We start from the raw sequence: 52,357 nt of genomic DNA on the forward strand, positions 1-52,357 counted from the left end.
GAGGCTGCCAGGGCTGAGGGCGTAGCCGTCGTCCAGGTCGGGGTCGGCCTGGATGTCGCGGCTGCCGACGATACTGAGAGTTACTGGGAAAAATCCACCCGATGGGGTGAAGGTCACTCTCAGGCCCATGGCCAGCACGAACTGCCCTAACGCACCCATCTGGGCCAGCAAGGAACCCGTCGGTACTCCCGCCGAGGTGGGCCGAGACCGGTTGTGGGGTGTCAGGGAGGTCCGAGGTGCGGTGTATGGGCTCAACGTGCGTGTCGCGCGGTGGAGGTTCGCCTCCGGCGCGCCCGCAGCATGAATCCGCCACCAACCGCAAGCAGTGCGCTTCCGCCGGCCACGAGGGGCAGCGTGGTTGAGGGATCGGTCCCGGTCGCTGCGAGGTCGTTACCCTTCGTGTCCGCGCCAGCACTGGCCTCGACGGCCAAGGAATCTCCTGACTGCGCCTTCTTGCCGGAGGCAGCTGCGGGTGCCGGTACGCCGTTGAGACTTACCGCCACGGTGGCCTGCCCGTCGGCCGATTCCACGACCTTCACCTCGACCTTGTGGGCCTTGTCGGTAAGAGTCGTGCCCGCGGCGAGCGCGTCGGTGTTCGCCTTATCGGTGTACTTGGGTGTTATGTCGACCAGGCGCGCGTTCCAGTAGTCGCCCTTCGGGGCGCGATAGGCGTGAACTCCCTGGATGTTCTTGTCGAGGGTGCCGACCTCATTGCGCAGCTCCACCACGAGCCGGTCGTCACCGATTGGGATATCGAGGGCGCGCACGCCGGTACCGGGGCCGTAAAGCGAGCGCAGGGTGTACGTGCCGGACTTGCCGACCTTGACCACCTCGTCGCCCGACAACCACTTGCTGCTCAGCAGTTCGGGGGCGGTCAGGCCTGCTGCCGCGGTGCCGCCGCCCATGGGCGTCTTGTGGCTGATGTCCTCGCTGTCCTTGCAGCTGGCAACATCGGAGTCGGAGCAGTTGGTCTTCGCGTGGTGGGGGTAGCCGAAGTTGTGGCCGAACTCGTGGACCAGGACGCTCTGATCGACGCGGCCATCGGAGGGGATCCAGGTAATACCGCCACTGACGGAACCGAGTCCGCCGAAACCACAGCCCGCCTTCTCGTGGGGGAAAACGATCGACAGGTGGGCAAAGTCGTCCCAGCCCAACCCGTCCTTCTCGAGTGCCTTCAGCGTCTCCCGGTAGATCTGCTGGGTGTCGCATCCGGCGGCCATCGGCAGCTCGATCGGGCCGAGCACGCCATCCTGACCGGCAGGGCCGGGTGCGATGACGTCGGTGCGTCGGGTGACCTCGTTGTAGTACGAGCTCAAGGAGCCGGACTTGCCAAAGTAGGACTGCTTGAGCTCGCTTTGAGTCTTCTGCGCATCTGCGAATGCGCTGTCCGTGAAGGTAACCATCACGACCTGGACCTGCCGCGGCGGAGCATCGTCGGCGCTGGCGATTGACGGGGAGGCCACCGCCAGGGCAGTAGACGCGCAGGCGGCGGCTATGAGCATGACGCGCGGAGAGTAGCGCATGAGTGGAGGAATTCCTTCCGTGCGGGTGGACACGCGGCTATGAGGACCTCACGCGTGATGGCACTTGCGCCCCTTGTGACGCGAGGGTCGCATGTTGCTGCCATCTCCTAAGAGCTCTGCAGCTGTCGAGGATCCCGCCTCGTTACCGTGCCGTGATGTTTAAAGAGCGTTTTGTCCCGGCGAGGTTGTTTGGTTCGGGGTTCAGGTGTCGCGCCAGTTCGGGGTGGATTCGTTGGTGAGTCTGCGGCTTATGAGGTCGATCATCGCAACGTGGATTATGGCTTCGGATCGGTGTGGGTGGGTTTCGTAGTCGCGGGTCAGTCGGCGGTGATGCATCAGCCAGCCGAAGGTGTGCTCAAGGAGCAAGCCGTACTGCACACATAGACGAGTTGACGGCAGGGAATGTCCCGGTGATCGGGGTTGATGGCTTGCTGGACGCTGCTGCCGTCGTGTGTCGGCTGCTGGAGCGGCAGGCTGGGGTCGTTGAGGACGGTGAGTCGCGGTGTGCGAAGACGTCCGCGCTGAGCTCCCCAGAGCGGTCTGTGGGGGACGGTGCCGGAACTGCGCCGGGATCTGGTGGTGGGGCTGCTGTCCGAGCTGGTGGCACGGATGGTGACCGCGGCCCGCCAGGGCGGGGGAAGGGGTGATGACGACACCGGCGGCTCCGTGGAACCGGGTTGAGGGCAAGATCCAGCCGTGGCACCTGGACCGTCTCGCGGTCGTCTATGTGCGCCAGTCGACCCCGCAGCAGGTCATCGATCACGCCGAGTCGACCCGGCTGCAGTACGGACTGCGCCAGCGGGCGGTCGAGCTGGGCTGGGACGCGTCGCGGGTGCTGGTGATCTACGAGGACCTCGGCCACTCGGCGTCCGGCCTGGTGGCCCGGCCCGGCTTCCAGCGGCTGGTCTCCGAGGTCGGTCTCGACCATGTAGGGCTGGTGCTCGGGGTGGAGATGTCCCGCCTGGCCTGCAGCGGACGCGAGTGGCACCAGCTGCTTGAGCTGTGCGCCCTGGCCGGGGCCCTGCTGGCCGACCCGGTTGCCGATTCGGTCCTGGCCCTCGGCAGAGCACAACTCCCGGCACGGGGTGGGGCAGACACCGTTTCGGTCCCCAAGGGGGCTATTCCTCCCCACGCCGGGCTCTGAACCCACAGCTCCCAGATGAAGGGAAGACGACGTGCACCAGCTCGTTGGCGACACCGTTCGGAGGGCGGCGCCTCATCCTGCCACCGGGCAGCACAAAGGCCGTCCAGCTCCCACACGCGAGGTTCGATGAACTGCGGGCGCTGGCATCGGTATCCAGCACGGTGCCCGAGTGGCTCGTCGACGCCGTGCGCGCCCAGTGGCACATGGACATGGCCGACCGAAGCGTCGGCGAGGTCATCCTGGTCCGCGATGCGGGGCCGTACGAGTTCAGCAGGGCGACGTGGGAGCTCAACCTCGGCTGTGACTACGACTGCATCATGTGCTACCTCGGCGAGAAGCGGTTCGAGGGCCTTGACATGGCCGGGAAGCGGAAGCTGCTGGCCGTCATGCGGGACGCGGGCGTGATCTGGTTGCAGATGACCGGCGGGGAGCCGCTCATCGACCCGGATTTCCCGGAGGCGTACCAGCACGCGTACGAACTCGGCATGATCGTCGAAATCCTGTCTAACGGGTCACGGCTGCACAAGGACCACGTCCTGAGGCTGCTGGTCGCGAACCCCGTACAGCCGCAGCCCACACACACTGACGAGGACAGGTACGTTCGCGAGAACGGAGACCAAGCAGGACGTCACGAGCACGCCACCGCCCCGAGCGCGAGCAACGGTCCCGCTTCAGGGTGATGTTGGCGCCGGCGGGGATGGGGGTTGCTGCGGCGGAACCCACGCTCACGCGCACCGTCAGTCGGCCCTGAGCTCCAGGGCGATGGCCTGGGCCGGGTCGAGAAGTGGGGCGGCCAGGCCGACCTCGGCCAGCACCGATCCGGCGAGGCGGACCGTGCCGCGGGTGAGCCGGGGGACGAGGTGTTCGCGACGGCCAGAGCGGAGGTGTAGTACATAATCGGCAGCCCGATCAGGTAAACGAACAGGACGAACAGCGCCGCATAGGTGGGTCTGTCGCTACCGAGCCAGTCCTGGGCCAAGGCGCCGAGGCCGACAGATCGGAGCGTGGTACTCACCGCGCCGTCGTCCGTCTCCAGCATCCGGCCGGAGACCGTCGCGAACAACGACAGAAGGATCAGCGACGGGGACAGGAACACCATGTAGAAGAATCGGCGCAGCTTGACGCCGGACGCGAGGCTGACGGCCAGGAAGAACCCCAGGGTCAGCGCGGCGCCGATCGAGACCGCTACGAAGATCAGGTTGTAACCACAGTGGCGGCTGCGGCGCCAGCCCCCTTCTCGCGCTGGCTGCGCGAAGACCTTGACCGTGGTGGCAGGCCGACCGCCGTGTCGTCCATCAACAACCGCTCATCCACTGCGGCCAGCGGGCGTCGACAAGACCGGGGCCGCCCAGCCGGGTGGCGGCTCCGACCCCAGCGCCCCCACGACGTACCGCCTGCCCTTGATCCGACGCGGAAGTCCGCGCACACCTGAAATGTAAAGCATCGGCAAAATCGCGAGACGCATCGGTCCACTCTCGCTCCTGCCTCAGTGAAGAACCACGAGCCACCGCCGAAAGGAGCGCCGCCAGCACAGACCGCTGTTACGAACATCAGGAAGTCAGTGGATGGCGGTGCGCCCCAACCACAACGGTCGACTGCCCCCCCATACGTCGACGAGCACCGCCATCCGGCCTGCCCATGCTGTCCTCGCACCGCCGCACGTCACTCAATAAGGAGCCACCCAATGCCCCGACTGGGGGCCGCCCTGCGCGACCGGATCACCGAGTCGACCCGACTTGCACTCGAGCGCTACCGACCCCGGCCGGCGCAGGGCGGCGACGCGGAACTCGCCAGACTCGTCCACGCAGGCCGTGCACACGCCTTCGAGACCATCATCGGACGTCACTGGAGCGCTGTCGCCGCGTATCTGAGCACCTGCATGGACGACTCGGCTCGTGCGGATGATCTCGCCAACCACACCTTCGCGCATGCCTTCGACGCGGCAACCAACGGCGTGTTCCCCGTCGGCTCCTGGCGGCTCCATCTGCTCACCGCCGCACGCGGTCTGGCCGTGCGGGCGTGGGCGCAAGAGCCGAGCGGCCCGTTCAGTCGCGGTTTTCACCACTGGGCCGCGACAGGCTGCACCTGGCCAGTCGGTGGGCGCTCGCGTCTCGCTGCGGCCTATCGCATGCTGCCCGAGCACAGCAAGACCGCGCTGTGGCACAGCATCGTAGAAGGCGAGGGCCGCGCGGCGACCATTGCCTGTCTGGGCATCAGACGCGACGAGTTCGGCCCCATCACGAACCGGGCACGGACCAGTCTGCGCAACGCCCACCGGGCACTCCACCAACGGTTCACCGCGGCAGCAGTCGAGTGCACAATGTACGCACCCTTCCTCCTGGCCTCGGTCGAGGACGGATCCGTGGACCGGGCCTCAGCGCGACAGCGCGCCCGCGAACACATTGCAGACCACCTTGCGGACTGCACACTCTGCCGCGAGGCATACGAGGATCTTTCCGACCTCGACAACCAACTCCGTGACCAACTCCCACCGTTGCTGCTCGGCTGGTGGCCCGGGCCGTCGTACTACACGTTGCGCTCCATGCTGCCCGCCCCGCAGCAGCAGCCGGAGTACCTCCGCAAGGCGGTGCACCCCGGGACGTCCGCTGCACGTCCGCGCGCCGCCCACCGCAGCCCGCAGCTCGCCAGGCCGCTCGTCCTGTGCCTGGCCACGGCGGCCGTGGGAACGTCCGTGGCGCTCGGAGCGCATGATGCCCTGATCCGTCCCGCTGCCGAACAGCGCACGGACGACGAGTCGCTGACCACTGATCCGCCCGGGAGTCACAGCACCACTGGTATCCCCCTCGGTCGGAGCGGAGCAGATACACCAAGTGCCCTCGCGCGCGAAGCTCAGTCTTCCCCCTCCATGCAGCCTCCGAATCAGCCGGCCAAGGACCCGGTTCCCCTCCCAATGACGTCCCCGTCCCCCATCCAGACCGACGCAAGGCACCGGCCCCATGACGCCACCGTGCCGATCCAGGCGCATGAGTACACCCTGCAACAGGGCACGAGCCCACAAACCGGTGGCGCCCTGGCCTTGCACAGCGGCAGCCAACTGCGCTTCGACAACATCGACTTCGGTGCCGCACCGAAGACCTTCGCCACAATCCGACTGGCCGCCGGCTCCACCAGCACACCGGACGCCCGGCTCGCCCTGCACATAGACGACTCAGGCGCCCCCGACGCAATCCTGCCCGTACCGGCCTCCCTCAAGCCGCAGACCCTCTATGTCCCCCTTGACGAAGGCCGCACTGGGGTCCACACGCTTCACATCGAGGCCACCTGCCTGACACCAGGGCCATGCGTCTCCCTGTCCAGCCTCAGCTTCAGCTGACAAAGTAATCATATCCATAGCCATTTACAGATAAATGCTTCCCAATGTTCCCAGCAGGCACCACACTGTCTCCCGCACCACGACCAACTCACTCCTCGGGGGGCACCCCCATGTCGGCATCCGACGCAGAACTGGCCCGCGTCATCCGGGCCTCAGGACGGCACAGCGGCGGTGTGGACGATGCCCTCGAAAAGCTTTACCGCCGGCACGGGCCAGCCGTCCTCGCCTATGTGCGGACCTGCTGCCGGGACGGACACACCGTGGAGGACCTGACTCCGCGGCGTTCGCCCGCACCCTACAGGCGGTACGAGCCCGACGCGGCCCCGAGTCCGCGTGGCGTGGGTACCTCCTGTCAGTGGTCCGCCGTACCGCCGCCGACTGGGCGGCCACGGCCCGCCGCACCGATCTTTCACCGGACTTCGAACGCTGGCTGTAGTCCACCCCCGCCGAGGAGTGAGATCGAATCCCTGCCGGGTGGTTCCTCGCCCTGCCGCGTGATGCTGTTGTGCCTGATCAGCGCCATGCGGCTTGATGCTCAGTCCCCTGCGCGTCCACGTCCGCTCACGCATCGCTTACGCATCCCAACTCGGCGATCCACACTTTGCGTTGGTGGTCGGGTGGGCCGTCATGCCTCGACGACGGCCCGGCCATCCCCGGGCAAGCCTGCACGCTGGTGTCCGCCGCGGGCTGCGAGCTCGGCTCGCTCGACGGCGCCGCTCGCCTGGCCCGCGCCGCCGCCCTGTGTGCGAGACGGCCCGGTTACGCCGCTGTGGGCCTTCGCCGGTCGATACCCTCGCCGAAATCGCTTACTCCTTCGGTCGGTCCGGCGAGACAGCGAAGCTCGCCCAGTGCTCCCAGATGTTCACCGGACTCGGGGACCACGCACGCCACAGCTCTGTGGCCATCGAAAGGCGCCCATGGCCGTCGAGGCGATGCCGCCTCGACCCGGCAGGCGTTCAACGTCTCCCAGGGAGGCCGACCATGGGGAGAGCGGTGAGCTGCACGATGTGGTGGCCGACGAGTTCGGTTTCCCCGACGAATGGTTGGCCATGTCCATCAGCTCGATCTGCCTGCTGCTCGGCAACGGTGAGCAGGCCGATCCTTGTGGCCCGCACCGCACTTGAGATCGTTACCGGCAAGCCGACTTCGTCCCCATGCCACCCACGGCACCATGGCATCTACGGCGTCGCCCTCCCAGCACCTCAGTGGTTGCTTCCAGTTTCTGATATCGGCTGCCCCCCATGAGCCTCCTCACCATCCCCACCAGGCGCGCGACTTACCGACCCCGAGGAACTAAACACGTGACACGACAACTCAGTCGGCGAATCATGTCGCGCTCAGGTGCAGGCCAGCGCCCTCGTTGCGATGCCCGGGGCAACATTCAGGCCGAGAACACGTGTTGCTTTCTTGATCGGGAGATGGTTCGGGTGTGAAGGCCTGAGGGAGTGCCCTGATCCTGCCCACCGCAGGCAGAGCGAAGTCACAGTTACTGCACGGGGGAATAATGCGTGAATTGGATACGAGTGGTGATCGTTGACGACGAGATCCTCATACGGGAAGGCGTCAGACGGGTCCTCGACACTTTCCGGGGCGTGCGCGTCGTGGCCGTCTGCGCGGGGGCGCAAGCCGCTGGTGAGGCAGAGCGCTGGCAACCGGACTTGGTCCTGCTCGATGTCAGGATGCCCCACCGCAACGGCCCCTAGCCTCGATCTTTCGCGAGGGTCCGCCGACGGAGTCGATGGACCTTTCCGCTTTCCGGAGCTAAGGGTGGGCAGGCCGGCACGCAGAACACGTACGCCTTCCAGTCCACCGTGCCCGGCTCCAGGTGCGGCGCCGACAGCACCAGGCGCCGCCACGACCCGGACAGCAGCGACGTGTCGATCTCGTCGGGCCCGACCTTCTTGCGCCCCATCAGGTCGGGCAGCGACTTCAGCGCCTTCAGCACCGGCAGTCCCTCCGGGGTGGCACCGAATTCGACGACCTGGACGAGGAGGGCCAGGAACGGCCGTACGGTGGGGAACCGGGTGACCAGCATCGCCCTCCATGCCTCGTCCGCGTCGGAATCCAGCGGCGGGGTCAGCTCGAACAGCGCGACGATCGCGGCAGCCAGCTCCTCCCGGGGCACCACCTGCTCGATCTCCGCCCACATCGCCTCCAGCGTCTCGACCTTCGGCGCCGCGATCTCCCCGGTGTCGGTGTCGACCTGCTCGGAGGTGGTGTCGAACACGACCCGGAACGCGGCCGCCAGCCGCATCCCGGCCCGCTCCACCCTCGGCAGCGTCTTCAGCTTCTGCTTCGCCGTCTCCCGCTCCGCCCTCGCCAGCAGCTTCGTCGCGATCAGCACCTCCAGCAGATCAAGCGCGTCGTCGACCGCCCTGCTCGTCAGGTAAGCCGCCGTGGCCAACAGGGTGGCCAGGCGCCGGGAGTCGCCGTGACGGCGCAGCAGCGACGCCTTCCCGTCCACGCCGTACCGCGACAGCTCCGCCAGCCGGCGCGGCGGTATCCCCGACACGTCCAGCTCACCCATCCCGAAGTCGGCGATCTCCTCCGCCCGCTCCAGCGCCCACTTCATCTGGGGACCGGAGATCCGTACGGGTCCGCGCCGCAGCCGGTCCAGTTCCGACACACGCGCGCCGGGCGGCACGGTCAGCAGCGAGTCGAGCACCGCCCGCTGACCGGTGCTCAGCAGCCCGTAGAGGCTGTCCCACAGCCGCTGGTTCGCCGCCTCCCGCACCGACGCCACCAGACGGGCAAGCGTCGTCACGCCGGGCAGCAGCACCCGGCGCTCGCGCAGCCAGCCCACCGCCGCGTCGAACAGCGCCTTCGGCCCCTCCCCGGTCGTCCACGCCCGCGCGTCTGCCCACACCCGCAACTCGGCTTCCGCCTCGGCGAACTCCGTGTACTCCAGGAGTTCGCGCAGCTCCCACACGTGCTCGAACCGGGTCTTCTCCCGCTCGCAGTACGCCTTCAGTACCGAGGAGTCCTCGATGCCGAGCTGCTCGGCGAGGTAGTCGATGACCTCCTGCGGAACGTCGGTCAGGTCGTCCAGGAACACCCCGAGGTACCGCACGGTCGTCAGCTGTATGCGAAGCCCAGCCGGTTGTGAGCCCGCCACTTCGCCTAGACCAGTTCCCGGTCCGCGTCGTCCAGGAAGAAGAACCGCTCCAACTCCGTACGGGACGGCGCCCCGTCAAACGCCGCGTACGCGGCGGCTTGCACATCAGTCAGGAACTCAACCGGCACCCCGGACCTCCACACAGTCAATGATCAACACGACTGTCGAAGGTTCCGCCCCCACAGAAGGCCAGGTCAAAGCACTCTCAGCCACACGACAGGCTTAGCGCCAGTTTTCGTTCCGATGTTCCTCAACCCCCGGATCCACCGGGTCCCCATTGGGCTGAACAAGGCAGCCGTCCCGCCATGCGGCGCATCTGCCGAACGGGTGGCTTCGCGGCAGCGAAGGGCTAATTGGTGTACACCAATTAATACCCGAAGGTAACTGGTCTAAACCTCTTGACCGGGTTGAAGGCTCAGAGCATCGTCATAGGACCGGCGCATTGTGGAGTTCTCGCCGTAGCTCGCCTCCCTCACAGTTGGCAGCGCGAGCAGTCCTGAACGCGTGATCGCAGGGCCCCGTCATGCCCTTTTCAGGAGTCGACATGAAACCAAGGCGCACTTCCAGACGTTTCGTCTCAGGGTTGATCGCTCTGGCCCTTCTCTTCGCACCTCTCCTCGTTCTGCGCGACGCACCCCCCGCTTCGGCCGCTGTCAACAGCGCCCCGCCGGGAGTCGTCCCCGCCATTCAGCAGTGGACCGGCGGGACCGGACAGATCCACCTCACCTCGTCGAGTCGCATCGTCGCGGCCCCAGGCGCCCCGGCAGGCATGAAGAGGCTTGCCCATCAACTCGCTGCGGAAGCAGCCGAGTTGACACCAATTCGATTGAGCGTCGCCGCAGGCGGCCCGGCCGCCGGTGACATCGCACTGCGGCTCGACCCCAATGCCGACTTCGGCGCCGCCGAACCGGCGCTGCGTCCCGAGGCGTACCGCCTGACGGCGGCCGAGGGATTCGTCGACATAGTCGGCGGCGGTGACAAGGGGCTCTACTACGGAACCCGTACACTCCTGCAGGCCGTCCTCGGCTCGGCCGACCACGCCAGCCTGCCGACCGGAACAGCCGTCGACTACCCGAACTACGCGGTGCGCGGCTTCATGCTGGACGTGGGCCGACGCTACTTCACCCCCCGCTTCATCGAGTCCTACCTGCGTTGGATGGGATGGCTCAAGCTCAACACTCTGCAACTGCACTTGAACGACAACGAAATCGGAGCACCGGGCGGGGACTGGTCCAAGGCCATCTCCGCGTTCCGGCTCAAGAGCTCCAACCCGGCCTTCGCCGCTCTGGGGGCGGAGCAGGGGTACACGCGCCAGGACTGGGACTCCTTCGAGAACACCGCCGCCGCGAACGGCGTCACGATCATTCCGGAGATCGACTCACCGGCACATTCCCGGGCCTTCATCGAGTTCAAGCCTGAGCTGGGTCTCAACAACGGCAACTCCGACCACCTGGACCTGAGCAAGCCGGAGACCACCGCTTTCATGAAGAGCGTGTTCGCCGAATTCGTTCCCTGGTTCCGTGGGCCGGCCGTTCACATCGGCATCGACGAGTACCCGTCGCACCTCGCCGACCAGTACAAGGCCTACGTCAACACCCTGGCCCCGTACGTGCGTTCACTCGGCAAGACGGTTCACGCCTGGGGCAGCTTCTCCGCGATGTCCGGAGGCGGCTCGGGCTACGACAAGGGTATGGTCATCAACAGCTGGAACAACGGCTGGTATTCGCCCAAGAGCGCCATCGCCGACGGCTACAAGGTCATCAACACCAACGACAGCTGGCTGTACGTCGTCCCCTTCGCGAACTACTACCACGGCCAAGGGCTCGATGGTCAGCACATCTTCAAGAACTGGGAGCCGCATCTCTTCGGCGGTGGGCAGGATCTTGCACCACAGGACCCGGATCTCCTCGGCGCGATGCCTGCCGTATGGAACGACCTGGTCCGCACCGACTACACCGAACTCCAAGTGCACGCCCTCGTTGACAAGAGCTTCGAGGCGCTTGCTCAGAAGATGTGGTCAGGCGGTGCGGCCGGCACCGACTACGCGGCCTTTCAGAACCGGGTGACTGCCGTCGGCAAGGGCCCCGGAACCGCCTACCTGCCCCCGCACCGCACACCGGGTGACCATGCATACGGACGCCCGACCGGGGCCTCCTCTACGGAGACCCCGGCCTTCCCAGCCACCTACGCCGTCGACGGCGACGCGGCCACCCGCTGGTCCAGTCAGTACAGCGACGACCAGTGGCTGAGCGTGGACCTCGGCAGCGTTCGGTCCATCAGCTCCGTCCGCCTCAGCTGGGAAGCGGCCTATGGAAGGGACTACGACATCCAGGTCTCCAGCGACGGCACCAACTGGAGGACCGTCACCGAGCGCCGAGGTCGTGCCACGGCCGGAAACGACACACTGGCGTTCTCCTCGACCGACGCCCGTCACGTCCGCATGCAGGGCGTCACCCGCGGAACCCGCTACGGCTACTCCCTCTACTCCCTGGAAGTCTTCAGCTGACCGCCGTTCGACTCTGATCCTGCGTGGCTGCACCACGCAGGATCACCCGGGCCGCCAGGACGGTCATGGTCAGTGCCAAGGCCGAGACTGTCCGTTTCACCCGCCGCCCGCGCAGTCGTAGCGGCGCCCGCGAGCACGCCGGAGGCCGCGGCACCGGATACCGCGGCCGCCAGGAATCTCCGGAGTGCCACATCCACCGTGCTTCCCGTGTCGACCCTCCGCAGGCGCGTTGTGAGTGAGTCAGTGTGATCTTCCGAATGCGGCGTCGAAGGAGGCCGACGGCGGGCTGAAGTCGTACTCCTTGAGTCTGGCCAGCGCCTCGGGGGCGCCCTGGAGCCGGTCCATGCCGGCGTCTTCCCACTCGACGGAGATGGGGCCCTGGAAGTGGATGAAGCGGAGCATGCGGAAGATGTCCTCCCAACGCACGTCGCCGTGGCCGACCGAGACGAAGTCCCAGCCGCGGCGCGGGTCGCCCCAGGGCAGATGGGAGCCGAGGCGGCCGTTGCGTCCGTCGAGGCGCTTGCGGGCGTCCTTGCAGTCGACGTGGTAGATGCGGTCGCGGAAGTCGTAGAGGAATCCGGCCGGGTCGATGTCCTGCCAGACGAAGTGGGAGGGGTCGAAGTTCAGGCCGAACGCCGGGCGGTGGTCGACTGCCTCCAGGGCGCGCTGGGTGGTCCAGTAGTCGTAGGCGATCTCGCTGGGGTGGACCTCGTGGGCGAAGCGGACGCCCTCGGCGTCGAAGACGTCGAGGATGGGGTTCCAGCGATCGGCGAAGTCCTGGTAGCCGCGCTCGATGGTGGCTTCGGTGGCCGGCGGGAACATCGCGACCAGATGCCAGATGGCCGAGCCGGTGAAGCCCACGACCGTGTCCACGCCGAAGACCGCAGCCGCCCGAGCGGTATCCATCATCCTCACGGCGGCACGCTGCCGTACGCCCTCGGGGTCGCCGTCGCCCCAGACGTCGGGCGGGAGAATGGCCTCGTGACGCTCGTCGATGATCGTGTCGCAGACGGCTTGGCCGACTAGGTGGTTGGAGACGGCCCAGCACTTGAGGCCGTACTTCTCCAGGAGTTGACGACGGGAGTCCAAGTAGGTGGGGTCGGTGAGCGCCTGGTCGACCTGGAAGTGGTCTCCCCAGCAGGCGAGTTCCAGGCCGTCGAATCCGGCGTCGCGGGCAATGCGGCACACGTCCTCCAGGGGCAGGTCTGCCCACTGGCCGGTAAAGAGGGTGAAACGGTGGCTCATGACGCACGTCCTTCTTCGTGGTCGGAAGGGGAGACGGGGGTGTAGACACTGTCCTTGGACGCGCTCTCCTCGACAGCGGCGAGTACCCGCTGGACCTGGAGGCCGTCGGCAAAGGAGGGAGAGGGTCGGGAGCGGTCGGCGATGGCCTGCACGAGGTCGCGGGCCTGGTGGACGAGGGTGTGCTCGTAGCCGAGTCCGTGGCCGGGCGGCCACCAGCCGTTGAGGTAGGGGTGCTCGGGTTCGGTCACCAGGATGCGGCGGAAGCCCGCCTCAGTGGCGGGGACGGTGCCATCGAAGAAGTGCAGTTCGTTGAGCCGCTCGAAGTCGAAGGACAGGGAGCCGCGCTCGCCATTGACCTCGAACCGCAGGGCGTTTTTGCGCCCGTGGGCGAATCGGGTGGCCTCGAACGACGCGAGTGTGCCGGATGAGAAGCGGCCGGTGAACAGGGCAGCGTCGTCGACGGTGACCCGGCCGCGGCCGCCTTCTGGCGAAGCGGCGAGACCGGCCGAGACGCTGGACAGAAGGGGGCGCTCCGGGACGAAGGTGTTGGTGACCGCGCTGACACCGATCAGTGACTCATCCGCGAGGAACTGGGCGAGGTCGACGATGTGCGAGCCGAGGTCGCCCAGGGCGCCTGACCCGGCGGTCTCCCGCCGTAGACGCCAGGTGAGCGGGAACTCGGGGTCGACGAGCCAGTCCTGAAGGTACGTCAGACGGATGTGCCGGAGGGCGCCGAGCCGACCGGCCCTGATCAGGGATCGTGCCAGCGAAATGGCGGGCGTTCGCCGGTAGTTGAAGCCGACCATCGCGACCAATCCGGGGTTGCGCTCGGCGGCGGCGACCATCGCTTTGGCTTCTTCGACTGTGTTGGCCAGTGGCTTCTCGCACAGCACGTGTTTGCCGGCGTCGAGTGCGGCGACCGCGATGTCGGCGTGGCTGTCTCCGGGAGTGCAAATGTCGATGAGGTCGACGTCGTCTCGTGCGATCAGGGCCCGCCAGTCGGTCTCGGCGGACGCCCAGCCGAGGCGGTCTGCCGCAGCGTGGGTTGCCTGCGCGTCACGGCCGCACACCGCCGTGAGGTGTGGCTCCAGTGGCAGGTCGAAGGCGCGGCTCGCGGTACGCCAGCCCTGGGAGTGGACGGCGCCCATGAATGCGTAGCCGACCAGGCCGATGCCGATGCGCGGCTTGTGGGGGACGGTGGATCGGCCGGCGTACCCCGCGTGAACGGGTTCCTGTTCCACCGATTCGGTGCGTGCGGGCTTCATGTGCGCGAGTTCTCCTTGACGCGGCCGGGGCGGGCGCGGTGCGGCGCGCCCGCCCCGGTACTCAACGGCGGTGGGACGAGCCCCCGGTGCGGTTTACTTGAACCCGGTGGCCATGTACTGGGCGACGTTGGCCTTGTCGACGACGGCCGAGTAGAGGGTGATGGAGGACGGGATCTCGAACTCGGCCATGCCGCCGAGGCCCTTGCCCTGGCCCAGCGCCCGCGCCAGATCGATCGCCGAGGCGGCCATGGTCGGCGGGTAGAGGACGGTCGCCTTGAGGACACTGTTGTCAGCCTTGATGGCCTGGAAGGCGGAGAGTGCGCCCGCGCCGCCGACCATCAGGAAGTCGTCGCGCCCGGCCTGCTCGATGGCGCGCAGCGCACCCACGCCCTGGTCGTCGTCGTGATTCCACAGTGCGTCGAAGTTCTTGTTTGCCTGGAGCAGCGCGGCCATCTTGGCCTGGCCGGACTCGACCGTGAACTCGGCGGCCTGGCGGGCCACCTTCTTGATGTTGGGGTAGTTCTTCAGCGCGTCGTCGAAGCCCTGGGTGCGCTGCTTGGTCAGCTCAAGGGTGTCCATTCCCGCAAGTTCGATGACACGTGCGTTCGGCTTGTCCTTGAGCTTCTCGCCGATGTAGTGCCCGGCGTTCAGGCCCATGCCGTAGTTGTCGCCGCCGATCCAGCAGCGGTACGCCTGCGGGGAGTTGAAGACGCGGTCGAGGTTGATGACCGGGATGCCCGCGCGCATCGCCTTCAGGCCGACCTGGGTGAGCGCCTTGCCGTCGGCCGGCAGGATCACCAGGACGTCGACCTTCTTGTTGATCAGCGTCTCGATCTGGCCGATCTGGGCGGCGGTGTCGTTGGAGCCCTCGGTGATCTCCAGCGTGACGTCCTTGTACGTCTTGGCGCGCTCACGGGCGTTGACGTTGATGGCGTTGAGCCAGCCGTGGTCGGCCTGGGGTCCGGCGAAGCCGATCGTGACCGGCTTGCCGGGCTTTCCGTCGGCGACGGGGGCTTGTTCGGCCGAGTTGTCGCTGGAGCCGGAATCGTTGGAGGTGCATGCGGTGAGCAGCGCGCCGGCCGACACGGCGGCGGTGCCGAAGAGCAGTCTTCTGCGGATGGGGTCGACTTGCTGAGCCATGTTCGTGTCTCCTTGGCTGGCGCTTTACTCGTGAGCGGTGCGGCGTTGGATGAGGACGGCGGCGACGATGATGGCGCCCTTGGCGATCTGCTGGGTCGCGCTCTGGAGGTTGTTGAGCGCGAAGATGTTGGTGATCGTGGTGAAGATCAGGACGCCGAGCACGGAGCCGGTGATGGTGCCGCGGCCGCCGCTGAGGAGGGTGCCGCCGATGATCGCGGCGGCGATGGCGTCGAGTTCGTAGAGGTTGCCGTTGGTGTTCTGGCCGGAGCCGGACAGGATGATGAGCATGAAGGCGGCGATGCCGCAGCAGAGCCCGGACAGCAGGTAGAGGTAGAGGCGCTGGCGGCGGACGTCGATGCCGGCGAGCCGGGCGGCCTCGGCGTTGCCGCCGATGGCGACGGTGCGCCGTCCGAACGTCGTGCGGTTGAGCATCAGCCAGCCGATGACGACGACGACCGCGAAGACGATCACTAGCGGCGGCACCCCGAGGATGTAGGCGTCCTTCTCCCCCAGATCGAGGATCTCGGGGATGGTGACGACCTGGGTGCTGCCCTCAGTGATTTGCAGGGCGAGGCCGCGGGCCGAGGCGAGCATGGCCAGGGTGGCGATGAACGGGACCATCCGGCCGTAGGCGATCAGCACGCCGTTGACCAGGCCACAGCCCACACCGACAAGGACCGCGGTGAACAGCACTCCAGTGAATCCGAAGTCCTGGGTGGCGACCGTGGTCGCCCACACCGAGGCGAGGGCCACGATCGCGCCGACGGAGAGGTCGATGCCACCGCTGATGATCACCAAGGTCATGCCGACCGTGACCACGCCGATCACCGACGCCTGGGTGAGCACGAGCTGGAGGTTGCTCACGGCGAGGAACTCGTCCGGCTTGGTGACACCGCCGACGAGCACGAGGATCGCCAGGACTCCGAGCAGCGACAGAGTGCGGACATCGAGGCGGAGGCCGAGAGCGGGTGTGCGCGGTGGCGGCGCGGCGGGAGCGGGCTTCTCGGCCGCGGGGGCGGCCGCGGACTGCGTCATGATGCGTGGTTCCCTTCAAGTACGAGATCGAGTACGCGGTGCTCGTCCAGTTCGCCGGCGGGCGCGCGGTGGACGACGTGGCCCTCACGGAGAACGAGGACGCGGTCGGCGAGGCCGAGAACCTCGGGGATCTCACTGGAGACCACGAGAACCCCCAGCCCCTCGTCCGCCAGACGCCGGATCACCGCGTACAACTCGACGCGGGCCCCGATGTCGACACCACGGGTGGGTTCGTCCAGGAGCAGGACGCGGCATCCCCTCAGCAGCCAGCGCGCCAGAACGGCCTTCTGCTGGTTGCCGCCGGAGAAGTTCTTGACCTGGGCATCCGGATTGTCCGGGTGAAGCACCAGGTCACGAGTGACCTGCTGCGCCGAGGCACGCTCAGCGGCCCTGTCGATCCAGCCGAGTCGGGAGAACCGGCCGAGAGTGGAGATGGAGACATTGCGGGTGACCGATTCCAGCATCAGCAGGGCCTGTGCCTTGCGCTCTTCGGGAGCGAGGCCGATGCCGGCGCGCACCGCGGCACGGACGTTGCCGGGACGGACCTCTTCGCCGTCCACGAACACCCGGCCGGTCGTGGGCCGCCGGGCCCCGAAGATGGTCTCCAGGATTTCGGACCGCCCCGAGCCCACAAGTCCGGCCAGCCCGACGATCTCCCCGGGCCGGACCTCAAGGTCCAGCGGCTCGAACTCCCCCTGGCGGCTTAGGGCTTCCACCTTCAGCACGGGCTGCACCCTGGCAGTGACCGGATCGGCAGCACGTGGGGAGAAGGGGAAGACATGCTCCACGTCGCGGCCCGTCATGAGCGCGACGATGTCGCGCGTGGGCGTGGACCGGGTTGCCAGCCCGTCGGCGACGGACCGGCCGTCCTTGAGGACGGTCACGCGGTCACCGATGGCGCGGATCTCTTCCAGGCGGTGGGAGATGTAGATGATGGCGACGCCCTCGCTGGTCAGGGTGTCAACGGTGCGGAAGAGATTGCGCACCTCGTCCGGGTCGAGCGCCGCCGACGGCTCGTCCATGACGATCAGGCGGGCGTCGTGGGACAGGGCGCGGGCCATGGAGACGATCTGCTGCTGCGCGGCCGAGAGTCCGGCCACTGGCGCGGCCGGATCGATCTCCGTGTGGCCGAGCCGGTTCAACAGGGCGGCGGCACGTTGACGGGCCACCCGGGTGCGTACGACGAATCCGGCGCGGGTCGGTTCGTGACCGAGGCTGATGTTCTCGGCCACGGAGAGGTGCTCGACGAGGTCGAGTTCCTGATAGATCGTGGCGATGCCCAGGCGCATGGCGTCGATCGGGGACTTGAGCCGGGTGGGCTTCCCCTGCCAGACGATTTCGCCGCCGTCGGGCTGATGGGCGCCGGCCAGGACCTTGATGAGGGTGGACTTGCCCGCGCCGTTCTGGCCGAGGAGGCAGTGGACCTCGCCCTCGACGACCGTCAGGTCGACGCCGGACAGAGCACGGACGCCGGGGAAGGACTTGGTGATCCCGGTCATCCTGAGCAGCGGTCCAGGGGAGCCTGGTGTGCGAGTGTCTGGAGGTGATGGCGGCATGGGATGGTTCCTCGGTTCCGTGGCGGTACAAGGTCATGGCGCGGTGGGTGATGGGCGTGAGGATCGGGTGATCCGGTGCGGAGACCGCTCGGGCGGGAGCAGTAGGTGAGCTGTGTGCTCCCGCCCTCCGTGCTGCGGGCGCCGGGCGAGCGCTTGAAGCGCACCGGTTCGTGCTGGTCAGGCGCCCCACCGCCAGCGGGGGTTGGGGCGGTGGGGCGGGTCATGGGGGTCAGGCCGGGGAGAAGACCCGGTCGGTGATGAGCCGGGCCGCTCCGACCACGCCGGCCTGAGGGCCGAGTTCACTGAGGACGATGGGGAGGTCGCCGGTGGCCAGGGGTAGCGACCTGCGGTAGACCTGGGTGCGGATGGAGGCCAGCAGGCCGTGGCCGAGGCCGGTCACCCCACCGCCGACGACCACCAGGGCGGGGTTGAAGAACGACACCAGCGCGGCGATGACCTGTCCGACTCGGCTGCCGCCCTCCCGGATGAGCTCACCGGCGACGGCGTCACCAGCGGCCGCCGCCGCGGCGACATCAGCCGCGGTGAGCGTGCCGGAGGCGGCCAGCCGGTCGGCCAGTTGGCCTGGATGCCCGGACTCCGCGAGTGCGTCACGGGCGAGCGCGGCTCCGCTGAAGTGGGCCTCCAAGCATCCGCTGTTGCCGCACGGGCAGGGATGGCCGTGGGCATCGACCTGGATGTGGCCGATATCGCCGGCACTCCCGGTGACGCCGCGGTAGACCTCGCCGTTGACGACGATGCCGCAGCCGATGCCCGTGCCGATCTTCACACAGAGGAAGTCCTTGACCCTTCTGGCGACTCCCGCCTGCTGTTCCCCGAGGGCCATCAGGTTCACGTCGTTGTCGACCATGACCGGGCAGTCGAGGTCCTGGCTGAGGGCCTCACGGACGGGGAAGTTGTCCCAGCCCGGCATGAGCGGCGGCGCGACCGGGACGCCCTCAGGGAAGCGGACTGGTCCGGGGATGCCTACCCCGGCGCCGTCGAAGCCCTCGGCGATCCCGGCCGCCCTTAATTTGGCGGCCATGTCGAGGACCTGTTCGAAGACGGCGACGGGTCCTTCTCGAACGTCGACGGACTGGCTGAGGTGGCCGAGAACCTCCAACTGAGCGTTGGTGACGGCGACATCGGCGGACGTGGCTCCGATGTCGATGCCCAGAAAACGGAGTTCGGGGGCGAGGCGGAGGCTGTGGGACCGGCGGCCGCCTCTTGAAGCGGCGAGCCCGTCGTTCACCACGAGTCCGGTCTCCATGAGCCGGTCTACCTCAACGGCGAGCTTGGAGCGGGACAGGTCCACCAACTCGCCAAGCTGCGCACGTGAGTTGGGGCCCTCGTCGCGCAACAGCCTGAGTATGTGCGCCTGATGCGCGTTTGCGGGCCGTGCAGTCATGCGCCTCACGTCGCCCTCCCCCCGAGTATTTCCGGTCTTCGGTGTCTCTTGCGGTGGAACCTAGCAAATGTTTCGAGGAGATGGGAAGGACTTAGGTCAAGATCGTCAGTAACTTCTGATTCTTGAAAGACAAAGTGTCGGACCTTGGGCACCGCCGCGAGCGTCTGCGCCGCCTGTCCGGAGTGAGTGCGTGCCTGCCGGCTCGTCCCACGGTGTTATCGACTCGTGACGAGGTGGTTCGGGGTAACCCGCCCTGCACCGTCGCGCGGCGCGTGCGTAACAGAGTGGTAACCCGGCGGGACGGCCGGAAAGGCTTCGCAGTCCTTCCAGGTCAAAGGCTTCTCGTCGGTTGGCCGGCGGGCGAACGGAAGGATGCCCCTCGCTATGCGTGTACGTCAGCGCGCCCTGCTCATGCCCGCCCTCTGTGTCTCTCTGGTCCCTCGCGGTGGCGACCTCGTATCCAGCCGTAGCCGTGGAGCGGCCGATAGGTGGCGAGTCCACGTCGTGATGGTCGACTTCACCGACAGCGCCTGCAAGGACCCGGACAAGACCAAGGCTGCTCTCCCGGATGTCTGCTTCGGTGAGAAGAGCTGCCTGACTTCGTACCGCAAGGAGTCCACGCGGGGAGCCGCCGAGTTCGAGCCCGCCGTGGCAGGGGAACGGAACTGTGCAGGGTCGCCAAGTCCGGCACTTTCACCTTCGGCAAGGGGCTTCAGGGGTGCGTCCACCGGGTCTCCCAGGGCAACTGCGCCGCCCCCAGCTGGTTGACATGACTCCCAAGGTCGACCACCGGGCCGACCCCTCGGCCCGGGCAAGGGTGCTGACCTCGCCGCGACCGGTAGCGGCAGCGGCGGCTGGTCCTAGGTTTTTGTTCTGAACCAGGAGAAAGTCGGTTTGCTTCTGTCGTAAGTATTCCGCAAGCAGCGATAGCAGGCTAAGTTTCCGACGATTAACATCGAAAGTCTCGCCTCATCGCGAAGTAAGGCTGGTTCCGCACCCTCCACGAAGGGCGACCCGTGTACCGCAACCACCCGCATCCCATGGGCACCGTCCAGGCGCGGCCGCAGAGCCACAGCGCAACCCGCACTCCGGACTACCAGCAGTGGACTCTGCCGTCATGAGCGTTGTGTTCCTGACCTGAAGTCCAGGCACGGAGAGACCTCTGCCTGAAGCAGGCGATCGAAAGAACACCACCACCACCAGGTCCGTGCCGGGGGACGACGGCTCGCCCCCTCCCGGCACGGACCATCCCACTCATCACACGCAGACACGACGAACAAGAACGGCAGGGAGGCGCTCGTGATGGCGACGTCGACATCCACAGCGGCAGATCCACGTACGGGAATCTGGCTGATCGGAGCACGTGGGTCCGTCGCCACCACGGTGGTGGCCGGGTGCGCGGCCATAGCGGGCGGACTTCAGCCTGCCGTCGGCATGGTCACCCTCACCGCGCCCTTCGCCGGATGCGGGCTCCCGGACCTTGGATCTCTGGTGTTCGGCGGGCACGACGTGGCCGCTTGTCCCCTGCCGAAGCGTGCCGAGCAGCTTGCCGCCCAGGGAGTGTTGCCTCAGGACGTTCCCCACGCAGTGAGGAGTGAACTCGCCGCAGCCGATGCCGAGATACGCACCGGTGGCCCCCTCGTCGACGATCTGCGCGTCGATCACGAACTGATCAGCGCCTTCGCCGAGGACATTGTCTCCTTCCAGAGGCGCAACAACCTCGCCCGCTGCGTCGTGGTCAACGTCGCCTCCACTGAACCGGCACCCCGCGCAGGGGACGACGGATTGCCGACCAGTTCGTTGTACGCCGCCGCAGCGCTGCGCGCGGGAGCCGCCTACGTGAACTTCACTCCGTCGACCGGACTTCACCATCCGGCGCTCCACGGTCCCTACGACGTACCGGTCGCAGGGCGCGACGGCAAGACCGGGCAGACCCTGCTGCGCTCCGTACTCGGCCCGATGTTCGCGCAACGCGCGCTCACCGTGCGGTCCTGGTCCGGCACCAACCTCCTCGGAGGGGGAGACGGTGCCGCACTCGCCAACCCCGGGGCGGCCGCCGCGAAGAACGCGGGCAAGGAACGCGTCATCGCGGAGACCCTCGGCACCGTCCCCGAGGGCGTGGTGCACATCGACGACGTACCGTCGATGGGGGACTGGAAGACGGCCTGGGACCACATCACCTTCGAGGGGTTCCTGGGCGTGCGAATGATCCTTCAGACCACGTGGCAGGGGTGCGACTCCGCCCTCGCGGCGCCGCTCGTCCTCGACCTGGCCCGGCTCGTCGCCCGGGCGCACGAAATGGGGCTCACTGGTCCACTTCCCGAGCTGGGATTCTTCTTCAAGGACCCCGACTCGGGGGCGTTTTCGTCGCTGTCCGAGCAGTACATGGCGCTGCTCGGCTTCAGTGTCCGGCTGCGGGCGGCGGGCGCGTGAGCGCGCTAGGCGACTGGGCCCAGCTGCTGCGTATCTCGGCGTTGTTCACCGTCCCTGGCGATGTGCTCGCCGGGGCGGCGGCCGCTGGAGTTCGCCCGGACCGGCGCACGCTGCTCGCCATCGGCTGCTCACTGTGCCTCTACGAGGCGGGCATGGTCCTGAACGACTGGGCGGACCAAGACGAGGATGCGCGTGAACGCCCGGATCGACCCCTTCCATCGGGCCGCATACCCCCGGCCGCCGCTTTGGGGGCGGCGATCGGGTTCACGGGGGCGGCTATCGCCCTCGCGACGCGGGCAGGGCGCCCGGCGGCGGCGGTCGCCGGGGCCCTGGCCGCCACTGTCTGGGCGTACGACCTGAAGCTCAAGCACACCCGCGCCGGGGCGCTGGCGATGGGCGCGGCCCGAGGCCTGGACGTGTTGCTCGGCGCGGTGGCGGCCGGCGGACGGCCGCTGCGCCCCGCCGTGGCCCTGTCCTCGGCGGCACTGGTCGCCCACACATACGCGGTGACTCGTGTCGCTCGGAACGAGACCACCGGCGGATCCGGCCTGGCGCCCGTAGCCGCGCTGGTCACAAGCAGCACGATCGGGGCGGCACTTGCATCGAGAGGCGCGGGTGGGGTGGCTCGATCCCAGGTTGCCGGACGCTCAGGCTGGCAACCGGTCCGTGATCTCACAGCGCCGGCCTTCGCTGCTCTCTACGGGATCACGGCTGCCCGGCCCTACCTGCACGCCGCCCTCAACCCGTCCCCGGCCCTCACGCAACGCGCGGTGGGAGGCGGGATCAGGGCGCTCATCCCCCTCCAGGCCGCCCTCGCGGCCCGCGCCGGCGCCCCTGCCCTCGGCGGGGCACTGATGGCACTGGTGCCGCTGGCACGCCGCCTCTCCAGGAAGGTGAGCCCGACATGACCCTGCGCCTGGCCTACGGCACCAACGGCCTGACCGACCTGCGCCTCGACGACGCGCTGTTCCTCCTCGCCGACCTCGGCTACGACGGCGTCGCACTCACCCTCGACCACATGCACCTCGACCCCATGGCATCGGACTTCCCCGTGCGGGTGAACCGGCTGTCCCGCACTCTGCACGCCCTCGGCCTGACAGTGACGATCGAGACCGGCGCCCGCTATGTCCTCGACCCGCGCCGCAAACACGGCCCGTCGCTGCTCGACCCAGAACCCGAGGGCCGCGCCGCCCGGGTACGCATGCTGGTGCGGGCCGTCCAGGCCGCCGCTGAGCTGGGCGCGCACGCTGTGCACTGCTTCAGCGGCGTCGTCCCCGACGACGTTGATCCGGACAGGGCATGGAAGTGGCTGGCCGGTGAGTTGTCGCTCGTCCTCGACGCAGCCACGGTGCTGGACGTGCCGCTCGCCGTGGAACCCGAGCCCGGCCATCTCCTCGCCACCCTCGCCGACTTCCACCACCTCCGCCACCAGCTCGGCAACCCCTTTGGGCTCGGCCTGACCCTGGACATCGGCCATTGCCAGTGCCTGGAACCCGCCCCGCCCGCCGACTGCGTCCGCTTGGCCGCGCCCTGGGTACGCCACGTCCAGATCGAGGACATGCGGCGCGGCGTCCATGAGCATCTCCCGTTCGGGTCGGGCGAGATCGACTTCCCGCCCGTCCTCGATGCCCTCGCCGACCTCACCCAAACCGGCTACCAGGGCCTGATCGGCGTGGAGTTGCCCCGCCACTCACACGCCGGACCGAGTCTGGCAGCGAGTTCCCTTCGCTATCTGCGTGGCCTTGAGGAAGGAGTACACACGTGACCACACAGCCGTCCGCCGACCTCGCCGGAATGTGGGAGGCGATCGACACCCGGGCTCGCGCTTGGCTGGCCGAGGCCGTTGTAGAAGCCGCTGCGGCCAAGCATGCTCCGCCGCGTTCGATGCCCGTCTGGGAGGCGCGGTTCGCCGAGGCGGGCAGGATGTGCCGGGGTGCCGAGGACGTCGCCCGTGTCCTCCTCCTGCACGCGGTCCGCCCGGAGCCCTCCGCCCTCGCCCGGCTGTACGCGCACGGCACGGCCGACGAACGCCGCGCCGTTCTCTGTGTGCTGCCGCACCTTCCGCACCTGACTCCCGCCGATGCGCTTCCCTTCGTCGAGGACGCCCTGCGCGCCAATGACACTCGGCTCGTGGCCGCCGCTGTGGGTCCGTACGCCGCCGAACACCTGGACGCCCACCAGTGGCGTCACGCGGTGCTGAAGTGCCTGTTCACCGGGGTGCCCCTGGCCGAGGTGGCCGACCTCGAACGCCGCGCGGCCGGGGACGGGGAACTGGCACGGATGCTCACCGACTACGCGGCCGAACGCACCGCCGCGGGTCGCCCTGTGCCGGCTGACCTCCACCGGGCCCTCCGCCTCGCCACCCAGGATTCCTAATGGAGATGTCAAGCGGCTTGGGTGACGGGTGGTGTGGGGTTGTAGCACCGTCCGTCACGCAGGAGCGCCCACAGGACGTTGACCCGTCGGCGGGCAAGTGCCATCACGGCCTGGACGTGGCGCTTGCCTTCCGCGCGCTTGCGGTCGTAGAAGCGGCGGGATTCGTCGCAGCAGCGGATGCTGATCAACGCGGAGGTGTAGAAGACGCGTTGGAGGCGGCGGCTGTATCGCTTGGGCCGGTGGAGGTTGCCGCTGATCTTGCCCGAGTCCCGGGCGGCGGGGGCGACGCCGGCGAACCCGGCGAGGCGGTCGGCGTTGTCGAAGGCGTCCATGTCGCCACCGGTGGCCGCGAGGAACTCGGCACCCAGCAGAGGGCCGATGCCGGGCATGCTGGCGATCACTTCTGCGTGGCGGTGCTGGCGAAACCGGCCCTCGATGAGCCTGTCGGTCTCGGCGATCTTCTCGTTGAGGGCCATCACCTCCCCGGCGAGGGAGTGGACGACCTGAGCGGTGATCTTCTCGCCGGGAACGGCGGTGTGCTGGTTCTCGGCGGCCCGAACGGCTGTGGCGGCGAGCTGGTCGGCGCCGCGGACCTTGCGGTTGCGCAGCCAGGTGGCCAGCCGCTTGACGCCTGCGCGGCGGATGGCGGCCGGGGCCTGGTAGCCCGTCAGAAGCACCAGGGGACCGATGTTGCCGAGGTCGAGTTCACGCTCCAGGCCGGGGAAGATCCCGGTCAGGTGGCCGCGCAGCCGGTTGACGGCTCTCGTGCGGTCGTCACTGAGGTCGCGGCGACGACCGGTGAGGACCTTCAGCTCGGTGACCAGCTCGTCGCCGGGCCGCAGGGGTATCAGGTCCCGGCGGACGCGAGCCTGGTCGGCGATGATCGCGGCATCCTTGGCGTCGGTTTTGCCGTCACCCCGGTAGCCCTCGGAAGCGCGGTTGATGGCCCGGCCGGGGATGTAGAGCAGGTGCTGGCCGTGGTTGAGCAGGACCGCGATCACGAGGCCGGCCCCGCCGTCGGCCAGGTCTATGCCCCAGGCCGTGATATCGCCGAGATCCAGGACATCGCCGAGGAGCTTCAGCAGCTCGGTCTCTTCGTTGGCAACCCGGCGGGACAGCAGCCGCTTGCCGGTGTCGTCGATCACCACGCAATGGTGGTGGGTCTTCCCGGCGTCGATACCGGCCCAGATCGCTGTCACTCGCTTCTCCGCAGGTCGTGTTCGTACGGGTACCACGGACGACCTCGCTGTCGAGTCCCTACAGAGCGATCAGTGCCGCAATTCCTGATGAGCAGCCAAGTCGTCGTGGGGGCCGGGCGGCGAATCCTTGGCAGCCACGGACGGCAGAGCACTGAAAGCCACACCCGGACCCCCTGGGTGAGCCAACCCTACGAATGGCTCGCTCATCCCGATCAACAAGGTAGGGAGCACTGAGATGCGCCTCTTCGACCCCCACATCCACATGACGTCGCGCACCACCGACGACTACGAGGCGATGTACGCCGCCGGCGTCCGTGCCGTCGTCGAGCCGTCCTTCTGGCTCGGCCAGCCCCGCACCTCTCCCGCCTCCTTCCTCGACTACTTCGACTCCCTCCTCGGCTGGGAGCCCTTCCGCGCCGGGCAGCACGGCATCGCCCACCACTGCACGCTCGCCCTCAACCCCAAGGAGGCGAACGACCCGCGCTGCGTCCCCGTCCTCGACGAACTGCCCCGCTATCTCGTCAAGGACCAGGTCGTCGCCGTCGGTGAGATCGGCTACGACTCGATGACCCCCGCCGAGGACACCGCCCTTGCCGCCCAGCTCCAGCTCGCCGCCGCCCACGAGTTGCCGGCGCTCGTCCACACCCCGCACCGCGACAAGCTGGCGGGTCTGCGCCGCACTCTCGACGTCGTCCGGGAGTCCGCCCTGTCCGCGGACCACGTCCTGGTCGACCACCTCAACGAGACCACCGTCAAGGAGGCCAAGGACAGCGGCTGCTGGCTCGGCTTCTCCGTCTATCCCGACACCAAGATGGACGAGGAACGGATGGTCGCGATCCTGCGCGAGTACGGGCCCGAGCAGGTGTTGGTGAACTCCGCCGCGGACTGGGGCAGGAGCGACCCCCTGAAGACCCGCAAGGTCGCCGACCTGATGCTCGCGGAAGGCTTCGACGAGGACGACGTCGACCGGGTGCTGTGGCGCAACCCCGTCGCCTTCTACGGACTCAGCGGCCGCCTCGACCTCGACGTCGCCGCCCCGGACGCGACCCACGAGGGCAACTCCATCCTCCGCGGCGCCCCGAAGGACCTCGACGAAGCGCCGAGGGGAACGCCGGGACAGCGGGACGACCCCACCGTCGCCCCGGCCCCGGCTCCGGGAGCGTGAGTCATGCGCTTCCGCCACCCCGACGGCTCCACCGTCCACCTCGCCTACTGCACCAATGTCCACCCGGCCGAGACCCTCGACGGCGTACTCGCCCAACTCCGTGACCACTGCGAGCCGGTCCGCCGGCGGCTCGGCCGCGACCGTCTCGGCATCGGACTGTGGCTCGCCAAGGACGCCGCACACACCCTTATCCGGGATCCCGACGCCCTGCGACTGCTGCGCACCGAGCTGACCCAGCGGCGTCTTGAGGTCGTCACCCTCAACGGCTTCCCGTACGAAGGGTTCGGCGCCGAGGAGGTCAAGTACCGCGTGTACAAGCCGGACTGGGCCGACCCCGAACGCCTCCGCTACACCGCCGACCTGGCCCGCCTGCTCTCCGCGCTCATGCCGGCCGACGTCAGGGAAGGGAGCATTTCCACTCTCCCGCTGGCCTGGCGGACGGCCCACGACCACAGATCGACTCATGCGGCCCACACCGCGCTCGTCTCCCTGGCCGAGTACCTCGACGCCATGGAGAGGTCGACTGGACGATCGATCCGCATTGGTCTGGAACCCGAGCCCGGCTGTCTCGTGGAGACCACAGCCGACGCCATCGGCCCGCTCGTCGACGTCGGTAACAAACGGATCGGTGTGTGCGTGGACACCTGTCACCTCGCCACCTCCTTCGAGGACCCGGGGACGGCGTTGGGTGCGCTCCAGGCGGCGGGCATCCCCGTCGTCAAGGCTCAGCTCTCCGCTGCCCTCCATGCGCAGGCCCCGTACCTGCCCGAGGTACGCGAGGCTCTGGCGGCCTTCGACGAGCCCCGATTCCTGCACCAGACGCGGGTGCGGACGAAGGACGGACTGCGCGGCACCGACGACCTCGGCGAGGCCCTCAGACTCGGCGGCCTCCCGGTGACCGCACCGTGGCGTGCGCATTTCCACGTGCCGCTGCATGCGGTCCCCACACCGCCGCTGACCGCCACACTCCCCGTGCTGCGGGACTGCCTCACCCGCCTTGTCGGTGGGCCGATGGCACGCACGCACCACCTGGAGGTGGAGACCTATACGTGGCAGGCGCTGCCGCCTTCCCTGCGACCTGCCGACCGCGCCGGCCTGATCGACGGCATCGCAGCCGAACTCGCCTTCGCCCGGGACCTGCTGACCGACCTCGGCCTGAAGGAACTGCCATGACCGAGCCCACCCCGCTGCTCGTCCTCGACGTCGTCGGCCTCACCCCCCGCCTGCTGGATCACATGCCCCATCTGAGGGCGCTGGCCGACACCGGTTCCGAGGCACCGCTCGGTACGGTCCTGCCCGCCGTCACCTGCGCCGCCCAGTCCACGTTCCTCACCGGCACCCACCCGTCGGAGCACGGCATCGTCGGCAACGGCTGGTACTTCCGCGACCTGGGCGACGTACTCCTGTGGCGCCAGCACAACGGCCTGGTCACCGGCGACAAACTCTGGGACGCCGCCCGACGCGCCCACCCCGGCTACACCGTCGCCAACATCTGCTGGTGGTACGCCATGGGCGCCGACACCGACATCACCGTCACCCCCCGTCCGATCTACTACTCCGACGGCCGCAAGGAACCCGACTGCTACACCCGGCCGCCCGCCCTGCACGACGAACTCACCGAGGAACTGGGCACCTTCCCGCTCTTCCACTTCTGGGGCCCCGGCGCGGACCTCGTCTCCAGTCGCTGGATCATCGACGCCACCCGCCACATCATCCGCACCCGCCACCCCGATCTGACGCTCTGCTACCTCCCGCATCTCGACTACGACTTGCAGCGCTTCGGCCCCGACGACCCGCGCTCACTGAAGGCCGCCGCCGACCTCGACGCGGCCATGGCCCCGCTCCTGGACGACGCGCGGGCAGAGGGACGTACCGTGGTGGCGCTCTCCGAGTACGGCATCACCCGCGCGGACCGGCCGGTCGACATCAACCGGGCCCTGCGGCGCGCCGGACTGCTGGAAGTGCACACCCAGGACGGCATGGAGTACCTCGACCCGATGGCGTCACGCGCCTTCGCCGTCGCCGACCACCAGATCGCCCACGTCTACGTACGCCGGCCGGAAGACCTCGACGCGACCAGGGAAGCGCTCGACGGACTGCCCGGCATCGAGCAACTCCTCGACGACGAGGGCAAGAAGGCCCACCATCTCGACCATCCGCGCTCCGGCGAACTCGTCGCCGTGGCGGAGCCGGACGCCTGGTTCACGTACTACTACTGGCTCGACGACGCCCGCGCGCCCGACTTCGCGCGACTGGTCGAGATCCACCGCAAACCCGGCTACGACCCGGTCGAACTCTTCATGGACCCCCTCGACCCCTACGTCAAGGTCAAGGCCGCGACCGCACTCGCCCGCAAGAAACTCGGCATGCGCTACCGCATGGCGGTCGTGCCCCTGGATCCGTCACCTATTCGCGGCAGCCACGGCCGCCTTCCCGCGAGCGACGACGACGGTCCGCTCCTCATCTGCTCCACCCCCCGCGCTGTCGGCGACCGTGTCGCGGCCACCGACGTGAAGGGACTGCTGCTCAGCCTTGCGGGTCTGAAGTGATCACGGTTCGATCGGCAGGATGAAACGACGGAGCAGTGGCGCTCGGCGGGCGGCGGGCTAGTAGTGCTTCGTTAGGTTCTGGTTCTGCGGGTGGTGAGGGGGCGGCCGCAGGTGGTGCAGGTGCCGTCCCAGCACCGCAGCAGGTCCTGTAACGCGTCGAGGACTTGGTAGAGACTCAGGCTGTCGTGAGGGCTTTTGGGTCGTAGCGCCGCAGGGTGAGGAAGGCTTGTGGTGCCAGCCGCGCCAGGTGCGGCCTTCGAAATGGTCCAGGCCCAGGCCGTGCTTGAGCTCGCGGTAGTCGTGCTCGACGCGCCAGATCGGCGATGGGGGTGGTGGCGGGCAGGTTGGACATCCAGTATTTGGTGGGCTCGTCGGCTTCTTCGGGCTGTTCGACCAGCAGCGTCCGTAAGGGCAGCACCCCGTCCCACCTGCTGCGTCCACCGGACTGTTCCTGGGCGGTGCGGGTGGCTTCCTTGCCCGACGGTCGCACCTGGAGCACCACAAAGCGTGAGGTCATCGACCCTTTGCTGCCCTGGCGCCAGGTGACGGTCTCGAAGCAGGCGTCCGCCTCGACCAGCTGGTGCAGGGGACGGGCCGGCTCGCGGTAGCGGGGCAACGTGGGTGGGCCCAGGCCCTGGTAGGGCGGCAAAGACGGGACGGCATCAGCCGGGAGGGCGATCTCTTTGGGCTCGACGGACATGACGTAGGACCAGCCGCGTTCCTCCAGGGCCAGACGGAAGGAGACACTGCGGCCATAACCGGCATCGGCCACGAGCACAGGCACCGAGCCCAGCCAGCCGGCCAGCCTCTCCAACAGCCCCAACGCCAGACGGGGCTTGGTCACATGCCCCACCTGCTCGGGCACTCCCGCAGCCGTGCGCCGCAGAAGGTCGTGGGCCCATTCCTCGGGCAGAAACAGCTCCCACTCCAGCGGGCAGGAGGCCGTGTCGGTGGCGGCGTGCACGCTGACGGCGACCTGGCAGTTGGCCCGCTTTCCCAGTGCCCCGCAGTACTGCCGGGCCACCCCGACCGAGGCACGCCCGCACTTGGGAAACGACACATCGTCGATGACCCACACCTCGGGCTTGACCACCCTCACCAGCCGCTCGGCGATCCGCCGCCGCACCGGCGCCCACGGCCACGGCGACTGGTTCACGAACTGCTGCAAGGCCTGCATGTTCCCGTCCGGCAGCCGCTTTGCCATCGGCTGGATCGACTTGCGCCGACCGTCCAGCATCAACCCCCGCAGATAGCACTCTCCCCTGGCCCGCTGATCCTTGCGCGGCACCGAGACGAACACATCCTCCACGAACAGCCCCAACCCGGCCCGTAATCGGTTCACTTCATGCATGTCCAGGTACCCAACATGCTCTTGATCAGTGCAAACGCATAGACCTAACGAAGCACTACTAGTGCTGGGTTCCTCAAACGGTGTACACATATCGGCGCCGTAATCGGCGGGTTGGCGGTGCGGGCCTGCCCCAAACCCAAGGGCTGGCATGGGAGTTGAGCTGGCTGGTTGCCAGGGTGGTGGCGTGTGCGATGTCGTCGCGATTGGCGAAGGACCGGCCGGCGAGGGCGGCTTTGCGGAAGATGCGCCACCAGCCTTCCTGCAGGTTGAGCCAGCACGCGCCGACGGGGATGAAGGCGTGATGGATGCGGGGATGGTCTTCGAGCCAGGTCCGGGTGGACAGGCTGTTGTGACTCGACAGATTGTCGGTGACGATCCAGAGCTCGCCGGTCGGGTTGGCGTCCTCGATCCGTTGCAGAAACTGCTGGTAGAAGACGCTATTGCGGGAGGAAGCGGCCATGGTGATCTGCTGGCCGTCGCGGATGCGTAAGGCGCCGTAGACCCAGGTCTTCTCGGGTCCGCGGCTGTAGTCGAGTTCTGCTTTGATCCGGTGCCCGTCGGGTGACCAGGCGGGTGCGGGCGGGAAGGCCCGTGGGATCACTGGCCCCAGCTCGTCGGCGCAGATCACCGTCACATCGTCGGGCGGGTGGGTGTAGAGGCTGATGATCCGTGTCCTTTTGGGACGAAGTCCGGGTCCTTCGAACGCGTCCAGGTCCGGGTGCGGCGCCAGCGCACGCCCTCGGCGAGCAGGATGCGGCGGACCTGAGAGCGGCCCACCTCGATCCCCTCGGCCCGCGCTGCCGCGGCCAGCGAATCCAGCGTCCACTCGGGCGGCCCGGACGCGTCGAACGCCCACAGTTCCCCGACCGGCTCCCACCGCAGCCGCCCCGGCGGGACGGTCTTGACCAGGGCGATGATCCTGGAGCGTTCTTCCTCGGTGATCCGTCGCTTGCGGCTCTGCCCGCCCAGATCATCCAGCCCTTGCAGGCCCGAGTGGTTGAAGCGGTGCAGCCAGCACCGGACCGTTTTCTGGCTGCAGTCCAGTTCCACTGCGATCGCCGGCACCCGCAGCCCCGACCAGCTCAGCTCGATCATCCGGGCCCGCATCACCGCATCCCGCGGAGCCTTCTGTGCCCGCGACAATCGGCGAACGACGGCCCGTTCGTCCTCGTCACGCCCCGGTCGTGCCCATAACACCATCGTCCAGCACCCGCCCCCGAGCACCCTCAACTACCCCGCCACCAGGGCATATACCCAGCGAAAGAGGAACCCAGCACTAGGAACAACTGTCCGCACGCCGGGTCTTGCTGGACGCGCCTTACGCGCTCTCGCTCGGCAAGCGGGCCAATGCCAGGGGCAGCTGTAGCTGCAAGGGCGGCGGGGCTGGATACGACAGAATCTTCCCGAACCGAGAGCCGAACATCTTCGGTGGTGACCAGAATCTCCCGACGCAGGACCCGAACCTGCTGGGCGCCATGCCATCCGTGTGTTGACCCTTCCAGTGCCGACTGCACCGAACTCCAGGTCCACGGTCTGATCGAGAAGAGCTTCGACGCCTGCGCCCTGAAGGTGTGTCCGGTATGCCGCCGGGAGCAACTGCAGCGCCTGCCTTGCCCGGACGTCGACCGTCGCGATCGACGGAATCGCCGGCACTCGCTGGTCGAGCGCCTGCTCCAACGACCATTGGCTTCAGGTCGACCTCGGCAGCAGCCGGGAGTTCCGTCAGCGTCCGGCTGAACCGGGAGACCGCCTACGGCAAGGACTACGACATCCAGACCTCCGACGACGGCGCCACCTGGCAGACCGTCGCCCAGCGCAGAGGTCTCACAACCATCACCCCAACCTCGGTGGTGGTCCGTCCGGAGGCCACGGCCCCTCATCGACTCTGTTGCCGGCTACCAGTCCGCCGCACCATCGCCCGCCTGTAGGAGCGCTGCCGCTGTCAGCGGGGCCGGTGCCACGAACTGCTGAGGCCACCCCGGGTTGGACCTCTACGGGCAGCCACGGGCAGCTGGGCTGTGGCGGCGGCCTGGAGCACTGGACCATCTCCACAGCAGCAGTGGCAGCCCTCACCTTCAATAGGTGTCCAGATGGCCCACCCTGCTTCGCAGACCCCGGACATACGCCCCGCAACAGGCGCTTCACCCGTGATGCGGCATCCGTGGGGTCCACGGCTCGGCGTGCCAGAAGGACCGATACGGCTCGGGTGAAGCGGCCTGGAGCGGCGTTCCGGTGGATGGCTGGCCTCACCGGTAACCGTGAGAACAGGACTGCTTCTCAGGTATGGCCATCATCGAGCCGACTTATGACGAATGTCAAGCAAAAGATCGCTCATATTAATCTTATGTAAGCGTATTGACGATCAGAACTTCGTGCTGTCACTGTGTCGGCGTCCCAGATGTTCGGCGCGTGGCACGCCGATGGGATGGCTTTTCAGCCTCTCGACGCGGTCGGCGTACGCGTCGACCGTCGAAAGGCATCTTCGTGTCTCGAAGACCAAGCCCCTGGAGCGCGGCCACAGCGTTGGCATTGATGGCCGCCTCGATCACCGCAGTCGCTGGCCTGTCCAGCCCGGCAGTTGCACACGAAATCGTCCCCGAGGAATTCTCCGAGGTCACCCTTGCGAAGGGTGGCGGCGAGCTGGGTGAGCCCATCGCGATGGAGGTGCTGCCTGACCGGTCGGTGCTGCACACCGCGCGCGAGGGCAAGCTGCGGCGCACTGACAAGGACGGCAACACGACCGTGATCGGGTCGCTGTCCGTCTACACGAACGACGAGGAGGGACTCCAGGGAGTCGGCATAGACCCCGACTTCACCTCGAACCGCCGGATCTACCTCTTCTACGCGCCCGCTTCGGAGAACGTGAACCGTCTTTCGATGTTCACGCTGAAGTCGGACTACACACTCGACATGGCCAGCGAGAAGAAGATCCTCGACGTCGCGGCGACCCGGGGCATCTGCTGCCACGTGGGTGGTGACATCGACTTCGACAAGGACGGCAACCTCTACCTGTCCACCGGCGACGACACCAACCCGTTCAACACCGGGTACGCGCCGATCGACGAACGTTCGGGCCAGCAGGCCTACGACGCTCAGCGTACGTCGGCGAACACCAACGACCTGCGTGGCAAGATCCTTCGGATCAAGGTCAACGCCGACGGCAGCTACTCCATCCCGGAGGGCAACCTGTTCGCCCCGGGCACGGCCAAGACGAGGCCGGAGATCTACGCGATGGGGTTCCGTAATCCCTACCGGATGAACATCGACAAGCAGACTGGTGCGATCTACGTCGGTGACTACGGTCCGGACGCGGGCGGCACTGACCCCAACCGAGGGCCGGGTGGGCAGGTCGAGTTCAACCGGGTCACCGAGCCCGGCAACTACGGCTGGCCGTACTGCACGGGCACCAACACGTTGGCCGAGACCTACAACGAGTGGAATTTCGCGACCAACTCGACCGGCCCGAAGTTCGACTGCGCGAACGGGCCCACGAACAACTCGCCGAACAACACCGGACTGGCTAAGCTCCCGCCGGCCAAGCCGTCCTGGATCCGCTACGGCGGTGACGCCGGCAGCCCGAAGGAGTTCGGCAGCGGAGGGGAGGCGCCGATGGCCGGGCCGGTGTACCGCTATGACGCGGACAACCCGTCGACCACCAAGTTCCCGCGGTCGCTCGACGCGCACTTCTTCGCCGGAGAGTTCTCCCGAGGCTGGATCAAGGCCGTTCAGCTGACCTCCACCGGCGGCGTCGGCGAGATCCTCTCCTTCAAGGACAGCCCCAACGACAACGTCAACCAGGTCATGGACGTTGAGTTCGGCCCGGACGGTGCCCTGTACGTCCTGGACTATGGAACCGGCGGGACCTTCCAGCTGAACGAGAACTCCAGGCTCCTGAGGTACGACTATGTCGGAGAGGGAGGCAACCACGCCCCGGTGGCCGAGGCGGCGTCGGATCCGACCTACGGGCACGCTCCGCTGGCGGTGAACTTCTCATCGGCCGGTTCGAAGGACGTGGACGGCGACCCGATCACCTACTCGTGGACGTTCGGTGACGGAGCGACCTCGACCGAGGCCAACCCGTCGCACACCTACACGGCCAACGGCACCTACAAGGCGACACTGACCGTCCGTGATTCCAAGGGCACCACCGCTTCGGACGATGTGGTTATCGGGGTCGGGAACACCCCGCCGACCGTCACGGTCAGCCAGCCCGCGGACGGCCAGCTGATCTCCTTCGGTGACGTCATACCGTTCCAGTCCACCGCGACTGACGCCGAGGACGGATCCTCACCTGACTGCGACCGGGCGTCGATGAACAACGCTGTCCGGCACGACACCCCTCCGAACACGCACACCCACCAGCTCAGCACGGTCAACGGCTGCTCTGGCTGGATCACTGCGGAGGACTCCAACGAGGGTGACGCGGCCAGACTCTTCCCGGTCTTCGACGCCACGTACACCGACACGAAGGGTCTCGGAGGCGGCCAGCGGGTCACCACCCAGCTGCGCAAGCGGCAGGCCGAGCACTACGACGACTCCTCGGGCATCAGGGCGTACGACAAGACGGCCGCTGAAGGCGGGCAGACCGTCGGGGACATCGACAACGGCGACTGGATCTCCTTCAAGCCCTACCGGCTGGAGAAGGTGGAGTCGTTCACGGCCAGGGTCTCCTCCGGCGGCGTCGGCGGCACCCTGCAGATCCGCGCCGGCTCGCCCACCGGGCCCGTCCTGGGCTCGGCCGCCGTCAAGAGCACGGGGAGCTGGGAGACGTTCACCACGGTGTCCGGCAACGTCTCGGGCGCAGCCGCGGAGACGACCACCCTGTACCTGACCTTCTCCGGTGGCTCCGGCAAGCTGTTCGACGTCGACTCCTTCAGCTTCACGACCGCGGGGCCGGTCGTCGGTCTGGGCGGCAAGTGCCTGGATGTCGAGGGCGGTTCGTCCGCGGACGGCGCTGAGGTGCAGATCTACGACTGCACCAAGACCGGGGCGCAGACCTGGCAGCGTCAGGGCCAGACGCTGCGTGCGCTGGGCAAGTGCCTGGACGTGAGCGGCGCCTCCACCCAGAACGGCGCGAAGATCCAGCTCTACCAATGCAACGACACGGGCGCGCAGAACTGGGTGCCGCGGGCGGATGGCTCGTTGTTCAACCCCAACTCCGGCAAGTGCCTTGACGTCGAGGGCGCCCAGACCGACAACGGCCGCCGCACGCAGCTCTGGAGCTGCTGGGGTGGCGCGAACCAGAAGTGGAAGGTCCTGACATGAGGTACCGAGCCTTCCTGAGCGCATCGGCGGTCCTGCTCACCACCCTGGCCGGCGTAAGTGCCGCGCCACATGCCGCCGCGGCGGACGAGTTCGATGTCCTGGTCTTCAGCAAGATTGCCGGGTTCCGCCACGACTCCATCGCGAACGGCGTCCAGGCGGTCAAGGACCTCGGGTCCGCGAACGGCTTCAACGTCACTGCCACCGAGGACGCGTCCACTTTCACGGCGAGCGGGCTGGCTCCCTACGAAGCGGTCGTCTTCCTCAACACCACCGGCGATGTGCTCAATGACGCCCAGCAGTCGGCGTTCGAGGGCTACATCGAAGCCGGCGGTGGATTCGTCGGGACGCATGCGGCTGCCGACACCGAGTACGGCTGGCCCTTCTACGGCAAGCTCGTCGGCGCCTACTTCAAGACGCACCCCGCCATACAGCAGGCCAAGGTCGACATCGAGGACCGGGCGCACTCCAGCACCGCCCACCTGGCCTCGGCCCCCTGGACCCGCACCGACGAGTGGTACGACTACCAGAGCAACCCGCGTTCCAACGCGCATGTGCTCGCCTCGCTCGACGAGTCGAGCTACTCGCCCGGTGCCCCCATGGGCGACCACCCGATCACCTGGTGCAAGACCATCAGTAGTGGACGGTCCTGGTACACGGGCTTCGGCCACACGAAGGAGACGTGGGCCGACGCCTCGTTCCGGAAGATGCTGCTGGGCGGTATCCGGTACGCGGCAGGCGACACCAGCGCCGACTGCCGCCCCGAAACCGGGTACACACCGCTGTACGACGGATCGACCGCCGGCTGGTCCCAAGCCGGTCCTGGGAGCTTCAGCAACTCGGACGCCACGCTGAAATCGCAAGGCGGCACGGGGCTGCTGTGGTACACCGGCAAGCAGTACTCCTCGTACTCGCTCAAGCTGGACTGGATGATGGACGGCGACGACAACTCCGGCGTCTTCCTGGGCTTCCCGCCGTCTGACGACTGGACGTCGGCCGTCGACAACGGCTACGAGGTCCAGATCGACGCCACTGACGCCTCGAACAAGACGACTGGGGCGGTCTACTCCTTCCAGGGCGCCGACACCGCGGCCCGTGACGCCGCACTCAACCCGCCTGGTGAGTGGAACACCTTCGAACTGCTCGTCGAAGGCGAGCGCCTCCAGGTGTTCCTGAACGGCACGAAGATCAACGACTTCACGAACACCGACCCGGCCCGCTCTTTGGCCGGCCACATCGGCATCCAGAACCACGGGACCGGTGATGACGTCTCGTTCCGCAACATCCGGATCAAGGAACTGAGCGGCGCGAGTGCGGTGCAGGCCGAGGCGTACTCGTCCGCCGACGGAGTGTCCGCCTTTACCAAGGCGGGGGCGAACGGCGGGCAGACCCTGGGCCACATAGATCCGGGGGACTGGGCGCGGTACGACGGGCTCGCGCTGAACGGGGCGACCGGCCTGCGTGCCCGGGTGGTCTCCGGTGGCCCAGGCGGCACTCTCCAGGTGCGGACAGGTTCTCCGACCGGTCCGATCCTGGGGTCGGTCGCCGTGCCGAACACGGGCGGCTGGTCGACGTTCCGGGACGTGTCGACGAGCCTGTCGGGTGTTCCTGAGGGCACGGCGGACGTGTTCCTGACCTTCGCGGGAAGCGGGTCCGGCCTGTTCGACGTCGACGACTTCACCTTCACCAAGGCCGAGCCCGAGGCCGGTCCGGTCGTGGGGCTGGGCGGGCTGTGCCTGGATGTACAGGGCGGCAACTCCGCTGACGGTACCCAGGTGCAGGTGCACACCTGCACCGACGCTGCCGCACAGACCTGGACCAGATCCGAGCAGACCCTGCGGGCGCTGGACAAGTGTCTGGACGTGAGCGGAGCCTCTACCGAGAATGGAGCGAAGATCCAGCTCTACCGCTGCAACAACACCGGCGCCCAGAATTGGGTGCACCGAGCCGATGGCACGCTGGTGAATCCGAGCTCCGGCAAGTGCCTGGACGTCAAGGACGGCCTCGCGGTGTCCGGTACGAAGGTGCAGCTGTGGAGTTGCTGGGGTAGTGCCAACCAGAAGTGGGAGCGGAGCTCCTGACAGACCGATGACGTCGCCGTTTCTGGCCCCGCCGTATATGGGCGGGGCCAGCAACGTCGGCTGTCGGCGCGTCGATCCTGCCGGGCGGTTGTCGGCACCGTCAGTCGGCTGCGACCGAGCGGTCGACCGCGGTCGGACTGAGCACGTGCTCTATGACCATGACGGATGCGCCGATGACTCCGGCACGGTCTCCGAACTGGCGGACGCGGATGGTCAGATGCTGGGTCGCGAGCGGGAGGGAGCGGCTGTAGATGAGTTCACGGACGCCGGCCAGGAGATGCTCACCGGCGTCGGACAGGTCACCGCCGATGACGATCGTGCTGGGGTTGAAGAAGTTCACCAGCGATGCAAGCACATCACCGATGTCCCGGCCCGCCTGGCGGATCATCTGGATCGCTCCGGGATTCCCCGCCCGGACGAGTGCGACCACGTCGCGGCCGTCCGCCGTGTCCTCGCCGAGAGCGCGCAGTTGATCGGCGATCGCCGCGCCGCCGGCCACGGCTTCCAGGCAGCCGATGTTGCCGCAGCGGCAGATCCGGTCGGGGGCGCTGGTGACCTGAATATGGCCGATGTCGCCCGCGGCTCCCTGGGCACCGCGATGGAGGCGACGCTCGGTGATGATGCCGCAGCCGATACCAGTGCCGATCTTCACGAAGAGGAGGTGCTCGACCTCAGGGCTGACCGCCCAGTGTTCGCCGAGCGCCATGATGTTGACGTCGTTGTCAACCAGCACCGGGGCGCCGAGCCGTGGTTCGAGCCAGCCCGGCACGTCGAAGCCGTCCCAGCCGGGCATGATCGGCGGGTTCACGGGGTGCCCCGTCGAGTGCTCGACCGGTCCGGGCAGGCCGATACCGACCCCGCAGACGTCGGCGAGGGTATGCCCGGCCTCCGTCAGGAGACTCTCGAATTCCTGGACCAGCCAGTCGAGTACCTGCTCCGGGCCCTCGGTGATGTCCCTGTCCCGGCTGCGCTCGGCCAGCACGTGGGTGGTCAGATCGGTCACGGCGAGCCGTGCGTGCGTGGCGCCCAGGTCGGCGGCGAGCACGATCCTCGCCTTGGCGTTGAAGGCGAACGACACAGCCGGTCTGCCGCCCGAGGAGATCGCGTCGCCCGTCGGCACGATCCAGTCCTGGTCGAGGAGGGCATCGAGCCGCTGGGTCACTGTGGACCTGGCGAGACCGGTGAGCTGCATCAGTTCGGTGCGGGTCCGTGCCTGTCCGGTACGCAGAATGGCGAGAAGGGCCCCTGCACCTGCCGCTTCGATGGTCAACTCCGCATCTCCTCATGTCGTGACGCTGGTCGTCGATGGGTAAAGCATATCCAGGGTAGTACTTTCGCTTGACAGTGAACATAAGTCGCTTCTAGCGTCTCGGTCATGATTGAGATACGACGTGAATCATTGGAAGTTAAGGCTGGCATCATCGGAACAGGATTCATCGCTCGAATTCATGCCCGAGCCACCCGTCACGCCGGGGCGCGGCTCATCGCGGTGGCGGACGTGAACGAGGAGGCGGCGTTCGAGGCGGGTCGGCGCTTCGGTGCCGAACTCGCCTTCGGGTCGGCCGATGAACTCATCGAGTCCGGACTCGTCGACGTGGTGCACATCTGTACGCCCAACCACCTGCACGCCCCGCTCGCACTCAAGGCGATGGAGGCCGGGCTCGCCGTGATCTGTGAGAAGCCGCTGGCCACCGACGCGCCGACGGCCGTACTGATGGCCGAGCGGGCGCGCGAGGCCGGTTTGGTTGCCGCTGTTCCCTTTGCGTACCGCTTCCACGCGATGGTGCGCGAGGCTCGTGCCCGCTTGGCCGATCTGGGCCGTGTCAGTTTGATCCAGGGCAGTTACCTTCAGGACTGGCTGCTGAAAGCGACCGACGACAACTGGCGTGTGGATCCCAACAAGGGCGGGCCGGGCCGGACGATCGGGGACATTGGGTCCCACTGGTTCGACCTGGTTGAGTTCGTGACGGGGGACCGTATCACCAAGCTGTGTGCGCAGACCTCCGTCGTGGTCACCGACCGAGTGCAGAGCGGACACGTCCTGACCGAGGATCTCGCGACCGTGCAGTTCGCCACCGCCGCCGGAGCCCTGGGCTCGGTCTCCGTCAGTCAGGTCGCCCCCGGTAGAAAGAACCGTCTGTTCGTCGAGATCTCCGCCGCCACGGGGAGCCTCGCCTTCGATCAGGAGAACCCGGAGCGGCTCTGGCTCGGCGGGCGCGAAGGATCCCAGTTGCTGGTCCGCGACCCGATAGCGCTCGCCGAGGCGGCCGCGCCCTACTCACCCCTCCCGGCCGGACACCCGCAGGGCTTCCACGACTGCTTCGACGCCTTCGTCGCCGACGCCTACGCCACGATCCGTGGCGAGCACCGGGAGGGCCTGCCTACATTCGACGACGGTGCACGCGCCGCCCGTCTCACCGACGCCGCCCTCCAGTCGGTGCGAGAGGGCGGCTGGGTGACCTGTTGAACGCCAGCACCGACCAGAAGTACTCGCCGTAGGCGCTCCAGAGGGATGCTGCGGGCTACTCCTTGGCGGCTCCGGCATGAGGTACACCGGTTCCGGGACCGTGGATCGTGTCGGATGAACTGTGGTCGCTGATCGAGCCGTTGCGGCCCGAGCCGGCACCGAAGCTCGTCGAGGGCAGACCTCGAGTGCCGGACCGACAGGCTCTGTGCGGGATCCTGTTCCTCCTGCATACCGGTATCCAGTGGGTGTACCTTCTCCAGGAGCTGGGCTTCGGCTCGGGCATGACCGGCTGGCGGGGGCTGGCCGCCTGGAACGAGGCCAGCGTCTGGGACCAACTCCATGTCGTACGGCTGGAAAAGCTGCAGTCGAAGAACCAGCTGGACTGGTCCCGGGCGGTGATCGACTCTTTCCACGTCAGAGCGGCTCGGCGGGGCCCCAAAGCGGTCCCTGCCCGGTCGATCGCACACGGCCGGGCAGCAGACACCACCTCATCGTAGGCGGGCAGGGCATCCCGCTCGCGGTGTCGTTGACCGGCGGCAACCGCAACGACGTCACTCAACTCCTGCCACTGCTCGACAAGATCCCGGCCGTCGCGGGCAGGGTCGGCAGACCCCGCCTACGGCCGGACGAACTGCTGGCCGATCGCGGCTGCGACCACGACAAGTACCGCCGCCTGCTCTGGCAGCGCGGGATCCGCCCCGTGATCGCGGAGCGAGGCCAGCCACACGGCACCGGCCTGGGCATCTTCCGTTACGTCGTCGAGCGCACAAGGTCCGCTCGATCACCCACCGTTTGGGAAGCGAACGCCGCTGGCCACTCCGCCGCGGGCACGACCACGGCCTTCGCGAGCATGAACCGTCCCGGCGCCGACTCGGCCGGCCCCCGCGCGCTGGTCAGCCGCTTCGCCTTCGACCGTCACACCGCTCGATCTTCGCGGGCATCGGGTCCGGACCGGAGCATGCGGCCATCTCCTGCCACGTCAGCGGGCGCCTGACCCCGGCCGAGCGGCAGGGCCGGCGGCCGACTCATCTATGGACAAACCACCCGTGTTGATATCAACGTCACCCCGAACGAGCGAACCCCACGCTCACCCGCAGCTCGATCAACGACCCAACAGAGAGGCAGTCGCCGTGAACACCGCTGCGGTGGACGACCGCCCGGGCTACCTGCCGATCTACGGCTGTGGGAATCGACCGGCGTGTTCGGTGTCCGGGAAGGGCTGCTCCGCCCAGATGACCTTGCCTTCCTGGATGTAGCGCGTGCCCCAGCGGTGAGCGAGCCGAGCGACCAGGAACAAACCGCGTCCGCCTTCATCCGTATTGGAGGCGCGGCGCAGTCTCGGCGAGGTGCTGCTGCCGTCGGTGACCTCACAGATCAGAGAGAGGCTGCGAAGCAGTCGCACGTGAATGGGGGGCCCGCCGTAGCGAATGGCATTGGTGGCCAGCTCGCTGATGATCAGTTCGGTGGAGAACGTCAGCTCCTCCAGCCCCCACTCGGCCAGTTGTTGGGCGACCGCGGAGCGGAGGCCGGAGACGGCTGCCGGGTCAGCAGGCAGGTTCCACTGCGCCACATTTTTTCCGCCGTCGAGCGAGCGGGTGCGCGCAACGAGCAGTGCGACATCGTCCTGCGGCTTGGCCGGGACCAGGGCTTCGAGCAGGATGTCGCACTTCTCCTCCGGGGTGCCCGCAGAGCGGGTGAGCGCATTGCGTACCGCGGCGAGCACGACATCGGGGTCCTGCGAATCGCCGCGGAGCAGGCCGTTCGTGAAAAGCACCAGATCGCTGCCCTCGTCGAGTTCGATCTCGACGGTCTCGAATGGTTGTCCGCCCAGGCCGAGTGGCGGGCCGGTCGGTATGTCCGGGACGGCGACACGGCCGTCCGGCCGTATCAGTACGGGCACCGGGTGGCCGGCGCTGGCGAGAGTGAGACACCGCGAAACCGGATCATAGACGGCATACAGGCAGGTGGCGCCCGCGATCATGTTCCCGGCCGGTGTACGCGCCTGCTGGTCGCGGTCGAGGCGTTCAACCAGGTCATCGAGATGAGCCAGGACCTCCTCGACCGGCAGGTCAAGATCGGAGAAGTTTCGTACTGCCGTGCAAAGTCGCCCCATGGTGGCGGAGGCCTGTACTCCGCGACCGACCACGTCCCCCACGACGAGCGCCACCCGGGCGCCCGAGAGCGAGATCACGTCGAACCAGTCGCCGCTGGCACCGCCGAGGGCGGGCACATAGCGGTGTGCGGCCTCGACGGCGTTCTGATCGGGCAGGTCGTGAGGCAGCAGACTCGTCTGCAAGGCCAGGGCGGTGGCGTGCTCGCGGGTGTAGCGTCGAGCGTTGTCGATGCTCACGGCTGCGCGACTGACGAGTTCCTCGGCGAGCAGCAGATCGTCCTCTTCGAACCGACCAGCTCGCTTGGACCGGTAGAGGACCACGACGCCCAGGACAACACCACGGGCGCGCAGTGGTACCGCGATGAGTGAGTGAATGCCTTCCTCGCGAATCCGCTCGGTGCGGACCGGATCTTGCGCGATCCACCCGAACGCAGTGTTGAGATCCGACTCAAGGACCGACTCCTCCGCCGCCAGGCTGATCGCCTGCGGAGTGGACTCGGCGTACTGAACCAGATCACCCACCTCGTACAGGTGAGAGGAGGGCCGAATTCCGCTGAGCGCGACGCGGCGGAGAGGTTCTCCGAGACCTGGTGGCTCCTCTCCGCAGAGCACGGGGTCCGGGATGTCCACGGCCGCAAAGTCGGCGAGTTTCGGGACCGCCACCTCGGTCAGATCTTGAGCCGTGCGCGTCACGTCGAGGCTGGATCCGAGGCTCCCGGCCTCACTCAGCAAGGACAGACGCTGCCGAGACAGCAAGGCCAGCCGTCCCACGCCCGGATCCCCGATCGCAACCAGCCACGACGAGGACGGAGCCGGCGGCGAGGGCGACACCCTGTGGGTGGTTGCCGAAGACCGCGGCAGCAGCACCGCGAGTTCCTGGTCCGATCCGGAACCATGACCCGGCCCGATGGTCGTCTCGGCGGCTCTCGTCTCCGTCGTGTCCAGGCAGCGCAGTGCACCGTCGGGCAGCACGGCCTCGATCGCGAACCCGGCCGGGCCGTCGGCGCCGTCCACCGGACGGCAGAACAAGGTGGCCGTGCGACCGTGGCGGAGCCGTACGACGGTCAGGCATGTACGTCCCGCGGAGATCATCTCCGCTGCGGACTGCAGGAGGACAATGCGGTCGCCGGGCTCCAACCGGTCTTCGGGAAGCAACCAGGCGGAGACCGGACGCTCGAACCAGCTCGCTGCGGAAACGCCCGCCCTGCGGCGTGCCCGGTGAAATTCGTACAGCAAGGCACGGTCACGGCCTCGAATCTGGTCGAGCAGCCGCTGCTCGATAGTCTTCGCCGTCGCGTCGACCAGCTTCAGCATGTTGATGTGGGCGTCATCATGTTCACAGGTCAGGTCCAGTGCGCCGAGAATCCTGCCGCTGAGCGGGTCGCGGATCGGCGCGGCAGCGCACGCGAACGACTGCATGATGTCGGCGAAGTGCTCACGGCCGCAGATGAACTCCCGGCGTCTGCTGGCAAGCGCGGTGCCCATCCCGTTCGTGCCGACGATCGGCTCCGGGAAGCCGAAGCCGGGTGCGAGCTGGATGGAGTCGCAATAGGCGTTGAGTGACGGTTCGCCTACGCGCCGCGCCAGCACGCGAACCTGTTCGTCGCACAGGAGAGCGGACGTCTTGATGCCTGCGATCTTCGCCTCGAGATCATCCAGGACCGGCTCGGCCAGCTGGCCGAGCCGACCCCTGAAGTCCAGATCCGCGTGGTAGAGGACCTCGACATGATCGGCCTTGACCCCCTGGGAGTGGCAACGCCGCCACGATCGCAGCACCGGCCCGCGGCACCCGACGGCCACCGGGAGGCCGCCCAGGAATCGATCATGCGCGACATTCAGTGCTCGAATATCGTCCCACTCAACTGTCACCTGCGCCTGCCTTCCCGCCCCCAAGGTCGAACCCAGGGATTCCCGAGCCAGTTGATATCATCATATGCCCATATATGTAACCCGCCGCCAACATCGCGCTGCGCTACAGAAGTGAAGCCCGGCAACAATCCGGCGTACACCGTGTTCGTCCGGTAACCGGGCGTGACGCGTCCCCGCTGGCCTGGAGGGAGCTCCCCGCGCCGATGGGCACGCTCTCAGGGTCCGGCTGCGGCGCGGGTTTCTCCTGCTGCAGGTGCACGCTCAAGTTGTCCCAGACCCACACCACGGGGGTGCCGAGCTGCAGGTGCACCATGCGGATGAAGTCCCGGTAGTCGCACCAGGCGAAGGTCTTCGGCTCACCCCTGCGGCCGCGGTGGACGTGCAGCTTGAAGAACATCCGCGGAGGGTGCCCGGGCCGGAAGCACACCGCGCCGGCGATGTTCACCCGCCCGCCGCGACGGCCGGCCACCCGCACGACTGGACGGGACCCGCGCGGCGCCCAGGTGCGCCCCCTTGGCGGGATCAGCGACTGGCCGCTCTCGTCCGCGAAGCAGATGTGGGCGCCCAGGTCGTGCGCGGTACTTTTACCCGCGGCCACACCTCCGCCTTCCACACCTCGATCGCCGCCTCATCGTGTTCCAGCGCCCGCCGGACCGGCACCTGGCAGCTCCAGCCATGCCGCTTGAGCAGCCGCCACACCCCCTGGACGGTGTAGCCGACATGGAACAGCCGCCCGATCACGCTCTTGAGTGTCCAGCCCTGGTCCTCATCGTTGAAACCGTGCACCAGCGGGCCCCGCTTCAACTCGCCCTCCAGCCGCTGCCACTGCGCCGACGACAACCGCTCGACCGCCATCGGCCCCGCCGACCCCAGCGCCCCTATACCTCCGTGCCGCCAGGCTGCCCGCCAGCGGCGCACCGACCGGTCCGTCACCCGCAGCTGCGCAGCAATCTGTGCCGTGCCCGCCCCGGCCTCGAACCACTTGGCCGCCTCCAACCGCACGGCCTCCCGCTTCTCCTGCTCCGCGGGCGTCAGCCCGCCCCCTTGTGCGTACCGCATGAGGACGTCGTACCGCAGGGATCACGACCCGTCACCACAGCACGGACATCGCCGATTCAACCTGAGTAACGGCCAGGCCGAGCTTGCGGCCCGGTACCATTTTGTCGCATCACGCCCCGTCGACTCCGCGGGAACCCCGGCAGCCGCGTGCACGCTCTGGGTGTCGATCGCCACCATGATCGGGTTCGCCCTGCGCCAGGCTTTCTCGCGCATGTGCCAACGCAGCAGGTCGCGCGGAAGCAGATCCCACTGGCAGCCGGTGCGACCCTGTCAGAGGAGCGTGTTGACGATCTCCCGCACCTCGTGCCGGCCCTGGTGGCCGCTGACCGAGCGGTGTGCGGCCGCCTGGTGCCCGTTGCGATCCGGATAGGCTGGGGTTGTCCTAACGGACGTTGGCGGACACCAACAAGGACAACGTCAACCGTCAGGTTCGGCTCAGCTTCCTGGGCTGAGCTCTCTGGCTTGGGCAAGACAGTCCGGGGTGCGGCCGCCAAATCTCCGTACGTTCCGTGCTCGAAACGGAGATGCCTTGCGCGGTATGACGGATGCGGGAAGTGCCTCCTCGGCGTGCGACGGCTGTCGCGAATGAAGCTGGCCACGTCGTCGCCGGAGATGCAACGCGAGGACGTGCTCACCGCCGCCGCGTCCGTCGGGGGCCACATCATCGGCCGGGCCGATGACTGAGAGGTGTCTGACGCCACCGACTCGATGACCCGGCCGCATACCTTCGGCCACGATGGCCCATGGGATCTCGATGACCTAGTCGACGAGAACCGCTTCACCGCGGAGGCATGGGGCGCGCAGATGGAACTGCGGGCGATTCAAGGCCGAAACCGTAGTGCCACTGAGAAGGCGCGGGCAGCGGGACGCCCGAAGGGGAAAACATGCTTCTGTCCGACGCGGCCCTGGGCTACTTAATGCACCAGGGCAAGCCGGTGATCGACAGAAGGTGGCGCCGGTAGTGGGGATGCCGGTGATTCCGCCGGTGTCCTGGTTCAGCGTCAGCCCCGCAGGCAGCGCACCGGAGGTGACGCTGTATCGGATGGTCTGCGGGTGATGGTGGTCACCCGCGTCTCGTACAGGCTGCCCGCCGTCATCGCCGGCAGGGAGGCGGTGGTGAACGCCGGCGGTCAGCAGGTGAAGCCCCAGGCCGAGCAGACCGAGCCGGCCGGCTCCGGCGAGGAGGTCGCCCCCGGCACAGACGACGCCCTGATCTTGCCGTCACTGGCGCCGACTGCGGCGTCCGGACACCGCTCGTGGTCGGCGGCGCTGCGCTGGTCGCTCCGGGTGGAGCGTTCGTGGTGACGTCACGCCGCAGGCGCGCGCCTTCGAGGGCACACCGCGCACGTTGACGCAGGCGGGACACGCCCTGCTGGCCGTTCCAGGGCCGACGGGCGTCCTCCTGGTGCCACGTCGGCCACCTCCTCCCGTGAGGGTGCGTCTCGTCGGGGTCACGCATGCGGCCACGCTCGTCGGAGAGTGCACTGCCATCCATCGACTAGTAGGCAGCCAACCGACTAATATCTGCTTGGCTTTAACAGTCATGATCTGGTCCCACGCTTCCGGCTTGCGTTCTAACGGTCGTTGCGACACCAGCCCCTGAGGGGCATTGCGATGACCAAGCCCGCGTCGGAAGGGCGGATTCAACCGGTTGTCGCAACACCGGCGCGCACCACTCGTAACGGACACCTATTCGCCTTCATGCTGCTCGCCTCGCTGCCGACACCTCGTCAAAGAATTCACCAGCGGCGCCGCCAGGAGTGACACACCGACGCGGCCCCGACTCCACCGCGACCCGTCGGGCGCACTGTCCGAGCGAATCGAACCACAAGCATCGGAGCACCTGTTGAACACCATCCTCGACGGCGGGGTCGCCGACTTCATCTCCGGCGATCTGAGCAGCCCTCTGAACCGGCCCTTGACGTTGGCGATCCTTGGCGCCGGAGCCCGTGGCACGGCCTACGCCGAACTGGCTGCCAAAAGGCCAGCTGTGGCACAGGTGGTGGCGGTGGCGGAGCCGCATGCACGGGTGCGCGAGGACTTCGTCGCCCGGCACGGCGTCGAATCAGCGCTGAGCTTCGCCGATTGGCGTGACTTGCTCGGTCGGCCGCGTTTGGCCGATGTGGCGGTGGTCGCGGTGCTGGACGCCGATCACGTCGCCGCGGCGGTCGGCCTGGCCGATCTCGGCTACCAGATCCTGCTGGAGAAGCCGATGGCGACCACCGAGGCCGACTGTGAGGCCGTCGCCGCCGCGGCGCGGCGCAACAACACCGCTCTGGCGTTGGCGCACGTCATGCGCTATACGCCCTACACGGTCAAGCTCAAGCAGCTGCTGGCCGAGGGAGCGATCGGCGAGATCGTCTCGGTGCAGCACCTGGAACCGATCGGCTACTACCACTTCGCGCATTCCTTCGTCCGGGGCAACTGGCACCGCGAGGACGAGACCGCCCCGTTGCTCCTGGCGAAGTCCTGCCACGACCTCGACTGGATCGCCGATGTAGTCGGGGACAAGGTGCGGCGAGTGTCCTCGTTCGGGTCGCTGACGCACTTCCGGCCCGAGGCCGCGCCGGCCGGCGCCACCGATCGGTGCCTCACCTGCCCGCTGCAGGACACCTGTGCCTACTCGGCGACCCGGCTGTACCGCACGGGTCTGCGTGAGGGCGGCACCAAGCAGTACTTCGCGAACGTCATGACCGCCGGCGTGCTGACCGAAGGGGCGGTGACCGCGGAACTGGCGGAGGGGCGGTACGGGCGCTGCGTCTATCACGCTGCCAATGACGTTGTGGATCACCAGGTGGTGAACCTGGAGTTCGCCAACGCGGTGACCGCCTCGTTCACGCTGACCGCGTTCACTCCGCTGGAGAACCGCCACACGAAGATCTTTGGCACCCGTGGCCAGCTGACCGGCGACTGCCGCCACATCGAGATCTACGATTTCCGCACCGAGACCCGCACCGTCCACGACACCTCGCTGGATGGCTCCTCGGCCGCTGAAGGTCACGCCGGCGGGGATGCGGCGATGTTCAACGCCTTCCTCGACGCCCTGCACGGCGGCCGCCCCGAGCTGATTGTCTCCGGCGTCGAGGCAGGCCTGGCCGGCCACCGGGTCGTCTTCGCCGCCGAGCGTGCCCGTCACAGCGGAAGGGTGGTGACCCTGTGAGCGAGCGGACGACTGTCGACGGCCCGTTCCTGGAGACCGAGCGCCTGATGCTGAGGCCATTCACCGAGGGGGACCTGGACGAGTACGCCGCGATCATGGCGGATCCGACGGTGACCCGCTTTCTCGGCTCGGGAGCACCGCTCACCCGGGAGCAGGCGTGGGAGAGTCTCGCCCTCCTCGCCGGCCACCAGCGGATGCGGGGCTACACCCAGGAGGCGGTGGTGGAGAAGGCGACTGGGCGGATACTCGGGCGGGGCGGGCTGTGGAACGCGGAGGGCTGGCCCGGCCTGGAGGTCGGCTGGATCCTCGGGCAGGCCGCCTGGGGCCACGGATACGCCACCGAACTCGGCGCGGCTTGGCGTGACTACGCCTTCAGTGCCCTCGACGCACCGCAGTTGTTCTCGGTCATCCACCCGGACAACACCGGGTCGATCCGGGTCGCCGAGCGGATCGGCCACCGCTACCTGCGCGACGTCGAGGTCACCGGCATCCGCTGTCTGCTGTACGGCCAACTCAACCCCAACCACTGAGACCGGCACCACCGTGTGCCGGTGGCCCGTACCCACCCATCGGAGCACTTCATACAGCCGGGAAGGCTACGTCACCAGACCGGCGCGGCTGGCCCCGTCGGCCGCGGCCGCAGCGATGGGCGCCACGACGCTCACTGCTGTAAGCGCGCAACCCGCCTCATCAACTCGACTGGCCAGGTCAGCGCGTTGGTGGACCGACGTACCGGGCAGAACTACATCACGACCGGTCAGGGCACCGCTCCGCTGGTAAGCCTGATGGTCGACGGCCAGCAGGCGACCGCGCCAACGGCTGCTATCCGGCACTGAGGGCGACGAACCAGTCGCAACCAGCAGTGGACACAGCAGCCCGACGGGACGTTGGTGGCCCAGTCCGGCCGCTGCCTCGGCGTGCCGAAGTTCAACAAGGCAAGCGGTACTCAACTGGTGATCTGGGACTCCAACGGAGGAACCAAGCAGCGGTGGGGCCCGGTCAGCCGCCGAGCACGTCCCCGGTGTAGCGGAAACGGAACGAAGCCGACGCGTAGTAGTTCGCGGATGTGCCGATGGCGCTGGCGTGCGGCTGGCCGTCCGCGGTCTTGTTCCATTCGTCGAGTCCGAGGACGTACAGGTGATTGTTCTTCTGCGCGAAGTTGACCTCGCCGTCGCCGACGACGAAGTACGTCCAGCGCGCCGTCGTCGTTGTCGACCCACAGGCCGTCCGTTCCTGCCGGACCGGGGCGCCGTCCGTCGACTCACCGCTGTGGGCCAGGCACATCCCGCTCGCGTAGTTACGGATGCGTACCTCCTGGCCGGCGCGGTCGACGAGGAGTTCCCACTGCTGGGAGCGGCTTCCGTTGCACGTTGCTTCGTACGGCTCGGCACTCTCGGTCGTGGCGATGTCCATGCACTTGCCGGTGGACACGATCGGCAGTTGAGCTCGGTCGTCGGCAGCCGGCTGCCAGGACGGCGGCTGCGACGAGTTCTCGGCCGTAGGGGTGGGCGCTGCGGAAGACGGTGACGACTCGGGCTCGCTCCGCGTGGGCGTGCGCGAGGGTGTGAGCGTTGGTGTAGGCGTGATGGCCTCGGTCTGGGGGGTGGGCCTGTCGGAGGTCAGGGCTTGCGGTGGTTCCGGGGAGTCGTCGCCGTCGGGCAGGAACGCGTAACCGCCAAGGGCGAGGGTTAGCACTGTGGCTCCGATGCCGATGGCCTTGAGCGGGGCCGCCGGACCGACGCCTCCGGTCATGGCTGACGCGGTGCCGGCCGTCGTCGCGCCCGCTGCCTCGCCGCCGTACGACGCTCCCGCCCAGAGCAGCACTCCGGCGGGGAGCACGACACTCAGAGAGCTGTTGAGTTCGCGTATCCGGCACTCTGCGCGGCGACATCGGGGGCAGTCGTCGAGGTGCCGTCTCAAGGCCCGCGGCTGGCGACGGCTTCTGTCGTGACGGATCGCTGCCGCCAGCTGGGCCGTGAAGAACCGGCACTCCTCGGACGCCTTCGCATCGATCGCGTACTCGGTCAGGTATGCCTCACGCAGCCCTTCCCGGGCCCGGGCAGTGAGCGACGTGACGCCGCTGGCGCTGATCCCCAGCAACACAGCAATACGGCTCGGCGGTTCCCCCTCAACTGCTGAGTACCACAGCGCTCCCTGCCAGCGCTCCGGAAGGCGGCGAAAGGCCCGCCTCACCAGGTCGGAGTCCTCGTGCAGCAGCACCAGGTCCTCACCGCTCGCCTCGACCGGCGCCTCCGCCAGCCAGGTCTCGAAGTCGGCGGACAACTCCGTACGACGGGCCGTGGCGGCCCAATCGGCGGCGGCGCGACGCACCGTGGTCAAGAGGTACGGCCGCCAGGCGTCCCTTGGCCCTGCCCCACCCTGAACGGCCCGCAACGTCCGGGCGAACGCCTCCGAGGCCAGGTCCTCCGCGGTGTACACATCCCGCGTGCAGGTGCGCGCGTAGGCGAGCACCGAGGTGTGGTGGCGCCGGTAGAGCTCGCTGAGCGCCCGCTCGGCGAGGTGCGGCGGACCGCTGCGGAGCCGATCGGTGAGGTCGGCGTCGCTGGGGACATCGACCGCGAAGGTGGGGCCGGATGTGGTGTCGTGCATGGTGGTCATCCTGTGGCAGCCGGGGTGCGGGTATGTCAGGGACTGAGCGTCGGATGGCCGGGCCGTCCCGGCAAGTTATCAAACCGTGATATCGGCGATGCTGCCCGACCGACGGCCCGGCTCGCGGAGCCGGCGTGCGGACCGAGCGGGCGTTGATGGCGGCGACCTGGGCATCGTTGCTCCGGTCGATGGTGAAGGTGTGAAGCCCCGCGACGGGCGGCAGCAATCCCTCGGGCAGGGCCTGCCTGACCTGGTCGAGCCCTCCAGAGGCGGGGGAACGGGCCGTCGACGTCGGAGTAGCTTCACGTCCTGTCTCCGGTCGTCATTCGGGCGTGCGAGACCCTCCACCCGGGGACTAATACAGCAGATGAATAAGTAGAGTGCAACCATACGAGCAGGGATGCAGCGTCGTAGCGAGTCATCCGATGTGTATCTTGTTAATGACTATGGGTTTGTTATTTTCACAGCTCAAGACCCATTGAGCCTGCTCATCGCATGTTCGGAGAGATGAGAAAGCACGGGCTGTGATTCATCTGATGTCCGCTCTTGGCGAGCCTTCGCGGGGGCGCTGGGAATCGAGAGCCATTCGATGGCTGTGGAGGGGACCCGCTGCCTCTGCAACGAGTCGCGAGCGTGGGCGTGGCGGTCCATCCGACAACGGGCTTCCGGCACCTAGTACTCCAGTTGCACTTCTCCATTTGTCCTGGTCACGGGGCCTTTTGGGAGTCTAGTGAGCTGACGCTCCGTCAGGGTGGTGGTGGTTCGTGACTCACCCGATCGGGGTGCGTGCGGCGCTGGTAGTGGCCGTGGCGGGCGATGGCCTGGTGGCGTCGGCGCCAGCGGGACCAGTGGAGCCGGTGCGCGGGTGAGTGATGCCGGGCCGCGGAGGGACGGGCAAGGTCCAGGAGTCGCCGGACTTCTGCCACGGAGAGGGGAACGAGGCCGCTTGAACCGCTTCTTCGGCCCCCCTTTCGAGGGCATGGGCGGTCATGGCGGCCAGGAAGGCGTGCGCGAGCATGGCCAGGGTGATGTGGCGGTACCAGTCGACGTAGCGGCGGACTTCGTACTGGTCCAGGCCGCATTCATTCTTCGCGGCCTGGAAGCACTCCTCGATGGCCCATCTGGAGCCGGCGACGCGGACCAGTTCGGAGACGTTCGCCTCCGCGGGGGCGAAGGCGAGGTAGTAGGCGACCTCCTCAGGACGGGCCAGGCTGCGGCGGGCCAGCACCCAGCGGTAGCGGGCAGGGTCTGAGCCCTCGATGGTGGGCAGTTTGGCCGCGGCCCAGTCGTAGACCCGCGGCCCCTTCGCTCCGTCCCCGCAGGAGATTCGCTCCCAGGCCTCGGGCGGGGCGCCGGTCAGGACATGGTCGATTCGCCAGCTCCCTGCGGGCGACT

At 67.8% G+C, this 52,357-nt stretch carries 34 protein-coding genes and 7 pseudogenes; 22 read left to right on the forward strand and 19 right to left on the reverse strand.

All coding sequences use genetic code 11. From position 1 onward, the window contains the following. Window positions 1-251: 251 nt before the first annotated feature. The gene (locus ACFPQ9_RS34610) at window positions 252-1,523 is read right to left on the reverse strand and encodes an LPXTG cell wall anchor domain-containing protein (protein ID WP_380862324.1); all 1,272 of its coding nucleotides are present in this window, start codon (window positions 1,521-1,523) and stop codon (window positions 252-254) included. A 201-nt stretch (window positions 1,524-1,724) separates the two neighbouring features. After that, a pseudogene (locus ACFPQ9_RS34615) lies at window positions 1,725-1,886 on the reverse strand (IS5 family transposase); the annotation flags it as partial. 283 nt (window positions 1,887-2,169) lie between these two features. Between ACFPQ9_RS34615 and ACFPQ9_RS34620 the strand changes: the two are divergent. The 5 genes from ACFPQ9_RS34620 to ACFPQ9_RS34640 all read left to right on the forward strand — a co-directional run bounded on the left by ACFPQ9_RS34620 (window position 2,170) and on the right by ACFPQ9_RS34640 (window position 7,704). Next, window positions 2,170-2,667 (forward strand): recombinase family protein, encoded by a 498-nt coding sequence (locus ACFPQ9_RS34620; protein ID WP_380862326.1) that lies wholly within the window; start codon window positions 2,170-2,172, stop codon window positions 2,665-2,667. 161 nt (window positions 2,668-2,828) lie between these two features. Beyond that, window positions 2,829-3,347 carry a radical SAM protein gene (locus ACFPQ9_RS34625; RefSeq protein WP_380862328.1) on the forward strand — a complete coding sequence of 173 codons (519 nt, stop codon included), beginning with the start codon at window positions 2,829-2,831 and terminating at the stop codon, window positions 3,345-3,347. 1,199 nt (window positions 3,348-4,546) lie between these two features. Beyond that, the gene (locus tag ACFPQ9_RS34630; RefSeq protein WP_380862330.1) at window positions 4,547-6,001 is read left to right on the forward strand and encodes a carbohydrate-binding protein; all 1,455 of its coding nucleotides are present in this window, start codon (window positions 4,547-4,549) and stop codon (window positions 5,999-6,001) included. Window positions 6,002-6,918: 917 nt separating this feature from the next. Next, the gene (locus ACFPQ9_RS34635; RefSeq protein WP_380862332.1) at window positions 6,919-7,125 is read left to right on the forward strand and encodes a hypothetical protein; all 207 of its coding nucleotides are present in this window, start codon (window positions 6,919-6,921) and stop codon (window positions 7,123-7,125) included. A gap of 402 nt (window positions 7,126-7,527) precedes the next feature. Further along, entirely contained in the window at window positions 7,528-7,704 is a 177-nt protein-coding gene (locus tag ACFPQ9_RS34640; protein ID WP_380862334.1) for a response regulator transcription factor, read from the forward strand. Window positions 7,705-7,781: 77 nt separating this feature from the next. Here the strand turns inward: ACFPQ9_RS34640 and ACFPQ9_RS34645 are convergent. Continuing rightward, window positions 7,782-9,244: pseudogene (locus ACFPQ9_RS34645) on the reverse strand (DUF4158 domain-containing protein); the annotation flags it as partial. Between the two features lie 416 nt (window positions 9,245-9,660). Between ACFPQ9_RS34645 and ACFPQ9_RS34650 the strand changes: the two are divergent. Then, complete coding sequence (locus ACFPQ9_RS34650; RefSeq protein WP_380862336.1) at window positions 9,661-11,622, forward strand: family 20 glycosylhydrolase; 1,962 nt, start codon at window positions 9,661-9,663, stop codon at window positions 11,620-11,622. A gap of 240 nt (window positions 11,623-11,862) precedes the next feature. Here the strand turns inward: ACFPQ9_RS34650 and ACFPQ9_RS34655 are convergent, their stop codons facing one another. The 6 genes from ACFPQ9_RS34655 to ACFPQ9_RS34680 all read right to left on the reverse strand — a co-directional run bounded on the left by ACFPQ9_RS34655 (window position 11,863) and on the right by ACFPQ9_RS34680 (window position 19,268). Continuing rightward, window positions 11,863-12,867 (reverse strand): sugar phosphate isomerase/epimerase family protein, encoded by a 1,005-nt coding sequence (locus ACFPQ9_RS34655; RefSeq protein WP_380862338.1) that lies wholly within the window; start codon window positions 12,865-12,867, stop codon window positions 11,863-11,865. Next, a complete protein-coding gene (locus tag ACFPQ9_RS34660) occupies window positions 12,864-14,132 on the reverse strand; it encodes a Gfo/Idh/MocA family protein (RefSeq protein WP_380862340.1) in 1,269 nt (422 codons plus the stop codon). Before ACFPQ9_RS34660 ends, ACFPQ9_RS34655 begins: the two co-directional genes overlap by 4 nt. 93 nt (window positions 14,133-14,225) lie before the next feature. After that, the gene (locus ACFPQ9_RS34665; RefSeq protein WP_380862342.1) at window positions 14,226-15,272 is read right to left on the reverse strand and encodes a substrate-binding domain-containing protein; all 1,047 of its coding nucleotides are present in this window, start codon (window positions 15,270-15,272) and stop codon (window positions 14,226-14,228) included. A gap of 24 nt (window positions 15,273-15,296) precedes the next feature. After that, the gene (locus ACFPQ9_RS34670; RefSeq protein ID WP_380862344.1) at window positions 15,297-16,307 is read right to left on the reverse strand and encodes an ABC transporter permease; all 1,011 of its coding nucleotides are present in this window, start codon (window positions 16,305-16,307) and stop codon (window positions 15,297-15,299) included. Next, a complete protein-coding gene (locus ACFPQ9_RS34675; protein WP_380862346.1) occupies window positions 16,304-17,863 on the reverse strand; it encodes a sugar ABC transporter ATP-binding protein in 1,560 nt (519 codons plus the stop codon). Before ACFPQ9_RS34675 ends, ACFPQ9_RS34670 begins: the two co-directional genes overlap by 4 nt. 229 nt (window positions 17,864-18,092) lie before the next feature. After that, complete coding sequence (locus ACFPQ9_RS34680; protein ID WP_380862386.1) at window positions 18,093-19,268, reverse strand: ROK family transcriptional regulator; 1,176 nt, start codon at window positions 19,266-19,268, stop codon at window positions 18,093-18,095. Between the two features lie 1,302 nt (window positions 19,269-20,570). On the opposite strand from ACFPQ9_RS34680, the gene ACFPQ9_RS34685 reads away from it, so the two are divergent. Genes ACFPQ9_RS34685 through ACFPQ9_RS34700 form a run of 4 tightly spaced genes read left to right on the forward strand, consistent with a single transcriptional unit; the run spans window position 20,571 to window position 24,077 of the window. Further along, window positions 20,571-21,701: an inositol-3-phosphate synthase gene (locus ACFPQ9_RS34685; RefSeq protein ID WP_380862348.1), complete on the forward strand. Its 1,131-nt coding sequence runs from the start codon at window positions 20,571-20,573 to the stop codon at window positions 21,699-21,701. After that, window positions 21,698-22,609 (forward strand): SCO3242 family prenyltransferase, encoded by a 912-nt coding sequence (locus ACFPQ9_RS34690; protein WP_380862350.1) that lies wholly within the window; start codon window positions 21,698-21,700, stop codon window positions 22,607-22,609. Before ACFPQ9_RS34685 ends, ACFPQ9_RS34690 begins: the two co-directional genes overlap by 4 nt. Next, window positions 22,606-23,466: a sugar phosphate isomerase/epimerase family protein gene (locus ACFPQ9_RS34695; RefSeq protein WP_380862352.1), complete on the forward strand. Its 861-nt coding sequence runs from the start codon at window positions 22,606-22,608 to the stop codon at window positions 23,464-23,466. Before ACFPQ9_RS34690 ends, ACFPQ9_RS34695 begins: the two co-directional genes overlap by 4 nt. A gap of 29 nt (window positions 23,467-23,495) precedes the next feature. Beyond that, window positions 23,496-24,077 (forward strand): EboA domain-containing protein, encoded by a 582-nt coding sequence (locus ACFPQ9_RS34700; RefSeq protein WP_380862388.1) that lies wholly within the window; start codon window positions 23,496-23,498, stop codon window positions 24,075-24,077. A gap of 8 nt (window positions 24,078-24,085) precedes the next feature. Here ACFPQ9_RS34700 and ACFPQ9_RS34705 read toward each other — a convergent pair whose 3' ends face one another. Next, the gene (locus ACFPQ9_RS34705) at window positions 24,086-25,276 is read right to left on the reverse strand and encodes an IS110 family RNA-guided transposase (RefSeq protein ID WP_380862354.1); all 1,191 of its coding nucleotides are present in this window, start codon (window positions 25,274-25,276) and stop codon (window positions 24,086-24,088) included. Window positions 25,277-25,511: 235 nt separating this feature from the next. Here ACFPQ9_RS34705 and ACFPQ9_RS34710 point away from each other — a divergent pair, with 235 nt between their 5' ends. The 3 genes from ACFPQ9_RS34710 to ACFPQ9_RS34720 are packed head-to-tail and all read left to right on the forward strand — an operon-like array spanning window position 25,512 to window position 28,990. After that, window positions 25,512-26,441, forward strand: coding sequence for a TatD family hydrolase (locus tag ACFPQ9_RS34710; protein ID WP_380862356.1), 930 nt, complete (start codon window positions 25,512-25,514; stop codon window positions 26,439-26,441). Between the two features lie 3 nt (window positions 26,442-26,444). Next, window positions 26,445-27,614: a metabolite traffic protein EboE gene (gene eboE / locus ACFPQ9_RS34715; RefSeq protein WP_380862358.1), complete on the forward strand. Its 1,170-nt coding sequence runs from the start codon at window positions 26,445-26,447 to the stop codon at window positions 27,612-27,614. Further along, window positions 27,611-28,990, forward strand: a complete 1,380-nt coding sequence (locus tag ACFPQ9_RS34720; RefSeq protein ID WP_380862360.1) for an alkaline phosphatase family protein — start codon at window positions 27,611-27,613, stop codon at window positions 28,988-28,990. The genes eboE and ACFPQ9_RS34720 overlap by 4 nt, the downstream gene beginning before the upstream one ends. A 57-nt stretch (window positions 28,991-29,047) precedes the next feature. Here ACFPQ9_RS34720 and ACFPQ9_RS34725 read toward each other — a convergent pair. The 3 genes and pseudogenes from ACFPQ9_RS34725 to ACFPQ9_RS34735 form a co-directional block, all read right to left on the reverse strand. Beyond that, window positions 29,048-30,347, reverse strand: a pseudogene (locus tag ACFPQ9_RS34725) (IS701 family transposase). A gap of 67 nt (window positions 30,348-30,414) precedes the next feature. Then, window positions 30,415-30,969: a transposase gene (locus ACFPQ9_RS34730; RefSeq protein WP_380862362.1), complete on the reverse strand. Its 555-nt coding sequence runs from the start codon at window positions 30,967-30,969 to the stop codon at window positions 30,415-30,417. A 2-nt stretch (window positions 30,970-30,971) separates the two neighbouring features. Continuing rightward, on the reverse strand, window positions 30,972-31,541 hold the full coding sequence (locus tag ACFPQ9_RS34735; RefSeq protein ID WP_380862364.1) for a helix-turn-helix domain-containing protein: 570 nt from the start codon (window positions 31,539-31,541) through the stop codon (window positions 30,972-30,974). A 442-nt stretch (window positions 31,542-31,983) separates the two neighbouring features. Here ACFPQ9_RS34735 and ACFPQ9_RS44720 point away from each other — a divergent pair, with 442 nt between their 5' ends. The 3 genes from ACFPQ9_RS44720 (at window position 31,984) to ACFPQ9_RS34745 (ending at window position 37,684) form a co-directional block, all read left to right on the forward strand. After that, the gene (locus tag ACFPQ9_RS44720) at window positions 31,984-32,691 is read left to right on the forward strand and encodes a hypothetical protein (RefSeq protein WP_465269598.1); all 708 of its coding nucleotides are present in this window, start codon (window positions 31,984-31,986) and stop codon (window positions 32,689-32,691) included. A 182-nt stretch (window positions 32,692-32,873) separates the two neighbouring features. Beyond that, the gene (locus ACFPQ9_RS34740; RefSeq protein WP_380862366.1) at window positions 32,874-35,606 is read left to right on the forward strand and encodes a PQQ-dependent sugar dehydrogenase; all 2,733 of its coding nucleotides are present in this window, start codon (window positions 32,874-32,876) and stop codon (window positions 35,604-35,606) included. After that, window positions 35,603-37,684 (forward strand): ThuA domain-containing protein, encoded by a 2,082-nt coding sequence (locus ACFPQ9_RS34745; RefSeq protein WP_380862368.1) that lies wholly within the window; start codon window positions 35,603-35,605, stop codon window positions 37,682-37,684. The genes ACFPQ9_RS34740 and ACFPQ9_RS34745 overlap by 4 nt, the downstream gene beginning before the upstream one ends. A 100-nt stretch (window positions 37,685-37,784) precedes the next feature. Here the strand turns inward: ACFPQ9_RS34745 and ACFPQ9_RS34750 are convergent, their stop codons facing one another. Further along, the gene (locus ACFPQ9_RS34750; protein ID WP_380862370.1) at window positions 37,785-38,954 is read right to left on the reverse strand and encodes an ROK family protein; all 1,170 of its coding nucleotides are present in this window, start codon (window positions 38,952-38,954) and stop codon (window positions 37,785-37,787) included. 105 nt (window positions 38,955-39,059) lie between these two features. Between ACFPQ9_RS34750 and ACFPQ9_RS34755 the strand changes: the two genes are divergently transcribed. Together ACFPQ9_RS34755 and ACFPQ9_RS34760 are read left to right on the forward strand one after the other, a co-directional pair. Then, window positions 39,060-40,151 carry a Gfo/Idh/MocA family protein gene (locus ACFPQ9_RS34755; protein ID WP_380862372.1) on the forward strand — a complete coding sequence of 364 codons (1,092 nt, stop codon included), beginning with the start codon at window positions 39,060-39,062 and terminating at the stop codon, window positions 40,149-40,151. Between the two features lie 104 nt (window positions 40,152-40,255). Beyond that, a pseudogene (locus ACFPQ9_RS34760) lies at window positions 40,256-40,974 on the forward strand (IS5 family transposase); the annotation flags it as partial. A gap of 351 nt (window positions 40,975-41,325) precedes the next feature. Here ACFPQ9_RS34760 and ACFPQ9_RS34765 read toward each other — a convergent pair. From ACFPQ9_RS34765 to ACFPQ9_RS34785, 3 genes and pseudogenes are all read right to left on the reverse strand, one after another. After that, window positions 41,326-44,133, reverse strand: a complete 2,808-nt coding sequence (locus tag ACFPQ9_RS34765) for a SpoIIE family protein phosphatase (RefSeq protein ID WP_380862374.1) — start codon at window positions 44,131-44,133, stop codon at window positions 41,326-41,328. Window positions 44,134-44,374: 241 nt separating this feature from the next. Beyond that, window positions 44,375-45,192: pseudogene (locus ACFPQ9_RS34780) on the reverse strand (IS630 family transposase); the annotation flags it as partial. Between the two features lie 759 nt (window positions 45,193-45,951). Next, entirely contained in the window at window positions 45,952-46,350 is a 399-nt protein-coding gene (locus ACFPQ9_RS34785) for an Ig domain-containing protein (RefSeq protein WP_380862390.1), read from the reverse strand. Between ACFPQ9_RS34785 and ACFPQ9_RS34790 the strand changes: the two genes are divergently transcribed. The 4 genes and pseudogenes from ACFPQ9_RS34790 to ACFPQ9_RS34805 all read left to right on the forward strand — a co-directional run. Next, window positions 46,249-46,497 carry a hypothetical protein gene (locus ACFPQ9_RS34790; RefSeq protein WP_380862378.1) on the forward strand — a complete coding sequence of 83 codons (249 nt, stop codon included), beginning with the start codon at window positions 46,249-46,251 and terminating at the stop codon, window positions 46,495-46,497. The genes ACFPQ9_RS34785 and ACFPQ9_RS34790 overlap by 102 nt on opposite strands. A 346-nt stretch (window positions 46,498-46,843) precedes the next feature. Further along, window positions 46,844-48,352, forward strand: coding sequence for a Gfo/Idh/MocA family protein (locus ACFPQ9_RS34795; RefSeq protein ID WP_380862380.1), 1,509 nt, complete (start codon window positions 46,844-46,846; stop codon window positions 48,350-48,352). After that, window positions 48,349-48,882, forward strand: coding sequence for a GNAT family N-acetyltransferase (locus tag ACFPQ9_RS34800; RefSeq protein ID WP_380862382.1), 534 nt, complete (start codon window positions 48,349-48,351; stop codon window positions 48,880-48,882). Before ACFPQ9_RS34795 ends, ACFPQ9_RS34800 begins: the two co-directional genes overlap by 4 nt. 336 nt (window positions 48,883-49,218) lie before the next feature. Then, window positions 49,219-49,341, forward strand: a pseudogene (locus ACFPQ9_RS34805) (hypothetical protein); the annotation flags it as partial. 10 nt (window positions 49,342-49,351) lie between these two features. On the opposite strand, the gene ACFPQ9_RS34810 reads toward ACFPQ9_RS34805, so the two are convergent. After that, window positions 49,352-50,962, reverse strand: a complete 1,611-nt coding sequence (locus tag ACFPQ9_RS34810) for a sigma-70 family RNA polymerase sigma factor (RefSeq protein ID WP_380862384.1) — start codon at window positions 50,960-50,962, stop codon at window positions 49,352-49,354. 877 nt (window positions 50,963-51,839) lie between these two features. Beyond that, window positions 51,840-52,357, reverse strand: a pseudogene (locus tag ACFPQ9_RS34815) (IS701 family transposase); the annotation flags it as partial.

Origin of the sequence: Streptomyces coerulescens, assembly GCF_042657965.1 — a bacterium.
In the GTDB taxonomy this organism is placed as follows: Bacteria; Actinomycetota; Actinomycetes; order Streptomycetales; family Streptomycetaceae; genus Streptomyces; species Streptomyces coerulescens.

Excerpts from the sequence above, each read along its gene's own strand:
- ACFPQ9_RS34695 (WP_380862352.1), top strand. The coding sequence starts at position 22,606 with ATGACCCTGCGCCTGGCCTACGGCACCAACGGCCTGACCGACCTGCGC.
- ACFPQ9_RS34660 (WP_380862340.1), bottom strand. The coding sequence starts at position 14,132 with ATGAAGCCCGCACGCACCGAATCGGTGGAACAGGAACCCGTTCACGCG.
- ACFPQ9_RS34680 (WP_380862386.1), bottom strand. The coding sequence starts at position 19,268 with ATGACTGCACGGCCCGCAAACGCGCATCAGGCGCACATACTCAGGCTG.
- ACFPQ9_RS34700 (WP_380862388.1), top strand. The coding sequence starts at position 23,496 with ATGTGGGAGGCGATCGACACCCGGGCTCGCGCTTGGCTGGCCGAGGCC.
- ACFPQ9_RS34665 (WP_380862342.1), bottom strand. The coding sequence starts at position 15,272 with ATGGCTCAGCAAGTCGACCCCATCCGCAGAAGACTGCTCTTCGGCACC.
- ACFPQ9_RS34810 (WP_380862384.1), bottom strand. The coding sequence starts at position 50,962 with ATGCACGACACCACATCCGGCCCCACCTTCGCGGTCGATGTCCCCAGC.
- eboE (WP_380862358.1), top strand. The coding sequence starts at position 26,445 with ATGCGCTTCCGCCACCCCGACGGCTCCACCGTCCACCTCGCCTACTGC.
- ACFPQ9_RS34710 (WP_380862356.1), top strand. The coding sequence starts at position 25,512 with ATGCGCCTCTTCGACCCCCACATCCACATGACGTCGCGCACCACCGAC.
- ACFPQ9_RS34790 (WP_380862378.1), top strand. The coding sequence starts at position 46,249 with ATGGTGGTCACCCGCGTCTCGTACAGGCTGCCCGCCGTCATCGCCGGC.
- ACFPQ9_RS34755 (WP_380862372.1), top strand. The coding sequence starts at position 39,060 with ATGATTGAGATACGACGTGAATCATTGGAAGTTAAGGCTGGCATCATC.
- ACFPQ9_RS34655 (WP_380862338.1), bottom strand. The coding sequence starts at position 12,867 with ATGAGCCACCGTTTCACCCTCTTTACCGGCCAGTGGGCAGACCTGCCC.
- ACFPQ9_RS34720 (WP_380862360.1), top strand. The coding sequence starts at position 27,611 with ATGACCGAGCCCACCCCGCTGCTCGTCCTCGACGTCGTCGGCCTCACC.
- ACFPQ9_RS34735 (WP_380862364.1), bottom strand. The coding sequence starts at position 31,541 with ATGGTGTTATGGGCACGACCGGGGCGTGACGAGGACGAACGGGCCGTC.
- ACFPQ9_RS34745 (WP_380862368.1), top strand. The coding sequence starts at position 35,603 with ATGAGGTACCGAGCCTTCCTGAGCGCATCGGCGGTCCTGCTCACCACC.
- ACFPQ9_RS34670 (WP_380862344.1), bottom strand. The coding sequence starts at position 16,307 with ATGACGCAGTCCGCGGCCGCCCCCGCGGCCGAGAAGCCCGCTCCCGCC.
- ACFPQ9_RS34675 (WP_380862346.1), bottom strand. The coding sequence starts at position 17,863 with ATGCCGCCATCACCTCCAGACACTCGCACACCAGGCTCCCCTGGACCG.
- ACFPQ9_RS34650 (WP_380862336.1), top strand. The coding sequence starts at position 9,661 with ATGAAACCAAGGCGCACTTCCAGACGTTTCGTCTCAGGGTTGATCGCT.
- ACFPQ9_RS34620 (WP_380862326.1), top strand. The coding sequence starts at position 2,170 with ATGACGACACCGGCGGCTCCGTGGAACCGGGTTGAGGGCAAGATCCAG.
- ACFPQ9_RS34740 (WP_380862366.1), top strand. The coding sequence starts at position 32,874 with ATGGCCGCCTCGATCACCGCAGTCGCTGGCCTGTCCAGCCCGGCAGTT.
- ACFPQ9_RS34610 (WP_380862324.1), bottom strand. The coding sequence starts at position 1,523 with ATGCGCTACTCTCCGCGCGTCATGCTCATAGCCGCCGCCTGCGCGTCT.
- ACFPQ9_RS34635 (WP_380862332.1), top strand. The coding sequence starts at position 6,919 with ATGGCCGTCGAGGCGATGCCGCCTCGACCCGGCAGGCGTTCAACGTCT.
- ACFPQ9_RS34630 (WP_380862330.1), top strand. The coding sequence starts at position 4,547 with ATGGACGACTCGGCTCGTGCGGATGATCTCGCCAACCACACCTTCGCG.
- ACFPQ9_RS34685 (WP_380862348.1), top strand. The coding sequence starts at position 20,571 with ATGGCGACGTCGACATCCACAGCGGCAGATCCACGTACGGGAATCTGG.